52 protein-coding genes (1 of these 52 running past the window's edge) are annotated in these 55,252 nt (G+C 71.5%); 24 read left to right on the top strand and 28 right to left on the bottom strand.

What is annotated here, in order from left to right; all coding sequences use genetic code 11:
* From ACIQWX_RS29945 to ACIQWX_RS29915, 7 genes are all read right to left on the bottom strand, one after another.
* A protein-coding gene (locus ACIQWX_RS29945) for a phage tail protein (protein ID WP_400877923.1) crosses the window boundary here: on the bottom strand, window positions 1-446 show its 5' portion. Its footprint begins 16 nt before the window's first position; only the first 446 of its 462 coding nucleotides appear in the window; it begins with the start codon at window positions 444-446; the stop codon falls past the left edge of the window.
* A 12-nt stretch (window positions 447-458) separates the two neighbouring features.
* A complete protein-coding gene (locus ACIQWX_RS29940) occupies window positions 459-953 on the bottom strand; it encodes a hypothetical protein (RefSeq protein ID WP_400877920.1) in 495 nt (164 codons plus the stop codon).
* A complete protein-coding gene (locus ACIQWX_RS29935; protein WP_400877918.1) occupies window positions 950-1,318 on the bottom strand; it encodes a GntR family transcriptional regulator in 369 nt (122 codons plus the stop codon). Before ACIQWX_RS29935 ends, ACIQWX_RS29940 begins: the two co-directional genes overlap by 4 nt.
* Window positions 1,319-1,397: 79 nt before the next feature.
* The gene (locus tag ACIQWX_RS29930; RefSeq protein ID WP_400877914.1) at window positions 1,398-1,838 is read right to left on the bottom strand and encodes a hypothetical protein; all 441 of its coding nucleotides are present in this window, start codon (window positions 1,836-1,838) and stop codon (window positions 1,398-1,400) included.
* Between the two features lie 424 nt (window positions 1,839-2,262).
* The gene (locus ACIQWX_RS29925; protein WP_400877911.1) at window positions 2,263-2,976 is read right to left on the bottom strand and encodes a phosphatase PAP2 family protein; all 714 of its coding nucleotides are present in this window, start codon (window positions 2,974-2,976) and stop codon (window positions 2,263-2,265) included.
* Window positions 2,973-3,647 (bottom strand): dienelactone hydrolase family protein, encoded by a 675-nt coding sequence (locus ACIQWX_RS29920; protein WP_400877908.1) that lies wholly within the window; start codon window positions 3,645-3,647, stop codon window positions 2,973-2,975. The genes ACIQWX_RS29925 and ACIQWX_RS29920 overlap by 4 nt, the downstream gene beginning before the upstream one ends.
* Window positions 3,644-4,501, bottom strand: a complete 858-nt coding sequence (locus tag ACIQWX_RS29915) for an arginase family protein (RefSeq protein ID WP_400877905.1) — start codon at window positions 4,499-4,501, stop codon at window positions 3,644-3,646. The genes ACIQWX_RS29920 and ACIQWX_RS29915 overlap by 4 nt, the downstream gene beginning before the upstream one ends.
* A 65-nt stretch (window positions 4,502-4,566) precedes the next feature.
* Between ACIQWX_RS29915 and ACIQWX_RS29910 the strand changes: the two genes are divergently transcribed.
* Window positions 4,567-5,919 carry a TrpB-like pyridoxal phosphate-dependent enzyme gene (locus ACIQWX_RS29910; protein ID WP_400877901.1) on the top strand — a complete coding sequence of 451 codons (1,353 nt, stop codon included), beginning with the start codon at window positions 4,567-4,569 and terminating at the stop codon, window positions 5,917-5,919.
* Between the two features lie 19 nt (window positions 5,920-5,938).
* Here ACIQWX_RS29910 and ACIQWX_RS29905 read toward each other — a convergent pair whose 3' ends face one another.
* On the bottom strand, window positions 5,939-7,213 hold the full coding sequence (locus ACIQWX_RS29905; protein ID WP_400877899.1) for a diguanylate cyclase: 1,275 nt from the start codon (window positions 7,211-7,213) through the stop codon (window positions 5,939-5,941).
* A 208-nt stretch (window positions 7,214-7,421) separates the two neighbouring features.
* On the opposite strand from ACIQWX_RS29905, the gene ACIQWX_RS29900 reads away from it, so the two are divergent.
* Window positions 7,422-7,679 (top strand): hypothetical protein, encoded by a 258-nt coding sequence (locus tag ACIQWX_RS29900; RefSeq protein ID WP_400877896.1) that lies wholly within the window; start codon window positions 7,422-7,424, stop codon window positions 7,677-7,679.
* 31 nt (window positions 7,680-7,710) lie between these two features.
* Here ACIQWX_RS29900 and ACIQWX_RS29895 read toward each other — a convergent pair whose 3' ends face one another.
* The 3 genes from ACIQWX_RS29895 to araD form a co-directional block, all read right to left on the bottom strand.
* Window positions 7,711-8,910, bottom strand: a complete 1,200-nt coding sequence (locus tag ACIQWX_RS29895) for an MFS transporter (protein WP_400877893.1) — start codon at window positions 8,908-8,910, stop codon at window positions 7,711-7,713.
* 51 nt (window positions 8,911-8,961) lie between these two features.
* A complete protein-coding gene (locus ACIQWX_RS29890) occupies window positions 8,962-10,743 on the bottom strand; it encodes a VanW family protein (protein WP_400877890.1) in 1,782 nt (593 codons plus the stop codon).
* Window positions 10,744-10,872: 129 nt separating this feature from the next.
* Entirely contained in the window at window positions 10,873-12,585 is a 1,713-nt protein-coding gene (gene araD / locus ACIQWX_RS29885) for an L-arabinonate dehydratase (protein WP_400877887.1), read from the bottom strand.
* Window positions 12,586-12,662: 77 nt separating this feature from the next.
* Here araD and ACIQWX_RS29880 point away from each other — a divergent pair, with 77 nt between their 5' ends.
* The 3 genes from ACIQWX_RS29880 to ACIQWX_RS29870 are packed head-to-tail and all read left to right on the top strand — an operon-like array spanning window position 12,663 to window position 14,812.
* Window positions 12,663-13,316 (top strand): GntR family transcriptional regulator, encoded by a 654-nt coding sequence (locus ACIQWX_RS29880; RefSeq protein ID WP_400877884.1) that lies wholly within the window; start codon window positions 12,663-12,665, stop codon window positions 13,314-13,316.
* Window positions 13,313-13,816 (top strand): metallophosphoesterase family protein, encoded by a 504-nt coding sequence (locus ACIQWX_RS29875; RefSeq protein ID WP_400877881.1) that lies wholly within the window; start codon window positions 13,313-13,315, stop codon window positions 13,814-13,816. Before ACIQWX_RS29880 ends, ACIQWX_RS29875 begins: the two co-directional genes overlap by 4 nt.
* 9 nt (window positions 13,817-13,825) lie before the next feature.
* Entirely contained in the window at window positions 13,826-14,812 is a 987-nt protein-coding gene (locus ACIQWX_RS29870) for a PHP domain-containing protein (RefSeq protein ID WP_400877878.1), read from the top strand.
* On the opposite strand, the gene ACIQWX_RS29865 is transcribed toward ACIQWX_RS29870, so the two are convergent.
* From ACIQWX_RS29865 to ACIQWX_RS29855, 3 genes are all read right to left on the bottom strand, one after another.
* Window positions 14,802-15,443, bottom strand: a complete 642-nt coding sequence (locus ACIQWX_RS29865) for a L,D-transpeptidase (protein ID WP_400877875.1) — start codon at window positions 15,441-15,443, stop codon at window positions 14,802-14,804. The genes ACIQWX_RS29870 and ACIQWX_RS29865 overlap by 11 nt on opposite strands.
* 33 nt (window positions 15,444-15,476) lie before the next feature.
* Window positions 15,477-16,322, bottom strand: coding sequence for a chitosanase (locus ACIQWX_RS29860; protein ID WP_400877872.1), 846 nt, complete (start codon window positions 16,320-16,322; stop codon window positions 15,477-15,479).
* A 175-nt stretch (window positions 16,323-16,497) separates the two neighbouring features.
* On the bottom strand, window positions 16,498-17,088 hold the full coding sequence (locus ACIQWX_RS29855; protein ID WP_400877869.1) for a TetR/AcrR family transcriptional regulator: 591 nt from the start codon (window positions 17,086-17,088) through the stop codon (window positions 16,498-16,500).
* Window positions 17,089-17,154: 66 nt separating this feature from the next.
* On the opposite strand from ACIQWX_RS29855, the gene ACIQWX_RS29850 reads away from it, so the two are divergent.
* The gene (locus ACIQWX_RS29850) at window positions 17,155-18,633 is read left to right on the top strand and encodes a flavin-containing monooxygenase (RefSeq protein ID WP_400877866.1); all 1,479 of its coding nucleotides are present in this window, start codon (window positions 17,155-17,157) and stop codon (window positions 18,631-18,633) included.
* On the opposite strand, the gene ACIQWX_RS29845 is transcribed toward ACIQWX_RS29850, so the two are convergent.
* The 4 genes from ACIQWX_RS29845 to ACIQWX_RS29830 form a co-directional block, all read right to left on the bottom strand.
* Window positions 18,606-19,517, bottom strand: coding sequence for a hypothetical protein (locus ACIQWX_RS29845; RefSeq protein ID WP_400877863.1), 912 nt, complete (start codon window positions 19,515-19,517; stop codon window positions 18,606-18,608). The two genes, ACIQWX_RS29850 and ACIQWX_RS29845, sit on opposite strands and share 28 nt — an antisense overlap.
* A gap of 76 nt (window positions 19,518-19,593) precedes the next feature.
* Window positions 19,594-21,690 (bottom strand): M4 family metallopeptidase, encoded by a 2,097-nt coding sequence (locus tag ACIQWX_RS29840; RefSeq protein ID WP_400877860.1) that lies wholly within the window; start codon window positions 21,688-21,690, stop codon window positions 19,594-19,596.
* A 121-nt stretch (window positions 21,691-21,811) separates the two neighbouring features.
* Window positions 21,812-22,972 carry a saccharopine dehydrogenase family protein gene (locus ACIQWX_RS29835; RefSeq protein WP_400877857.1) on the bottom strand — a complete coding sequence of 387 codons (1,161 nt, stop codon included), beginning with the start codon at window positions 22,970-22,972 and terminating at the stop codon, window positions 21,812-21,814.
* Between the two features lie 141 nt (window positions 22,973-23,113).
* Window positions 23,114-23,746, bottom strand: a complete 633-nt coding sequence (locus tag ACIQWX_RS29830; protein ID WP_400877854.1) for a GPP34 family phosphoprotein — start codon at window positions 23,744-23,746, stop codon at window positions 23,114-23,116.
* A gap of 173 nt (window positions 23,747-23,919) precedes the next feature.
* Here ACIQWX_RS29830 and ACIQWX_RS29825 point away from each other — a divergent pair, with 173 nt between their 5' ends.
* The 6 genes from ACIQWX_RS29825 (at window position 23,920) to ACIQWX_RS29800 (ending at window position 32,168) form a co-directional block, all read left to right on the top strand.
* Window positions 23,920-25,374, top strand: a complete 1,455-nt coding sequence (locus ACIQWX_RS29825; RefSeq protein ID WP_400877851.1) for an APC family permease — start codon at window positions 23,920-23,922, stop codon at window positions 25,372-25,374.
* Window positions 25,371-25,937, top strand: coding sequence for a GNAT family N-acetyltransferase (locus ACIQWX_RS29820; protein WP_400877848.1), 567 nt, complete (start codon window positions 25,371-25,373; stop codon window positions 25,935-25,937). Before ACIQWX_RS29825 ends, ACIQWX_RS29820 begins: the two co-directional genes overlap by 4 nt.
* A gap of 48 nt (window positions 25,938-25,985) precedes the next feature.
* Window positions 25,986-27,149, top strand: a complete 1,164-nt coding sequence (locus ACIQWX_RS29815) for a lactate 2-monooxygenase (RefSeq protein WP_400877845.1) — start codon at window positions 25,986-25,988, stop codon at window positions 27,147-27,149.
* 105 nt (window positions 27,150-27,254) lie between these two features.
* Window positions 27,255-27,542 (top strand): hypothetical protein, encoded by a 288-nt coding sequence (locus ACIQWX_RS29810; RefSeq protein ID WP_400877843.1) that lies wholly within the window; start codon window positions 27,255-27,257, stop codon window positions 27,540-27,542.
* Window positions 27,543-27,683: 141 nt separating this feature from the next.
* Window positions 27,684-31,571: an ATP-dependent RNA helicase HrpA gene (gene hrpA, locus ACIQWX_RS29805; protein ID WP_400877840.1), complete on the top strand. Its 3,888-nt coding sequence runs from the start codon at window positions 27,684-27,686 to the stop codon at window positions 31,569-31,571.
* Window positions 31,572-31,580: 9 nt separating this feature from the next.
* Complete coding sequence (locus ACIQWX_RS29800; protein WP_400877837.1) at window positions 31,581-32,168, top strand: hypothetical protein; 588 nt, start codon at window positions 31,581-31,583, stop codon at window positions 32,166-32,168.
* Here the strand turns inward: ACIQWX_RS29800 and ACIQWX_RS29795 are convergent, their stop codons facing one another.
* On the bottom strand, window positions 32,169-33,857 hold the full coding sequence (locus tag ACIQWX_RS29795) for a bifunctional 3'-5' exonuclease/DNA polymerase (protein ID WP_400877831.1): 1,689 nt from the start codon (window positions 33,855-33,857) through the stop codon (window positions 32,169-32,171). It abuts the gene before it with no gap.
* Window positions 33,858-33,997: 140 nt separating this feature from the next.
* Between ACIQWX_RS29795 and ACIQWX_RS29790 the strand changes: the two genes are divergently transcribed.
* Window positions 33,998-35,632: an acyl-CoA synthetase gene (locus ACIQWX_RS29790; RefSeq protein ID WP_400877828.1), complete on the top strand. Its 1,635-nt coding sequence runs from the start codon at window positions 33,998-34,000 to the stop codon at window positions 35,630-35,632.
* Here ACIQWX_RS29790 and ACIQWX_RS29785 read toward each other — a convergent pair.
* The gene (locus tag ACIQWX_RS29785) at window positions 35,627-35,917 is read right to left on the bottom strand and encodes a nuclear transport factor 2 family protein (RefSeq protein WP_400877826.1); all 291 of its coding nucleotides are present in this window, start codon (window positions 35,915-35,917) and stop codon (window positions 35,627-35,629) included. The genes ACIQWX_RS29790 and ACIQWX_RS29785 overlap by 6 nt on opposite strands.
* A gap of 76 nt (window positions 35,918-35,993) precedes the next feature.
* On the opposite strand from ACIQWX_RS29785, the gene ACIQWX_RS29780 reads away from it, so the two are divergent.
* Window positions 35,994-38,924: a LuxR C-terminal-related transcriptional regulator gene (locus tag ACIQWX_RS29780; protein WP_400877823.1), complete on the top strand. Its 2,931-nt coding sequence runs from the start codon at window positions 35,994-35,996 to the stop codon at window positions 38,922-38,924.
* Here ACIQWX_RS29780 and ACIQWX_RS29775 read toward each other — a convergent pair.
* Complete coding sequence (locus tag ACIQWX_RS29775; RefSeq protein ID WP_400877820.1) at window positions 38,921-39,841, bottom strand: hypothetical protein; 921 nt, start codon at window positions 39,839-39,841, stop codon at window positions 38,921-38,923. The genes ACIQWX_RS29780 and ACIQWX_RS29775 overlap by 4 nt on opposite strands.
* Before the next feature lie 368 nt (window positions 39,842-40,209).
* Between ACIQWX_RS29775 and ACIQWX_RS29770 the strand changes: the two genes are divergently transcribed.
* From ACIQWX_RS29770 to ACIQWX_RS29755, 4 genes are read left to right on the top strand one after another with little or no spacing between them, the layout of a single operon-like run.
* Window positions 40,210-40,962, top strand: a complete 753-nt coding sequence (locus ACIQWX_RS29770) for an SDR family oxidoreductase (RefSeq protein WP_400877817.1) — start codon at window positions 40,210-40,212, stop codon at window positions 40,960-40,962.
* Entirely contained in the window at window positions 40,959-42,014 is a 1,056-nt protein-coding gene (locus ACIQWX_RS29765; RefSeq protein ID WP_400877814.1) for a phosphotransferase family protein, read from the top strand. Before ACIQWX_RS29770 ends, ACIQWX_RS29765 begins: the two co-directional genes overlap by 4 nt.
* Window positions 42,015-42,671, top strand: coding sequence for a histidine phosphatase family protein (locus ACIQWX_RS29760; RefSeq protein WP_400877811.1), 657 nt, complete (start codon window positions 42,015-42,017; stop codon window positions 42,669-42,671).
* A 10-nt stretch (window positions 42,672-42,681) separates the two neighbouring features.
* A complete protein-coding gene (locus ACIQWX_RS29755; protein WP_400877808.1) occupies window positions 42,682-43,596 on the top strand; it encodes an SMP-30/gluconolactonase/LRE family protein in 915 nt (304 codons plus the stop codon).
* Here the strand turns inward: ACIQWX_RS29755 and ACIQWX_RS29750 are convergent.
* From ACIQWX_RS29750 to ACIQWX_RS29730, 5 genes are read right to left on the bottom strand one after another with little or no spacing between them, the layout of a single operon-like run.
* Window positions 43,586-44,077, bottom strand: a complete 492-nt coding sequence (locus tag ACIQWX_RS29750; protein ID WP_400877805.1) for a hypothetical protein — start codon at window positions 44,075-44,077, stop codon at window positions 43,586-43,588. The two genes, ACIQWX_RS29755 and ACIQWX_RS29750, sit on opposite strands and share 11 nt — an antisense overlap.
* Before the next feature lie 32 nt (window positions 44,078-44,109).
* A complete protein-coding gene (locus ACIQWX_RS29745) occupies window positions 44,110-44,937 on the bottom strand; it encodes an enoyl-CoA hydratase family protein (RefSeq protein ID WP_400877802.1) in 828 nt (275 codons plus the stop codon).
* Window positions 44,934-45,626 carry an SDR family NAD(P)-dependent oxidoreductase gene (locus ACIQWX_RS29740; RefSeq protein ID WP_400877799.1) on the bottom strand — a complete coding sequence of 231 codons (693 nt, stop codon included), beginning with the start codon at window positions 45,624-45,626 and terminating at the stop codon, window positions 44,934-44,936. The genes ACIQWX_RS29745 and ACIQWX_RS29740 overlap by 4 nt, the downstream gene beginning before the upstream one ends.
* Window positions 45,623-47,125: a benzoate-CoA ligase family protein gene (locus tag ACIQWX_RS29735; protein ID WP_400877796.1), complete on the bottom strand. Its 1,503-nt coding sequence runs from the start codon at window positions 47,123-47,125 to the stop codon at window positions 45,623-45,625. The genes ACIQWX_RS29740 and ACIQWX_RS29735 overlap by 4 nt, the downstream gene beginning before the upstream one ends.
* A complete protein-coding gene (locus tag ACIQWX_RS29730; RefSeq protein ID WP_400877793.1) occupies window positions 47,118-47,870 on the bottom strand; it encodes a creatininase family protein in 753 nt (250 codons plus the stop codon). Before ACIQWX_RS29730 ends, ACIQWX_RS29735 begins: the two co-directional genes overlap by 8 nt.
* Before the next feature lie 48 nt (window positions 47,871-47,918).
* Here ACIQWX_RS29730 and ACIQWX_RS29725 point away from each other — a divergent pair, with 48 nt between their 5' ends.
* The 5 genes from ACIQWX_RS29725 (at window position 47,919) to ACIQWX_RS29705 (ending at window position 52,755) form a co-directional block, all read left to right on the top strand.
* The gene (locus ACIQWX_RS29725) at window positions 47,919-48,734 is read left to right on the top strand and encodes a PaaX family transcriptional regulator C-terminal domain-containing protein (protein ID WP_400877790.1); all 816 of its coding nucleotides are present in this window, start codon (window positions 47,919-47,921) and stop codon (window positions 48,732-48,734) included.
* Window positions 48,731-49,525 carry a tryptophan 2,3-dioxygenase gene (locus ACIQWX_RS29720; protein WP_400877787.1) on the top strand — a complete coding sequence of 265 codons (795 nt, stop codon included), beginning with the start codon at window positions 48,731-48,733 and terminating at the stop codon, window positions 49,523-49,525. The genes ACIQWX_RS29725 and ACIQWX_RS29720 overlap by 4 nt, the downstream gene beginning before the upstream one ends.
* A complete protein-coding gene (locus ACIQWX_RS29715; RefSeq protein ID WP_400877784.1) occupies window positions 49,522-50,715 on the top strand; it encodes a kynureninase in 1,194 nt (397 codons plus the stop codon). The genes ACIQWX_RS29720 and ACIQWX_RS29715 overlap by 4 nt, the downstream gene beginning before the upstream one ends.
* Window positions 50,716-50,881: 166 nt before the next feature.
* Window positions 50,882-51,955, top strand: coding sequence for a Glu/Leu/Phe/Val dehydrogenase dimerization domain-containing protein (locus tag ACIQWX_RS29710; RefSeq protein ID WP_400877781.1), 1,074 nt, complete (start codon window positions 50,882-50,884; stop codon window positions 51,953-51,955).
* Window positions 51,952-52,755 (top strand): serine hydrolase, encoded by an 804-nt coding sequence (locus ACIQWX_RS29705; protein ID WP_400877778.1) that lies wholly within the window; start codon window positions 51,952-51,954, stop codon window positions 52,753-52,755. Before ACIQWX_RS29710 ends, ACIQWX_RS29705 begins: the two co-directional genes overlap by 4 nt.
* Before the next feature lie 126 nt (window positions 52,756-52,881).
* Here the strand turns inward: ACIQWX_RS29705 and ACIQWX_RS29700 are convergent, their stop codons facing one another.
* Window positions 52,882-53,826, bottom strand: coding sequence for a LysR substrate-binding domain-containing protein (locus tag ACIQWX_RS29700; protein WP_400877775.1), 945 nt, complete (start codon window positions 53,824-53,826; stop codon window positions 52,882-52,884).
* An 84-nt stretch (window positions 53,827-53,910) separates the two neighbouring features.
* Here ACIQWX_RS29700 and ACIQWX_RS29695 point away from each other — a divergent pair, with 84 nt between their 5' ends.
* Complete coding sequence (locus ACIQWX_RS29695; protein WP_400877772.1) at window positions 53,911-54,837, top strand: MBL fold metallo-hydrolase; 927 nt, start codon at window positions 53,911-53,913, stop codon at window positions 54,835-54,837.
* Window positions 54,838-54,976: 139 nt separating this feature from the next.
* Here ACIQWX_RS29695 and ACIQWX_RS29690 read toward each other — a convergent pair whose 3' ends face one another.
* Window positions 54,977-55,162 carry a DUF5302 domain-containing protein gene (locus tag ACIQWX_RS29690; RefSeq protein WP_354819030.1) on the bottom strand — a complete coding sequence of 62 codons (186 nt, stop codon included), beginning with the start codon at window positions 55,160-55,162 and terminating at the stop codon, window positions 54,977-54,979.
* Between the last annotated feature and the right edge of the window lie 90 nt (window positions 55,163-55,252).

Genomic DNA, 55,252 nt, shown 5'->3' with positions numbered 1-55,252 from the left:
ATCACGAAGTAGGAACCGCGGATCGTGCCGGCCAGTTTGGACTTCTGGCGGGCGAACTTGAACGCCGACAGCTCCGCCGGCACCTCCATCCCGTCGGAGAGCTTGAACCCGACCGCTCGCTTGCCGCCGTCGTCCACTGTGTACATGACGTTGATCGACAGGCCGTTCTCGTAGAACACGTACGCCATCCGGATGTTCTCGACCTGGAACGCCGTCGCCTCGAGCGGGCGGGACGCGATGACGAGCCCGCGTTCCTCTTCGAGGATCCGGTGCACCCAGTCGACGGTCGCCCGGGCGGCGTCCGCCGGCTCGACCGTGAAGACGTGGTCGTACTTGTTCTTGAAGTACCGGGCCTCGTTCGCCCGCAGGCCGGCGAGCGCGGCCGCGACGGGCGACGACTCCAGGCCCGTGGTCGACACGGTGGCGAAGTCCACGGCGTGGGGCATGGCTGTTCTCCTCTATGCGGTTTCGGCTTCGTGGATGATCGCGACAGCGGCGTGCGGATCCGGCACGGTGACGGTCACGCTCCGGCCGGAGCGCAGGGTCAGCCGCAGGGCGGTGCCGGTCCGGACCGTGAAGTAGGTGTGGTGAGGGGTCCACCAGTAGCCGAGGTGCACGCGCCACAAGGAGGGCGCCAGATCGGTCACCTCGGCGCGTTCGATGTCCGCGAGGGCGTAGGTCCGCCGCGGCCACCCGAATATTCCACAGTGGACGGAGAGGCCGTTGGGCCCGGCCGCCGTCCGGACGCTGAGTCCGGTGAGGACGGCGACGAGCACCACGCCCGTGGCCACCAGCAAGGGAATTGCGGGGCCGGCGGGGTCGAGCCAGCTGCCGGGCGAGAGCGTGCCGAGGAGCAGCAGCGGCAACAGGAGCGCGACGGCGAGGGTGCCGACCAGTGGCCAGTTCGTCGACCGTCCGGTGTAGATCGAATACCGCCCGGCGGATGCCGTCATCGGGCACCGTCCTCTCGGGGTGTCAGCTTCTCGATGAGCCGAAGCAGGTCATGGCGCCCGACACCGTGCCGCCGGGCCACGGCCACCAGGGCTTGCGCGGCCTCGGTGACGGGAGCGGGCTCGGCGACGGCGGAGGCGACCCGCGCCCCGCGGCCGCGCCGGAACTCCAGCACGCCTTCCTCGCGCAGCTGCCGGTAGGCGGCCAGCACGGTGTTGCGATCGACCGAGAGGGCAACGGCGAGCTCGGCCGCGGGCGGGAGTTGTTCACCGACGGCGAGTTCCCCGGACGCGATCCCGTGCCGCACGCACGCGACGATCTGGAGAGGCAGCGCCTCCCGCGACGAATGATCGACTGTCCACCTCATGGTACTAGTATTATTAGCACCATCGAGTCAGGTGTCAACGGCGGTGCCGGTCCGGGCGCCGCGGCTGCCCGGGACTTCGTCAAACGCGCAACCGGCCCCAAGTGACGACAGCGTCTCCGCGGGTCCAGAAGTTCTTCGCTTCTCCTCTGGCCACGAGCTCGACGCAAGCTGCGTGGGCGCACTGGCTGACCCCCGGGCGCGCCGGATGGAATTCGTAGTAGTCGAGCATCTTGACTTCGATGCGGGTCCTGGCGTCGGATCTCCACCGCCGCCCGGCGAGCCACTGCACGCAGTCGATGGCGCCGTACGCGAACTGAAGATCCGGGTCGCCGTAGTCGCTCTGCTCGAGCCTGGTCGTGCCGGCCATCCCGCCGTGCGCGATCGACCGGCGGATCTTCTCGCGGACCCCGGCGGACCGGCTGATCATGTCCGCCACGTCGATGGCGACGTCGGTTCCGCTGCCGCCCAGGAAATGCCAGAACAGCCGAGCGGCCAGCGAACCGGCGGCGAAAACTCTCATCAGGGAGGCGATCGCGACGGCCCGGGGTGATCCGGCCGCGCACGCGCAGTCGACCGTGGACCGCGTATCGGGCCGGGGGATGCGGAGGTGCAAGAGGTCGTCCACCGCGCTGCCCACAGCCGATCCGCAGCGCGATTGGTACCCGCGTTGCAGGTCGTTCCACGGTGCCGTGGGCCGCAGGTCGTCCTGCGCCGGGTGACACGGGCCGAGCGCGGGCCGAGGCGAGCCGGGGTGCCTGCCCGGCGACGAGCCGTGGCCGTGTTCCTTGCGCTGGAGTGCCGCCGCACCCTCCGGCTCGTCCGGTTTCTCGTCGGCGCAGGAGCAACCAGGATGGACTTCACCGCCACAACGTTGCACGGCCGGGAGGAGGCTCAGAACCGCCCGGTTTCCTGCAGTGCGCTGGAGTGCACCGGCGGTTGCCCCTTCAGACAGTTTCACGGGTGGAACGACCGGCGCGCGCGACGAGACGGCCCCACAGCCACGCCACGCCGATCGAAACGGCCAGCAGCACCACGCTGCCCACGACGTCCAGCACGTAGTGGTTCCCCGTGGTGATCACGACCGCCACCATCAGCAACGGAAACCCCCACGGCACCAGCGCCCACCGGGTCCCACGCAACACGGTCCACGCCGCGTACGCGCACCACAGCGACCAGCCCACGTGCATGCTCGGCATCGCCGTGTAGTGGGTTGGATTCGTCCAGCTCTCCTGGTGGAACAAGTCGTACCGGGCCACGATGTCCACCGCCCCCGGCAAAGCCGACCGCGGCGGGGACAGCGGCACCGCCCAGTACACCGGCAACACGAGCACCGTCATGGCCACCATCGTCCGGCTGACCCGGCCGTACGCCGAGGCGTGCCGGAAGAACACCCACAGCAGCACGCCCGCGATTGCCACGTAGTACAACCGGTATACGTACGCCGCCGATCGGGCGAGGACCGGATGTCCGGCCAGCCAACGGTTCGCGCTCAGCTCGACGTCGATGTGCACCGCGTGCTCCCACGACTGGATCGCCGAAGCGTGCGCGTTCGCGGCCGCGAGGTTCGTGCCCAGTGAAGCGGCGATCCGCGCGAACACCACGAACCACAGCAGCAGGAGGACCAGCGACGCGGCCCGTCCGCCGAAGAGCCGTCTCACGCCGGCAGGGTGCGCCGCAGGAAGTCCGTTGTCAGGTCCCATGCCCGCGCTGCCGCCGCCGGGTGGTGGAACATCGGGGCCACCTTGTTGTGGAACGCGTGCCCCGCCTCCTCCTGCACGTGGATCTCCGCGCCGGCGTGCGAAGCCACTGCTTCCTCGACCACCGCCACGTCCGCGCGCGGGATGTACGGGTCCTGGCCGCCGAAGTGGAACTGGATCGGGCACGTCACCCGGGCCAGGTCCGCGATCTGGCTTGGGACCGTCGAGCCGTAGAACGACACCGCCACGTCGGGGTCGCCCGCGGCCGCCGCCGCGAACGCCAGCGAGCCGCCCAAGCAGAAGCCCAGCACGCCCACTCCGCCCGTCACCTCAGGCGAAGAACGCAAGTGGGCCACCGTTTCCAGCACGTCCGCGAGGCCCAGTGCCGGGTCGAACTTCGACGCCACCTCCATCGACGCCGCCACCCCGGCTTCGTCGTGGGTCGACGACCAGCCGGGTGCCGTGCGCCGGAACAGTTCCGGGATCGCCACCACGTAACCCGCCGCGGCGAGGTCGGCCGCCACCGAGCGCAGGTAGTCGTCCAGGCCGAAGATCTCCTGGACCAGCACCAGACCCGGGCCGTTGCCGGACTTCGGCTGCCACACCGGGAGGTCCGTCAGCACGCTCTTCATCGGAAAGTCCTCTCCAGGACGTCGGCGACCAGTTCGGCCTGGTGGCCGTCCGGGTCGAGGTCGGGATCGAACACCGTCAGCTCGAACCCCGCCGCGCCCGGCAGCGCCAGCAGGCCGCGCAGCAGCGAAACCAGCGTGTCCGGGTCCAGGCCGCCCGGGTCGGGACTGTCCACAGCGGACACGTACGCCGGGTCGAGGACGTCGATGTCCACGTGGACCCAGAACCCGTCCACGCCCGCGAAAGACGGCAGCGAAACCCCGGAGGTCATCAGCTCTTCCGATGTGACAACGGAAATCCCCGCCTCGCGCAGCTGGGACGACTCCGCCGTCCGCACCCCGAGCACCCGCACGTCGCTGTCGCGGACGTACGGCCGCAGCCCGTCGACGTCGGCCAGGTCGCCCGCACCGCGGCCGGTCATGATCGCCAGGTCCTCGCCGGCCGCCGCGCCGACGTGCTCCGCGATGCCCAGGTGGCGGAAGTCGTCGTGGCCGTCCAGGTAGGCGATGCCGTAGCGGCCGGCGCGGCGCAGGGCCAGCATCGCGCCGAGCGAGATCGAGCAGTCGCCGCCCAGGACGATCGGGAACCCGCCCGACGACCGGATCGCGCTGATCCGCCCGGCCAGGGCACGTGTGTAGGCGGCGATGGCCGCGGAGTTGCGGACGCCGTCGCCCGGCGACCACGTGCCGACGTACCGCCCTGGCGTCACGACGCCCCCGTCGGACGCGCCCAAGCGGTCCAGGATCCCGAGGTCGCGCAGCACGCCGGGTGTCTTGTAGCAGCCGGGCACCGCGCCCTCGACGGGCGGGCGGAGACCCAGGTTGGACGGTGCGTCGAGCAGGACGTAGTTCCCCACCCGGTCACCGTACTGGCTCCGCGGCCGGGAGCGTCCTAAGTTGAGGTGCCGACCAAGGAGGCTCGATGGCCGAGAAGACCAAGTACGTCCTGGACGAAGACGATCTCCCGACCCGGTGGTACAACGTCATCCCGGATCTGCCGGAGCCGCCCCCGCCGCCGCTGCACCCCGGCACCCGCGAGCCCGTCGGGCCCGACGACCTCGCCCCGCTCTTCCCGCAGGCGCTCATCGCCCAGGAAGTGACGACTGATCGCTATGTCGACATCCCGGAGGAGGTTCGGGAGGTCTACCGGCTCTGGCGGCCGTCGCCGCTGTTCCGCGCGCGGCGGCTGGAGAAGGCGCTCGGCACGCCGGCGCGGATCTACTACAAGTACGAAGGCGTCAGCCCGGTCGGCTCGCACAAGCCGAACACCGCCGTGCCGCAGGCGTTCTACAACGCGCAGGAGGGCGTCACCCGGCTGACCACCGAGACCGGCGCCGGCCAGTGGGGGAGCGCGCTCGCGTTCGCCTGCGCTCAGTACGGCCTGGAGTGCGAGGTCTGGCAGGTTCGCGCGTCCTACGACCAGAAGCCCTATCGCAAGCTGATGATGGAGACGTTCGGCGCGACGGTCCACCCGAGCCCGTCCGAGCTGACCGAGTCCGGCAAGGCGATCCTCGCCGAGCACCCCGACTCGACCGGCAGCCTCGGCATCGCGATCAGCGAGGCGGTCGAGCAGGCGGCGCAGGACCCGGACGCGCGCTACGCGCTGGGCAGCGTGCTCAACCACGTCCTGCTGCACCAGACGATCATCGGCGAGGAAGCGCTCAAGCAGTTCGAGCTGGCGGGCGACACCCCGGACGTCTTGGTCGGCTGCACCGGCGGCGGCTCGAACTTCGGCGGCCTGGCGTTCCCGTTCCTGCGCGAGAAGCTGGCCGGCCGGATGGACCCGGTGATCCGCGCGGTCGAGCCGGCCGCGTGCCCGTCGCTCACGCGGGGGAAGTACGCCTACGACTTCGGCGACACGGCCGGCCTCACGCCGTTGCTGAAGATGCACACGCTCGGCCACGACTTCATCCCGGACCCGATCCACGCCGGCGGCCTGCGGTACCACGGGATGTCGCCGCTGATCTCGCACATCTACGAGCTCGGCCTGATCGAGGCGATCGCGATCGGGCAGCAGGAGTGCTTCGCGGCGGGCGTCCGGTTCGCGCGGTCGGAGGGCATCATCCCGGCACCCGAGCCGACGCACGCTTTGGCCGCGTGCATCCAGGAAGCGTTGCGGTGCAAGGAAACGGGTGAGGAGAAGGTGATCCTCACGGCGCTGTGCGGCCACGCGCACCTGGACCTGCCGGCGTACGGCGCCTACCTGGCGGGGGACATGGTGGACAACGAGCTGTCCGCGGCCACGCTCGAGAACTCGCTGGCGACGCTGCCGTGATGCCCGGCCCGCTCGGAGATCAGAGAACGTCCGGAATCTCCGGGCGGGCCAGCTCGTTCCGCATCTCCGCCAGCACCACCCGGTCGCGGCCCGCGGCCTTGGCCGCGAACACCGCGTCATCCGCCGCCTGCAGCAGGATCGTGTACTCCTGGGCCGTCTCCGGGTACACCGCCGCGCCGATGGACGCCGTCAGGCCGTCGATCACCTCGGGCTTGCCCGGGCGGATCACCGGGACCGGCACCTCGATGCGGGCGATCGCCGCGCGGATGCGGTCCGCGATGGACACGATCTCCGCGCCCGTCGCGCCCGGTAGCAGGACCACGAACTCGTCGCCGCCGAAGCGCCCGACGTAGTCGCCGCCGCGGACCGAGTGCTGGATCGCCGCCGCGATCGCGCGCAGGACCTCGTCGCCGGCCAGGTGGCCGTTGCCGTCGTCGATGGCCTTGAAGTGGTCGATGTCGATCATCAGCACGCCCGCCGTGGACGCCAGCTCGGCGGCGCGGGCCAGCTCGTTGCGCGCCAGCTGCACCCAGAACTCCGGCGCGAGCAGCGCCGTCTTGGAGTCCGTGCGCGCGGCCGCCTGGAACTGCGGCAGCAGCAGGCCGATGTGCAGCGCCACCGGCGTCACCATGAGCACCGGCAGCAGCCACGGCCGGACCGTCATCACCAGCGCGATCCCGCAGCCGACGCCGACCGCGGCCAGCACGATCAGCACGTCCGACGGGTTCCCGAACGCCTGCCGCGGTGGTTTGCCCGGGTTGCTCATCAGGATCGCCAGGATCACCAGCACGTAGTTGAGCCCGAAGTAGACGATCCCGGACAGCAACAGCGCGGTCATCCCGCCGAACCCGTCCAGGTACGGCACGTACGGCGCCACGTGCCCGGTGCCGGCCGACAGCACGGCGCCCGCGGCGAAACAGGCGAGGATGACCGTGGCCCCGGAAAACACTTTCCGGTGAATAACGCCGCGTCGCTTGTACACGCGCACCCAGGAATGGGCATAGCTGACGACGATGACGAGCGTGGCCAACGGCGGCGGCAGCAGGAGCAGGCCGGCGAAGATCCAGATCGACTGCAGGTGCATGTGCGGCCGGCCGTCGGCGGCCAGCTCGCGGATGCGCTCGATGCGTTGCGCCGCTTCGAGGTGCACGACCTCGCCCGCGAGGATCAGTCCACACCAGAGCAGCGACTGGGTGGTGATCGGCACGAGTGACGCCGTGGCGACGACCGCGATCAACGCCAGCGCGTCGACGACGAGGACGTACCCGAGCACCGGAGTGCCGAGCTTCCACATCGCCCACGTACGGAGACCTGATCGTGGACGTTCTGAGCTGGGCTTTCGCCCTTGGGACCCGGACAATCCCACGAAACGCCCCTCTTCTCAGGACGGATGCCTTCGCGGAAATCGTCACTGTAATCGAATGAACGCGGTGTGTCACTAGGCTGGTCGGGCTACCGTCCGGTCACGCACCGTGCAAGATCCCTCACGAACAGGAGAAATCATGTCGCACTTCCTGCCCAACGCGAACATCGTCCCGTCCCGGCGTCGCGCGCAGCGGCCGACCGACTGGACGCGGCAGCTCCCCACCGACTGGACCCGCGCGATCCCGACGGACTGGACGCCGCGGCAGCTGCCGACCGACTGGACCGCCCGCGAACTGCCCACCGACTGGACCGTCCGCGAGCTCCCGACCGATTGGACCCGCCCCGGCGTCTCGCCAGCGCTGCCGCAGTGCCCGACCGACTGGACCCGGTCCTGACGGCTACCCGGTGACCGGCTTCGACGGCCGGTCACCGGGACTCCAATTGCGCCCGCCGCCACATCAGGGCCGCACCGAACGCCGCCACCACGCCGATCGCGCCGGCTCCGGCGACCACGCCGTGCGGGGCCGCGCGCTCGGCCGCGACCCCGGCCAGCACCACGCCCAGCCCCTGCGACACCCGCAACGCCGTCAGCGCGAACCCGAACGCCTGCGCGCGCTGGGTGTCCGGGGTCAGCTGGACGAACGTCGTGTTCGCGATCAAGTTGTACGAACTGGCCATCCCGGACAGCGTCAGCAGCGCCAACGTGGCCTCGAGGTCCGGCCGCAGCGCGCAGCCCAGCAGCGCCGCGCACGCCAGCACCGCCAACGGCCCCAGCAGCCGGCCACGCCGATCGGGCGGGACGCGCGACAGCGCCGCCATCCCGAGCACGTTCCCCAGCGCGTACGCCCCGAGCAGCAGCCCGACGACCACCGCGCCGCCGCCCAGTTCCGCCGCGTACGGCGCCGCGATCGCCTCGCCCGCGATGTAGATCCCGGACACGCACCCCAGCGCCACCAGCGCGAGCCGGCGCCGGTCGCCGACGACCACCGTCCAGCCCGCCCGCACGTGCCGCCACCAGCGGACGCCGGACGACTCGCGCGGCGGCCGGGACCGGACGCCGGTGGCCAGGAACAGCGCCGACGCCGCGAAGCTCACCGCGTCCGCGAGCAGCGCGCCGCCGGTGCCGATGGCCGCCACCAGGAGCCCGCCGAGCGCGAACCCGGCGACCTGCCCCGCCTGCACCAGCATCATCAGCAGGCCCATCCCGGGCACGAACGTCTCACCGGGCAGCACCTGCGGCAGCAGGGCCGCGCGCGCGGAGTTCCACACGGGGTTGAACAGCTGGACGCCGATCAGCAGCGCCGCGACCGCCGGCAGCGGCAGGCCCGGCCACGCCATCACGGCGACCGCCAGCGCGCGCAGCACGTCGGCGGAGACCATCACCGCCCGCGGCGGGTACCGGTCGGCCAGCCCGGACAGCAGCGGCCCGCCGACGAGGTCCGGCAGGAACGTCAGCGCGTACGTCAGCGCGGCCCAGCCCGGCGAGTTCGTCCGGTCGTAGACCAGGATCGACAGCGCGACCCGCGCGAGCTGGTCACCGGTGACCGAGACCAGCTGCGCGGAGAACAGCGCCCGGAACTCGGCCACCGCGAGGACGTCCCGGAAGCCGACCGCGCGCACCGCCATGGCGACCCACGGTACCGGCGCGGACGCCCAGCGTGAACGGCCGTTAGGAGGTCATTGCCCCGGGCCGCAGGTGATTTTCGGCTGCGGGTTGTAGTGGACGGTCCGGGTCGACCGGCTCACCTCGCGGCCGGTGGCGGCGTCCTTGAGCACGCGCGTGTCGGTCGTGGTGAACCCCGGCGCGCCGTTCGACGCGTGGCAGTTCTCCGCCGGGCCCGGCTTGGGCTGCGGGTCGCTCGGGTTGGAGCGGCCGCCCTGGATCGACTCGACCGTGTAGCGCTTGGTGCCCCACAGCTTCACGGTGATCGACGACGGCGTCCAGATCGCCTGGATCGCGATGCCGGTCGGCGAGTCGTTGGTGAACTTGAGGTCGATGACGCTGGAGCCGTTCGGGTTCTGGAACACCGTCGCCTCGCGCGCGGCGGGGTAGCGGCTGATGTAGTAGCTGTGCTCCTTGTGCCCGGCGTCCTTCATGCCCGCGAAGTAGGACGCGTTGTACAGCGTCGTCGCGAACTGCGAGATGCCGCCGCCGACCTCGCGGCCCGGGGCGCCGTCCTTGATCACGCCCGCCTCGACGTATCCCTGCGGCTTGCCGCGCGGTCCGGTGAACCCGTTGAGGCTGAAGGTTTCCCCCGGCTTGACGATGGCGCCGGTGACCTTCTGCGCGACGACGCGGATGTTGGTGCCGGAGTCGGGCGCGAAGCCGCCGGTGGTGAATTCGCCGACGACCTCCTTGACGCCCAGCTGGTTCGCCTGCTCGGTCGTCACCTTCGCCGGTGCGTCCTTGTAGATCGCCGGCACCTCGCGGCCGTCGGTCTTCTTCAGCACGTCGGGCAGTGGCTTGAGGCTCGGGTCCCAGTCGATGGTCCGGCCGTCGGTGGAGGGGTCGACCGTGGGCTTGCCGCCCTCGAAGACGATGGTCGCCTCCTTGCCCTCCTTCTCGGTGGACTTCAGCTGCGGCCCGGCGGCTTCGGCGATCTTCGCGTTGTCGATCTTCGGGGTCAGCCCGCCGCCGTCGGCGGGCTCGAAACTCAGAGCGGCGGCGATCGCCTCCGGCTTCACGGTGGCGTTCTTGCCTTCGCCCTTCACGACCAGCGGGCCCGAGACGGCGGGCCGCGCGAACTGGTCCAGCGCCGCCTGGACGCCTTCGGGGGTGGTGCGGACCGGCGTGGCGGTCACCGGCAGGGCCAGCGTCTCGCCGCGCGCCCACTTCTCGACCACCGCGGCCTTGGCGGCGGCGACGTCGAGCTTCTGCCCGGGCTTCGGCGGCACGGCGACCGGGTTCACGCCTTCGAACTTCACGGTGCCCTCGGCCGGCTCGCGGTCGACCTGGCCGCGGAGGCCGTCGAGCGCGGCGGCGAGCTTGGTGTCGTCGGCGTGGCTGACGACACCGACTTCGCGGCTGGAGAACAGCGAAGCGAGCCGGGTGAACGGGTTCAGCGGCTGCTCGCCGGCCTGGTCGAGGGTCGCCGGCCAGTCGAGGCCCAGCCCGGCGGCCGTCGGCGACAGCGTGCCCTGGACGTCGCCCGCGGTGACGGCGAGGGGCCGCGTCAGCCGCGGCTCGATCTGCTCGCGCAGCTCCTGCTCGGCGGCGGCGCGGTCCATCCCGCCGACGTCGACGCCGGCCACGGTCACGCCGCGCGGGACGCTGCCCTGGCTGACCAGCAGGTCGACGCCGTAGATCACGACCAGCAGGCCGAAGACCCCGCCCGCGATCCAGCCGGCCTTGCGCAGATCGCGCTTCTTCGGGGGTTCCGGGTCCGGTTCGGGCCGGACGACCGGCAGGACGTCCGTCTGCTCACCGTGTGACTCGGGCCAGCGCGGTTCGTACGGCAACTCTCCACCCCTTCAACGCGGCACCGGAACTCGCCGGTGACAGGCTCAGCGTACGGGGCACCCGGACAAGCCGTACGACTCGCCCTAACGGGGGATGAACCGGTCACGGAACGGTGAATTGGAGCAACCTCATCGTGCGTCGGGCTCCGAATTGCGCCCCGCGCGGGCGAGGAAGCCGAAGTCGCAGCCTTCATCCGCCTGCGTGATGTGTTCGCTGTAGAGCGCGCCGTAACCGCGCTCGAACCGCGGGGCCGGCGGTGTCCACCCGGCACGCCGTCGCGCCAGTTCCTCATCGGACACCTCGAGGCGCAACGTCCGGGACGGCACGTCCAGGGTGATCAGGTCGCCGTCGCGGACCAGCGCCAGCGGCCCGCCCACGTGGGACTCCGGCGCCACGTGCAGCACGCACGCCCCGTAGCTCGTGCCGCTCATCCGCGCGTCCGAGATCCGGACCATGTCGCGCACCCCGGCGGCGAGCAGGTGCGCGGGGATCGGCAGCATCCCGTACTCGGGCATGCCGGGGCCGCCGAGCGGGCCCGAGCCGCGCAGCACCAGCACCGAGTCCGCCGTGATCGCCGGGTCTTCGATCCGCTTCTTGAGGTCCGCGTAGTCCTCGAACACCACGGCCGGGCCGGTGTGCGTCAGCAGGTGCTTTTCGGCCGCGATGTGCTTGATCACCGCGCCCGACGGCGCCAGGTTGCCGTGCAGCACGGCCACTCCGCCCTCGGTCGCCACCGGGTTGTCGCGCGTCCGGATGACGTCGTCGTTGTGCACCTTCGCGGTCTCGAGGTCGGCCCCGAGCGTGCGGCCGGTGACGGTCACCCGGTCGGTGTGCAGCAGGTCGGTCAGCCGCGACAGCAGGCCGGGCAGGCCGCCCGCGTAGTAGAAGTCCTCCATCAGCCAGTCGCCGCCCGGGCGGACGTTCGCGAGCACCGGCACGCGCCGCGCGATCGCGTCGAAGTCGGCCAGGCTCACCGGGATCCCGCTGCGCCCGGCCATCGCGATCAGGTGGATCACGGCGTTGGTCGACCCGCCGAGCGCCAGCACGGTGGTGATCGCGTCTTCGTAGGCGTTCCTGTCCAGGATCCGGCTCACCGTCAGGTCTTCCCAGACCATGCCGACGATCCGCGCGCCGCTCGCCGCGGCCATCCGGTGGTGGGCCGAGTCGACGGCGGGGATCGACGCCGCGCCCGGCAGCGTCATGCCGAGCACCTCCGCGGCGGACGTCATCGTGGACGCCGTCCCCATCGTCATGCAGTGGCCGGGGGACCGGGCGAGACCGCGTTCCAGTTCGGACATTTCGGCGTCGCCGATCAGGCCGGCCCGCTTGTCGTCCCAGTACTTCCACATGTCGGTGCCGCTGCCGAGGACCTCGTCGCGCCAGTGCCCCCGCAGCATCGGCCCGGCCGGCACGAAGATCGCGGGCAGGTCGGCGCTCGCCGCGCCCATCAGCAACGCCGGCGTCGTCTTGTCGCAGCCGCCCATCAGCACGGCGCCGTCGATCGGGTAGGACCGCAGGATCTCCTCGGTCTCCATGGCCAGGAGGTTGCGGTAGAGCATCGGCGTCGGCTTCTGGTAGGTCTCCGACAGCGTCGCGACCGGGAACTCGAGCGGGAACCCGCCGGCCTGCCAGACGCCGCGCTTGACCTGCTCGGCGCGTTCGCGCAGGTGCATGTGGCACGGGTTGATGTCCGACCACGTGTTGAGGATGCCGATGACCGGTTTGCCGAGGTGCTCCTCCGGGTTGTAGCCGAGCTGGCGGCTACGGGCTCGGTGGCTGAAGTTGCGCAGTTCGTCGCCGCCGAACCACCGGTGGCTGCGGAGCTCCTCGGGTGCTTTCATGCGATCCAGTATGGCATCTGATATATGATCTCGCGGGCCTGGTTGAATGGGTTTCGACACGATACGAGGGAGCGACCATGACCGGGACGTTCAGCCTGCCCGCCTCCCGGACCGAAGTGGTCCTGGAGGAGATCCGCCGCGGCATCCTGACCCGCGAACTGGTGCCCGGCCAGCCGCTCGTCGAAGCGGAGCTGGCCGCGCGGCTCGGCGTGTCGAAGACGCCGGTGCGCGAGGCGCTCAAGGTGCTGTCCAATTCGGGCTTGGTGACGTTCAGCCCGTACAAGGGCGCTTCGGTCGTCACGGTCGACGCCGAGCTCGCGAAGTCCGTCTACGACGTGCGGATGGTGCTGGAACCGGAAGCCGTCCGGCGGACCGTCGAACAGCGCGACCCCGAACTGCTGGACGACGCGGCCGAGGCGCTCAAAGAAGCGTCGACGGCCATCGCGGACAAGGACCAGGTCGCGCTGAGCCTGCTCAACCGCCGGTTCCACCGCGCCCTCTACCGCGGCTGCGGCAACCCGCTGCTGGTCAGCATCCTCGACGACCTCAAGGACCGCGCCGCGCTGATCAGTGTCGTCGGCTGGGAAGCGAACCCCAGCTGGAAGAAGGAGTGGACCGAGCACAAAGCGGTCCTCGCGGCGGCGAAGAAGGGTGACGCCGAGGGCGCCGCGGCGCTGCTGAAGGACCACATCGGCGGCTTCCTCGAGCGGGTGCTCAAGGCCATCGGATGAGGCTGCTGCTCATCTCGGACACCCACCTGCCCGCCCGCTCCCGCGTGCTGCCGGAGCAGGTGTGGGCCGAGGTCGAGGCGGCGGACGTCGTCGTGCACGCCGGCGACTGGGTCGAGGTCGCGCTCCTGGACGAGCTGGAGACGCGCAGCAAGCGCCTGATCGGCGTCTACGGCAACAACGACGGCGCCGACCTGCGGGCGCGGCTGCCCGAGATCGCGCGCGCGGAACTCGACGGCGTCCGGTTGGCCGTCATCCACGAGACGGGCTCGAAGCAGGGCCGCGAACAGCGGTGCGACGCGCAGTTCCCGGACACCGACGTGCTCGTCTTCGGGCACAGCCACATCCCGTGGGACACGACCACCCCGGCCGGGCTGCGGCTGCTCAACCCCGGTTCGCCGACCGACCGCCGCCGCCAGCCGTTCTGCACCTACCAGACGGCCCGGATCGAGAACGGCACGCTGGCGGACGTCGAGCTGCACGAACTGCCCCGGAGGGGGTAGGAAGAGTCCATGGATCCGGCATGGGCGTTGCGGGAGATCGCGTTCCAGCTCGAACGCGCGGGGGAACCGACCTACCGCGTGCGGGCGTTCCGCAACGCGGCCGCGACTGTCGACAAGACCGACGCTTCGCAGCTGGCCTCGATGGCCGAGAACGGCACGCTGACCTCGTTGCCCGGCATCGGGAAAGCCACCGCCGGCGTCATCGAGGACGCGCTGGCCGGCCGTGACCCGGCGTACCGGTCGAAGATCGTCGAGAAGAAGCTGCCGGACGGCGAACCGCTGCGGTCGGCCCTTCGCGGGGACTGCCACACGCACTCGGACTGGTCGGACGGCGGCAGCTCGATCGGCGAGATGGCCGTCGCGGGCCGGGACGTCGGGCACGAGTGGATGGTGCTGACCGACCACTCGCCGCGGCTGACCGTCGCGAACGGGCTGTCGCCGGACCGGCTGCGGACGCAGATGCAGATCGTCGCCAAGGCCAACGAGCTGATGGCGCCCTTCCGGCTGCTGCACGGCATCGAGGTCGACATCCTCGACGACGGCGCCCTCGACCAGGAGGACGAGCTGCTGGGGCAGCTGGACTTCGTCGTCGCGAGCGTGCACTCGAAGCTGCGGATGCCGGCCCGCGACATGACCCGGCGGATGCTCGCCGCGGTGCGCAACCCGCACACGCGGGTGCTGGGGCACTGCACCGGGCGGCTGGTCGTCGGCCGGGGCCGTCCGGAGTCGGAGTTCGACGCCGAGGCGGTGTTCACCGCGTGCCGGGAGAACGGCGTCGCGGTCGAGATCAACTCGCGCCCCGAACGGCTCGACCCGCCGATGCGGCTGCTGAAGCTGGCCGCGGAGATCGGCTGCGAGTTCGCCATCGACAGCGACGCGCACGCACCGGGCCAGCTCGACTGGCAGCCCTACGGCTGCGAACGCGCGGTCAAAGCGGGCATCGGGCCGGAGCGGATCATCAACACCCGCACGGCGGAGGCGCTGCTCAGCCGCTGATCTCGATGACGGGGTGCTGGGCCGGGTCGAGCCAGCGCAGGATCGCCTCGAGGTCCGCGCCGGCGATCGCGACGCAGCCCGCGGTCGGCTTCCCGTCGGTGACGTGCAGGAAGAACGCCGAGCCCGCGCCCGGCACCACCGGCGTCCGGTTGTAGTCGATGACGACGGCGTGCGCGTAGACCGCGCCCGCCGCGCCGAGGTTCTCGCCGGCGGCTTCGTCGAACGGGCACGTGCCGGGAGCGCACGAGAAGTGCGTGTTGTAGTACGGGGAATCCACATCGGACACCCACCAGTCCGAGGTGGTGACCTCGCGGTAGGGCAGCCGGGTCCGCGCCGGCCGCGTGCCGAACGCTTCGGTGAGCGGCCAGACACCGGCCGGGGTGTGGGACGTCGACTCACTCGCCTGGCCGACGCCGTTCGTGCCGACGTGCGCCGGGACCGGGCCGTACGCCTTGGCCCACTCGCCGCCGGTGCGCTGCCACGCCGTGAGGACGGCGGTGGTCGAGCCCGCCGCGTCGGCCCGCACGGTGATCCGCTGCTGCGGCTCCGGCTGCTCCGGCTCCGGCGAGGCGGCCCCGCCGGTCAGCAGCGCGGCCGCGGCCAGCGTGGCACCGAGGGTTCTCCTGCGCATGCCGGAGAGCCTAACGGTGCCACGCGACGACCGTCAGTTGATCGTGTAGGAGTCCCCGTAGACCTTCCACTTCAGCGGGGTGTGCAGGTCGAAGTTGCCCGCGTTGAGGAACACCAGCTGCTCGGTGTCGACGCGCGAGGTGTCGGCGTGCGCCTCTTCCTGCTTCATGATCACCTTGCGGGCCGCGAAGAACGCCTTGAGGTACGTCGCCTCGTCGCCGCCCTGGGCCGGGGTCTTCGCCTTCTTCATCGCGGCCTTGCGGATGCCGCCGAAGCTGTCGGAGCTGTCGCCGGGGCCGTGCATGACGATGGCGTCGTAGTAGGCGAACTGGCCGAGGTTGCTGAGGCCGTCGGACTTGCCCTGGCTGACCGCCGGGTTGAAGTACACGCGGTCGCGCTCGTTGTTCTGCGCGGTCTGGAACGCGGTGGTGGCCGCCGCCTGCTTCCAGGCGCTTTCGAAGGCCGAGCCGAGCCCGCTGTGGGAGTCGGTGCCGTTCACCTTGCGCAGCGCGGGAAGGTACTTGGCCAGGGGGTTGTTCGGCACGGAGTCCGTGTAGGCCTCGACGAGTTCGAGCATGTCGCCGGTGCCGGAGCAGAACCCGATGATACCGGCGGTGTACCCGCGGCCGTCGCCGATGTCCTCGATGTACTTGTACTGGGCTTTCCAGTCCAGCGACGAGTTTTCCGCGCTGGAGACCAGCTTCATCGCGATCTCCTTCTTCGCCGGGGCCGACAGGTCGCCGACGGCGAGGGCGGTCGCGCTCTGCGCCGCGAGTGGCGCCGGGGCCGCCGAGGAGAGCGCGGGGGTGGTGATCACGAGGGCGGCGACGGAGGCCGCGCCGAGCGCGCCGATGACGACCGGCCGCAACTTCTTGCTCATGGGGGGAGACCCTTTCCGCGGGGTGCGCCGTGGGGGATCACGGCGGGTACGGGTGAGGCGGGTGGAGCTGCGGCGTAGCGACACGGTAGCGAAGAGTCAGCACGCTCCACAAGAGGCGGAATTCGTTCATGTTCGTGAACGGTCCAGACCATCGGGAAGGGTCCGCAAAGGACGGTCAGCGGGCCCCGGTGAAGATGCGGATGACGTCCGGCAGCACGTTGACCGGGATCGTCGGGTCGATCGCCCGCTGCACGCCGAGGCCGATGCCGAGGCTGAGCAAGGCGGTCGCGGCGTCGTCGGCCGACATCGGGAGCGTGATCCCGAACCGCTCGGCGTACCCGCTGAGCAGGCCGGCGATGCTGTCGCGGATCGCCTTGTCACGGGTGGCCAGTTCGGCGCGGACCTGCGGGTTGCGCCGCGCGTTCGTGGCGAACTCGACCTCCAGGGCCGTCCACGCCTCGTCGCCGATGCTGCGCTCGGCCCACGCCTGGAACGCGGCCAGCAGGTCGTCCACGTCCTCGGCGCCCACCAGCCCTTCCGCGATCAGGGCGACCTGCTCGTCGTGGATCCGGTCGAGGACGGCGAGGCAGAGCTCGTCCTTGTTGCGGAAGTTCGAGTACACCGCGCCCTTCGAGTAGCCGGCCTCGTCCGCGACCTTCTCCAGCGACGTCACCGAATAGCCGTCGCGCAGGAAGAGCAGCTTGGCGGTCTCGATCAGCTGCTCGCGGGTGCGTGCCTGGCTTTCCGCGCGGGTGAGTCGGGCCATGGCGCCACTCTAGCCAGGTCCGGAATCGGGGTACCGTCGGTATTGAGATACTGCTAGTCTCCGAAAATGGAACAACGCCACTTCGCGGTCCTCGTCGTCGGCGCCGGGGCGTCCGGGCTGGGTGCCGCCATCCGGCTGGGCCAGGCCGGCGTCGACGACCTCGCCGTGCTGGAGAAGGCGGCCTCGCTCGGCGGAACCTGGCGCGACAACACGTATCCCGGCTGCGCCTGCGACGTCCCGTCCGCGCTGTATTCGTACTCGTTCGCGCCGAATCCACAGTGGACGCGGGCGTTCGCCGGGCAGGCCGAGATCCGCGCGTACCTGGCGGACACGGCGTCGCGATTCGGCGTCACGTCGAAGATCCGCTACGGCGTCGAGGTGACGCGGGCGCAGTGGAACCCCCGTGAGTCCCTTTGGGAGCTGGAGACGACTCGCGGCCCGTATTCGGCGCGGGTCCTGGTCGCCGGCACCGGTCCGTGGCACGAGCCACTGATCCCGGACCTGCCGGGGCTCGCGGATTTCCCGGGCGAGGTGTTCCACTCCGCGCGGTGGAACCACGACTACGACTTGAGTGGCAAGCGCGTCGCGGTGATCGGCACGGGCGCGTCGGCGGTCCAGTTCGTCCCGCGGATCGTGCCTTCCGTGGGCAGGTTGCACCTGTTCCAGCGCACCGCGCAGTGGGTGCTGCCGAAGCCGGACCACGCCGTCCCTGGTGTGGAACGGTTCCTGCTGCGACGGTTCCCGGCGCTGCAGCGGGCGTTGCGGAGTGCGGAGTACGGGGCGATGGAGACGCTCGGCTTCGGGTTCCGGCACCCGTGGCTGCTGCGGCAGGTGCAGAAGGTCGGGCTCGCGCACTTGCGCTTGTCGGTGCGCGATCCGGCTTTGCGTCGCGTGTTGACGCCGGACTACACGCTGGGGTGCAAGCGGTTGCTGATGTCCAACACGTACTACCGGTCGCTGACTCGATCCCATGTGGACGTTCACCCGACGGCGGTGCGTTCGGTCTCGGGTAGCCGGGTTCTCGGCGCGGACGGTTCTTCCGCCGACGTGGACGCGATCATCTTCGGGACGGGCTTCCACATCCTCGACATGCCGGTGTCTTCGCGCGTGTTCGACGGCGACGGCCGGAGTCTGGACGACCACTGGAAGGGGAGCCCGCAGGCGTACCTCGGGACTGCGGTCGCCGGGTTCCCCAACCTGTACCTGTTGCTGGGCCCGAGCCTCGGTACCGGGCATTCGTCGGCGTTCATGATCCTCGAGGCCCAGTTGCGGCACACGGTTTCGGCGGTGACGCGGACGCTCCGCTCACCGGGTACGGCGCTGTCGGCCCGCCCGGAGGTCCAGGCGGCGTTCAACGCGGAGGTCCAGGCCGCGCTGCCGGGGACGGTCTACCAGTCGGGCGGGTGCTCGAGTTACTACACGGACGTCAACGGGCGCAACAGTTTCAGCTGGCCGTTCTCGACCGGCCGGTTGCGTTCTCAGGTGGGTGCGTTCGACGAGGCGGACTACGAGATCGGTCAGTCCCACTCCCAGCACAGGCCGTAGACCCCCGGCTGGGCGTCCAGCACCGCGATGTGGCTCGTGAAACTCGGACCCACCGGCAGCTCCGGCCGTTCCGTCGACGCTTCGCCGTCGTACCGGTAACACCGCACCGGCACCGCCGCCGGGTCGAAGCACGCCTGCAGCACGATCTGCCGGGCCGGTGCCCGCACGCCGAACTGCAGGTAGCTCGTCTCCGGCGGCACCCCGTCGTACGCGAACTCGAAGTCGAACACGTACGTCTCGCCCGCCCGCAGCGGGTAGTCGAACCGCAGCTCCAGCGCCACCAGTTCGGACGCCGCGTCGCGGCGGACGCGGCCCGGGCGGCAGCAGCGGGCCGACCGCAGCACCGGCCGATGACCGCCGCCCGTCTGGGGGCGGAAGAACGACACCCAGCGGTCGACGCCGTCCTCGCGGCTGGTCACGACCAGCTCCGTGCGCACCGACCGTTCGGTGCGGTCCGCGCCCAGCGTCGCCCGCTGGTGCACCGATGCCAGCGCCAGCCGCGCGTTGCCGTCCAGGTCGATGCCGTCGCACGACGCCAGCTCCGTCGGCTCGGAACCGAGCGCGCTGGCCAGGCTGACTCCGCCCGGCCACGGCTCCACCCGGCGCACCCGGGGCCGCGCCACCAGGCTGGTCAACGCGGCCGCGGGCAGGCCGAGACACCCTTCGGCGACGCCCACCGCGTGCAGCGAGCGTGGCCCTTCCGGGTGCCGCCGGCCGCGGCGCCAGTAGCTCAGCGTGGCCAGGCTGACCTGGGCGCCCCGGCTCGCCATCCGCCGCTGCAGGGCCTCCAGGCTCAGCCCGCGGTGCCGGATCGCCAGGTCGAACGCCACCTCGAACGGTCCTTCCCGGACCGCGTCGGCGACGTCGGTGGAGAACGCTTCCATTCGGGCAATCATGAATACCGGACGCACCGGACGCAACGAGGCCTGCCACCAAAGTAGGTGGCAGGCCTCGTGGGGGTCAGCTCACGGTGACCCCGGTGTCGTCCACGGCGAACGACGTCTGCAGCGACTGGTCCTCGGTCCCGGCGAACTTGAGCGTGACCGTCTGACCCGCGTACGAAGACAGGTCGAGCGTCTTCTGGACGTAAGCCGAGTTCCGGTCGAGGTTCGAGTACGTCGCCAGCGTCGCCGAACCGGCGGACACGACCAGCTTGTCGTAGCTGACGTTCTCGGTCTCGGCCGTCCACACGCGCAGCCAGAACGTCAGGCTCGCCCGGCAGTTCGCCGGGATCGTGACGGACTGCGTGAGCGTGTCGGTGTGCGCCGAGCCCCAGCCGCCGAGCCAGGAGTCGTAGCTGCCCGAGCGCGCCGGCGCCTGGCCGCCCCACTGGCCGATCGTGGTGTTCGGGTCGGTCCAGGACGCCTTGCCGGACTCGAAGCCCGGGTTCTGCACCAGCTGCCCGCTGCACCCGCCCGGGGGAGGCGTGGTGGTCGTCGGCGGGGTGGTCGTGGTGGGCGGGGTCGTCGTGGTCGGCGGCGTCCCGGTGCACGTCGGGTCGCCGGACTGCGCCGGGACGCTCACCGCGTTCCACGCCGCCTTCACCGCGTCGAACTCCGCGCAGCTGTTCGGGTACAGGTTCTTCGCGGCCTGCAGCGTCCACGTCCGGTAACGCAGGTAGTTGCTGCCGGACGTCTTCAGCTGCACGGCGCCGTGCATGATGTTGATCGCCTTGCGGATGCCGATCCCGGCCACCGTGCTGCCGTTGCACGTCGAGCTCGTCGGCTGCCCGTTCGTCGGGTTGCTGCCCTCGGCGAGCAGGTAGAACCAGTGGTCGCCCGGGCCGGCGGCCTTGTGGACCTCCGCGTTCGGCGTCGAGCTGGAGTAGCAGCTCGGGTCGCCGACCTTCGACGGGTCGTACATGTACCGGATCGCGCCGGTGCCGACCAGGTTGACCTCCTCTCCGATCGCGTAGTCCGGCGGGTCGTACTGGGACGGCTCGTTCGCGTAGAACTCCGTCGCCGTGCCGAACGTGTCCGCGATGAACTCCTGCGTGCCGCCGCCGGAGAAGCCGCCGGAGCCGGAGTAGTCGTCGATGCCGTGGCCCATTTCGTGGCCGAGGATGTCGAGCGAGCCGACCCATTCGCCGCTCGGGTTGTGGCCGAGGTTCACGTACGCGGGCCGCGAGTTGTAGTAGTACGCGTTCTCGTCGTCGAGGCCGACGCGGATCTTCCACGCGCCGCCGTTGCCGGTGAACCCGTTGCGGCCCACCCATTCCGTGAGCATCTTCTTCTCGGTCTGCGCGACGAACAGCGCGTCGGCGCAGCCGGTTTCGATGTTCGTGCCGGTGCCGTTGCCCCAGTTGTCGTCCGGTCCGGTGAGGACGGAGTCGGAGTTGTAGTTGCGGCAGTCCAGGTTCGGCGTGTTCGGGTCGGCCATCGAGTACGTGCTGCCGGACTTCGTCGTGTTCAGCGGCAGCGACGGCCCGTTCCACTTCCCGGTGCCGGTGCCCGCGGCGACGTGCTGGACGGTCCGCAGCACGCGCCCGTCGACGGCGTCGACGTAGACGCTTAGGCTGCTCGGCTCGCCGTGTTCGTCGGTGCCCTCGACGTTGCTCTCGTACGCGAGCCGCCCGCTGCCGTCGGCGACCACGACGAGCTTCCCGCCCGGCAGGCTCTTCGGCCCGCGGACCTGTTGGCGCGCCACGGTTTCGGCCTGCGCGGCGGTGAGTTTCGCGCCGCGGACGTCGAGGTCGCCGAGCGCCTGCTGCTGCGCGACGGACGTGGTCTTGACGGTGCCGGCGGCGTCGGTGGCGATGACGAGGTCACCGCCGATCACGGGCAGGCCGTCGTAGGTGCGGTCGTAGACGACGTACGACAGGCCGGCCGCCGTACGTACGTCACGCTGGACGAACTTGTCGTGCGCGCCGGCGTGCAGGGCGGCGGGCCGGGCGTTGACCAGGTTTGCGGCGGCGCTCGTGGCGTTGGCCTGGGCCTGCGCGGCGGACGGAGGCGGTTCGGGGACGGGCTGCGCGGGCGCGGCGACGGCGATGCCGACCACCACCATGCCCGCCGCCGTCGCCCCGCCGAGCGCGGCGAACCGTTGGGGCAATCTCATGACGCTCCTTGCGAAAACGCGATGGGGGAAGGGAGAACCCGATCGACGTTAAGCGCGGGGCGGGAGCGGCAGAAGGTTCATCACAGCTCGGAACTTTCACGCTGCGGCGGTGTGAAAGCGGTCAGAGGGTGTGGAAGCGCAGGCCTGCCTTGGTGAGGCGGTCGATGAGCGCGTCGCCCATCGCGGTCGCCGTGGTGACCTGGCCCGCGGTTTCCGGGAGCGTGTCGGTCGCGAGGCACAGCGCCGATTCCGCGAGCATCTTCGCTGTTTCGTCGTAGCCGGGATCGCCGCCGGAGACCTCGGTGACGACGCGCTCGCCACCGCCTTCGCCGACGAACCGCACCGAGAACCACGACCGGGCCCGGCGTTCGGGGCTCGGGCCGTTGCCGGGGGCGAGCAGGCGGGACAGGCCGCGCCGCGCGGGCGGGACCTGCGCGGCGGCGAGCAGCGCGCCGGCGCCGAGTACGCCGCCCGCCAGCACCGGCAGGTGCTTGACGGCGGCGAAGTGCCGGTAGGTGAAGTCCGGGCCGTAGCGTTCGTCCGCGGCCGCCGACCGGCGGACGACCTCGGGGTCGATCGTGGGCAGCGGCACCGCCCACCAGCCGGCGTCGGCGACCCGGTGCGGACGGCCGAGAGGCGCGCGGGTGAAGCGTCCGGCGGGTCGCGGCTCGGCGGCCGCGCGTTCCTTCGCGACCCGGGCGCCGGCCGGGAGCCGCGACATGATGGTCAGCGCGCTGAGGAACGTGCCGCCCGAGGGCATACCGCTGGCCCGGACGTAGCCGTCGACCTTGAGGGGGACGCCTTCGGGGAGCTGCTTGACGGTGAAGTAGGCGCCGAGGTCGTGCGGAATGGAGTCGAACCCGCAGGCGTGGACGAGCCGCGCGCCGGTGTCGCGGGCGCGGCGGTCGTGGGCGAGGTACATCCGGTCGACGAACTCGGGTTCGCCGGTGAGGTCGACGTAGTCGGTCCCGGCCGCGGCGCAGGCGGCCACGAGCGGTTCGCCCTGGGTGAGGTAGGGGCCGACGGTGGTGATGACCACTTTCGTGGCCTCCGCGACGGCTTTGAGCGACGCGGGCTCGCCGGAGTCGGCGACGAGCAGGTCGAGGGTGGCGAAGCGGTCGTCGACGGTCGCGAGCTGCCCGCGGACGGCTTCGAGCTTGCCCCGGTTGCGGCCGGCGAGGGCCCAGCGCAGGTCCGCGGGGGCGTGCCGGGCGAGGTGTTCGGCGGTGAGACCCCCGGTGAACCCGGTGGCGCCGAAGAGGACCACGTCGTACGCGCGCATGTCTCCTCCAGGGGACGTCGACGGCGGACCGGCTCAGGTTACCCGTGAGTAGAGGAGGCCGCCGGGCGATCCGGGTGACGTGAATGACTCGTTCATGGCGTCAGGTGACAGGAATGAGTCATTCACGTCATGGGGGCGCCGCTACTTCCGGTCCCCCGTGTACACCACCGCCGCCGCGACCGCGGCCACTCCCGCGATCACGTCCGCGATCCGGCGCGGCAGCGCGTGGTGCGTGTCCTCCATCCACGCCCGCACCCGCGCCCGGTCCAGTTCCGGCTCGCACAGGTCGTCCACTCCCGCCGTCCACGCCAGCAACGCCAAGCACGCCGCGTGCGGGTCCGGCCGGTCGATGCCGAACACCGCTGCCCTGGCCTTGCTGCGCGCCGCCGTCGAAACCAGCAGGTCCGCCGGTGGGTACCGGAATCGGCGGAACAACGCCGGTGTCCGGCGGACCAGCCCGAGCGCGACCAGATTGTCCGCGGCCACCGACGGCAGTTCCGCACGCAGGTGGTCCACCCACTCCCGGACGCTGTACACCGCCGTTTCCGAAACAATTTCGGAAAACACGTGATCGGCCGTCGGAATACCCGGTGGCCGCGCGGCGATCGCGCGCACCTTGCGGTCCTCGACCGTGATCCGGTCGGTGAACAGCAAGTCGCACAACGCCGCACCGGCCAGGCCGATGCCCAGCGACGTCCGGCTGAGCACCGGGCGGCCGGTGAACTCGTCGTGGCCGAGGAAGAAGAACGAATCCACCAACGTGAGCCGGCGCATGACGGAAAACGGCCCCCTGGGCGGTCTCGGTGAGGATGCCGAAGATAGCGGTCCGGCTTCCCGTCGCTTTCGGTGCGGTCACGTTTACCCCGAACGGACGTACCGTCGCACCACTGGAACCCCCTACTCTGGGGCGCCGCCGACCAAGATCACCTAGGCGCGGGGAAAGGTCCATGGGAACCCACACGCCGGGGCGCGGCCTCGGCACCAGGCGGCTCGGCGCCGTCCAGATCGTCTTCTTCGTCGTCGCGGCGGCCGGTCCGCTGTACGCGATCGCCGGCGGCGTCTCGGCGACGTACGCGGTCACCGGCAGCGTCGGCGTGCCCCTGTCGTTCGTGCTGCTGGCGCCCGTACTCGCGCTGTTCGGCGTCGGGTACGCCGCGATGAGCCGGTACACGACGAACGCCGGAGCGTTCTACCCCTATGTGGCGCACGGGATCGGTCGCTCCGCGGGCACCGCCGTCGCCTACGTGACGGTGCTCGCCTACAGCTCCATCCAGACCGGCGTCTTCGGCCTGTTCGGGCTGTCCGTGTCCACCTGGCTGAACACGACGTTCGGGACGGACCTGCCGTGGTGGCCGGTCGCGCTGCTGATGGTGCTCGTCGTCGGGGCCGGCGGCGTGCTCCGGATCGACCTCAACGCGAAGGTCCTCGGCGTCGCGCTCGGCCTGGAAGTCGCGGTGCTCGCCGTCCTGGACGTCGCCCTGTTCGGCCACCCCGCGGGAAGCGCGCTGACGCCGCTGGCGCCGTCGAGCCTGTTCACGGCGGGCGTCGGCGCCGTTTTCGCTTTCTCCATCGCGGTTTTCCTCGGCTTCGAAGGCGCCGCCACCTACGGCGAGGAGTGCCGCGACCCGCGCAAGACCGTCGGCCGCGCGACCTACATCGCGATCGGGCTGACGGCCGTGCTGTACATCGCGTCCTCGCTCGCGCTGGCGGTCGCGACCGGTCCGGACCACATCGTCGAGCGCGCCGCGGCCGAAGGGCCGGGCCTGCTCTTCGGGCTCGGCGGGCAGTACCTGGGCACGGCCTTCGCCGACATCGCGTACGTGCTGTTCCTGACCAGCCAGTGCGCCGCGCTGCTGAGCCTCCACAACGCCGTCGCGCGGTACTTCTTCGCGCTGGGCCGGGAAGGGCTGCTGCCGGACGGGCTCAGCCGCACCAGCAAGCGCACCGGCGCCCCGATCGGCGGCTCGCTGGTCCAGACCACGATCGGCCTGGTCGTCGTCTCGGCGTTCGCGCTCGCCGGCCGCGACCCGTTCACCGACCTCTTCACGTGGACCGGGGTCACCGCGTCGACCGGCGTCACGATCATCATGGTCGCGGTTTCCCTGTCGGTCATCGGCTTCTTCCGCCGCCACCCCGGCCGGGAGACGTGGTGGCGGCGCGCGGGCGCGCCGGCGCTCGCGGCGGTGACGCTGACCGCGGTGCTGGTGCTGATCGTCGTCAACTTCGACGTCCTGCTCGGCCCGGCGGGCTCGATCCCCTGGCTGCGCTGGGGCCTGCCGGGGCTGCTGGTGCTCGCCGGCCTGGCCGGCTTCCTGCGGGCCGAGACCCTGCGCACCCGTCGTCCGGACGTCTACGCGGCGATCGGCGGTCCGCTGCGCGACGAGCTCGTGGAGACGCGGTGACCGCTGTCCGCGCGGCTTCACCGCCCGAGCTGGACGCGGTGCTTTCGATCTTGGTCGCCGCGTTCCAGGACGACCCGATGAGCCGCTGGGTGTTCCCCGGCGACGAGCGCCGCCGGACCGTCGCGCACCCGGCGTTTTTCCGCGACCTCGCCGGAGCCGGGTTCGCCGCAGGGAGCGTCGACGTCACCGAAGACCATTCGGCGGCGATGATATGGCTGCCCGGGAACGCGGGCGACGACGAGCCGGTCGACGGGCTCGACCCGGCCGAGCAGAAGCGGCTGGACGTCCTGCTCGGCATGATGGCCGGCCTCGAGCCGTCCGAGCCGCACTGGCACGCGCAGTTCATCGGCGTCCGGCCCGGCCGGCAGCGCCAGGGCATCGGCGCGCGGTTGCTGGGTCATGGCCTCGCCCGCTACGACGCCGAGGGGGTGCCCACGTACTTGGAGGCCAGCTCGCCGGACAGCACGCGCCTCTACCGGCGGCTCGGGTTCCGCGACCACGGGCCCGCGTTCCGGCCGCCGGGCGGGCCGCCGATGCAGCCGATGTGGCGCGCCCCTGCCTGAGGCCGTTACCGGCGGGTACAGTGCCCCCTCGAACGCGAGGAGGAAGCCGTGACTGAACGCTTCGGCAGCTACCAGAACGAGCTCTACCTGCAGGGACTCGGTGGGCAGCTGCCGCCGTGCTCGACGGACGCCACCAAGCTCGAAGCGTCGGCGCGCGAGATCATGGCGCCCGGCCCCTTCTCCTACGTCGCGGGCTCGGCGGGCTCCGGCGCGACCGCACGCGCGAACCGCGAGGCCTTCGACCGCTGGCGCGTCGTGCCGCGGATGCTGACCGGCGCGACCGACCGCGACCTCTCGACGACCGTGCTCGGCACCCGGCTGGCCGCACCGGTGGCCGTCGCGCCCGTCGGCGTCCAGTCGATCGTCCACCCGGACGCGGAGTCCGCGACGGCCCGCGCGGCCGCCTCGGTCGGGCTGCCGTTCATCCTGTCCACGGCGTCGTCGACCGGCATCGAGGACGCCGCCGCGGCCAACGGCGACGGCCCGCGCTGGTTCCAGCTGTACTGGCCCGGCGACCCGGACGTCTGCGCGAGCCTGCTGGCCAGGGCGAAGGCGGCCGGCTACACGGCGCTGGTCGTCACGCTCGACACGTGGACGCTGGCCTGGCGACCGTCCGATCTGGACCAGTCGTACCTGCCGTTCCTGCAGGGCGAGGGGCTGGCGGTCCCGTTCACCGACCCGGTGTTCCTCTCGCGGCTGCAGAAGACGCCGGAGGAGGACCGCGGCACCGCGATCCTGACGTGGATCGGCATGATCACCGGCACCGACCGGACGTGGGACCAGCTCCCGTTCCTGCGCGAGCACTGGGACGGTCCGATCGTCCTCAAGGGCATCCAGCACGTCGCGGACGCGCGCCGCGCGGCGGAGGCCGGCATGGACGGCGTCGTCGTCTCGAACCACGGAGGCCGCCAGGTCGACGGCGCGATCGGGGCGCTGGAGGCGCTGCCGGGCATCGTCGCGGCGGTGGGCGACCGCATGGAGGTGCTGTTCGACTCGGGCGTCCGCACGGGAGCGGACGTGCTGAAGGCGATCGCACTGGGCGCCCGGGCGGTGCTGGTGGGCCGCCCGTGGGTGTACGGCCTGGCGCACGCGGGCGAGGACGGCGTCCGCCACGTGCTGCGGAGCCTGCTGGCGGACTTCGACCTCACCATGGGACTTTCCGGCCACCGCACCCTGGCCGACCTGGGCCCGGACTCGCTGCAGCGGGTCTGAGGTAACGAAACGGGAAAGCAGGGGACAGCCACCGGACCGGTGGTTACCGTTCGAGCCCATCGCGGGCCGTCCGGGTCCGTTTCCGTTCCCGTTGGGGGTTTTTCCATGTCCATCTTGGTGCGCGTCGGTGCGCTCTTCGCGTTCCTCGGCTTCGGCTCGCTCGTCCTCAAGCAGCTCGGCCGCACGTTCATCCTGATCGAGTGGGCCGACGACATGCAGCCGGGGTTCGGCATCGCGCTCGGCGTGGGCGGCCTGGTGCTGATCGCGGTCGGCCTGCTCCTCGGCCGGGCCAAGGCCGCGAAGCCGCAGCCGCAGGTCACCCAGCAGCCGCCGGCGCCGGGCGCCCCGCAGGCTTACCCCGGCCAGCAGCAGTACCCGAACCAGCAGGGCTGACCGGTCCCGAGCGCCCCAATGTGGCCTTCGGTGCGTCAGACGCACCGAAGGCCACATTGGGACGCTCCGGGGTGGGCCCGGTCACGCGGCGGGGATATTCGGAAGCCCCCTTCGTCACGCACGGCTATCCTTGGTCCGAGAATGTCCACGCCATCCCCCCTCGAAGCGCTGCGTGCGCGCCTGCCCGAGCTGATGCCGCGCGACGAGCAGCGGCTGCGCCGGCGGCTCGACGGTGCCCGCAAGGCTCGTGATCGCGATGCCGCCCTCGCGCGGATCGCCGCCGACGTCGACAAGGCCGAGCTGCGGATCCAGTCGCGCCGCGAGAGCGTGCCCAAGATCGAATACCCCGAAGAGCTGCCGGTCAGCAGGCTCAAGGACGAGATCGCCGCCGCCATCGGCAAGCACCAGGTCGTGATCGTCGCGGGGGAGACCGGCTCGGGCAAGACCACCCAGCTGCCGAAGATCTGCCTCGAGCTCGGCCGCGGCATCCGCGGCCAGATCGGGCACACCCAGCCGCGCCGGCTCGCCGCCCGCACGGTCGCCGACCGGATCGCCAGTGAACTGAAGACCGAGCTCGGCGACGCCGTCGGGTACAAGGTGCGGTTCACCGACCAGTCCGGGCAGGACACGCTGGTCAAGCTGATGACCGACGGCATCCTGCTGGCCGAGATCCAAACCGACCGCTCGCTGCGCCAGTACGACACGCTCATCATCGACGAGGCCCACGAGCGCAGCCTCAACATCGACTTCATCCTCGGCTACCTCAAGCAGCTGCTGCCGCGCCGCCCCGACCTCAAGGTCATCATCACCTCGGCGACCATCGACCCCGAGCGCTTCTCGAAGCACTTCGACGACGCGCCGATCGTCGAGGTCTCCGGCCGGACGTACCCGGTCGAGACGCGCTACCGGCCGCTGGTCGACCCCGACGACCCTGCCGAAGACGCCGACGAGCGGGACCAGACCCAGGGCATCCTCGACGCCGTCGAGGAGCTGTGCGCCGAAGGCCCCGGCGACATCCTCGTGTTCCTCTCCGGCGAACGCGAAATCCGCGACACCGCCGACGTGCTCAACCGCGCGAACCTGCGCAACACCGAGGTCCTGCCGCTGTACGCGCGGCTGTCGGCGGCCGAGCAGCACCGCATCTTCCAGTCCCACACCGGACGCCGGGTCGTGCTCGCGACGAACGTCGCCGAGACGTCGCTGACCGTGCCGGGCATCAAGTACGTCGTCGACCCGGGTACCGCCCGGATCTCGCGCTACAGCCACCGCACCAAGGTGCAGCGGCTGCCGATCGAGCCCGTGTCGCAGGCGTCGGCGAACCAGCGCAAGGGCCGCTGCGGCCGGACGTCGGACGGCATTTGCATCCGCCTTTATTCCGAAGAGGACTTCGAGAGCCGGCCGGAGTTCACCGACCCGGAGATCCTGCGGACGAACCTCGCGTCGGTCATCCTGCAGATGACCTCGCTGGGCCTCGGCGACATCGCCGCGTTCCCGTTCGTCGAGCCGCCGGACCGCCGCCAGGTCACCGACGGCATCGGGCTGCTGCAGGAGCTCGGCGCGTTTTCGAGCACCGGGTCCGACCGCAGCCTGACCGACATCGGACGCAAGCTCGCGCAGCTGCCCGTCGACCCGCGGATGGGCCGGATGGTCCTGGAGGCGGCGAAGAACGGCTGCGTCCGCGAGGTGATGATCATCGCCGCGGCACTGTCCATCCAGGACCCGCGCGAGCGGCCGGCGGAGAAGCAGCAGGCGGCCGACCAGCAGCACGCGCGGTTCGCCGACCCGACGTCGGACTTCCTCGCCTACCTGAACCTGTGGGAGTACGTCGCCGAGCAGCAGAAGGCGTTGTCCGGCAACCAGTTCCGGCGCATGTGCCGCACCGAGTACCTGAACTACCTGCGCCTGCGCGAGTGGCAGGACATCTTCAGCCAGCTGCGTCAGCTGGCCAAGCCGCTCGGCATCTCCTTGAACACGAACACGACGCCGGTCGACCCGCAGCGCGTGCACACGTCGCTGATCGCCGGACTGCTGTCGCACATCGGGCTCAAGGACCCGGCCAAGGGCGACTACCTGGGTGCGCGCGGCGCCCGGTTCGGCGTCTTCCCGGGTTCGGCGCTGTTCAAGAAGCAGCCGCGCTGGGTGATGTCGGCCGAACTGGTCGAGACCTCTCGGCTCTGGGCGCGGGTCAACGCGCGCATCGAGCCCGAATGGGTCGAGCCGCTCGCGCAGCACGTCGTCAAGCGCAACTACTCCGAGCCGCACTGGGAACGCAAGCAGGGCGCGGTGATGGCGACCGAGCGCGTCACGCTCTACGGGGTCCCGCTGATCGCCGACCGCCGCGTCAACTACGGCCGGATCGACCCGGAGATGTCGCGCGCGCTGTTCATCCGGCACGCGCTCGTCGAGGGCGATTGGCAGACGCGCCACCACTTCTTCGCCGAAAACCGGGCGCTGCTCGAAGAAGTCGAAGACCTCGAGAACCGGGCGCGGCGGCGGGACATCCTCGTCGACGACCAGACGCTGTACGAGTTCTACGACGCCCGCGTCCCGGCCGACGTCGTTTCGGTGCGCCACTTCGACACGTGGTGGAAGAAGACGCGCCACGAGCAGCCGGACCTGCTCTCGTTCGAGAAGTCCATGCTCATCAACGAAACCGCGGGCGGCGTCCGCGAGGGCGACTACCCGGACTCGTGGACGCAGGGCACGCAGGTCTTCACGCTGACCTACCAGTTCGAGCCGGGCGCGGACGCCGACGGCGTCACCGTGCACGTCCCGCTGCCGGTGCTGAACCAGGTGACGCCGGACGGTTTCGACTGGCAGGTGCCGGGCCTGCGCGCGGAACTGGTGACGCAGCTGATCAAGTCGCTGCCGAAGGCGTTGCGGCGCAACTTCGTCCCGGCGCCGGACACGGCCCGGGACGTCCTTTCGCGAGTGTCCCCTTCGGACGGTCCGCTCCTGGAGGTCCTGGGCCGCGAGCTGCGGGCGCTGCGCGGGATCACGGTTCCCTACGCGGACTGGGACCTTTCCTCGGTGCCGGAACACCTGAAGATGACGTTCCGGGTGGTCGACGAGCGCGGCAAGAAGGTCGCCGAAGGCAAGGACGTCGAGGAGCTGCAGCGCCGGCTGGCCCCGAAGGTCCGGGCGACGATCTCCAAGGCGGCCAACAGCCTCGAGAAGGCCGGGCTGACCAAGCCGTCGTTCGGTTCGCTGCCGAAGGTGTTCGAATCGACGCAGCGCGGCCACGACGTCAAGGCGTACCCGGCGCTGGTGGACGAGGGCGCGTCGGTCGCGGTGCGGCTGATGGACACGCCTGGCCAGCAGGAGCACGCGATGTGGGCGGGCACGCGGCGGATGCTGCGGCTGAACCTGAACTCCCCGATGAAGTTCATCACGCGCTCGCTGTCCAACTCGTCGAAGCTGGTGCTGAACCGCAACCCGCACGGCAGCGTCGCGGCGTTGCTGGAGGACTGCGTCGACTGCGCGGTGGACGCGCTGATGGCCGCGGGCGGCGGGCCGGTGTTCGACGAGACCGGGTTCAAGGTGCTGCTGGAACGCGTGCGCGCGGGCTTGCACCCGGAGGTGCTGGCGGTGCTGACGGACGTGGAGAAGATCCTCCGCGCGGCGAACGACGTCGAGGTGGCGCTGCCGTCGTCCCGCGGTCCCGCGGAGTCCCTCGCCGATGTCCGGGGCCAGCTGTCTTCGTTGGTCTACCCCGGTTTCGTGACGGCAACGGGTGCTTCGCGGCTGCGGCACGTGGTGCGCTACCTGCAGGGCATCCTGCGGCGGCTGGAGAAGCTGGCTTCGGAGCCGACGCGCGACCTGCAGCGGACGGCGGACATCGCGTGGATCCAGGGCGAGTACGCCGACGCGGTGGCCGCGCTGCCGCCGGGGACGTCGTCACCGGCGTTGAACGAGGTGCGCTGGATGATCGAGGAGCTGCGGGTGTCGTTCTTCGCGCAGACGTTGGGCACGGCGCACCCGGTGTCGCTGAAGCGGATCACCAAGGCGATCGACGACGCGTTGGCCTAGAATCGGGACATGGCCGTCGAGGGGGACAAGCCGCCGAAATCCGACGACGATCCGGACTACAAGAAGTTCGGCGTCATCATCGGGTCGATCAGCGCGGTGTGCGCGATCCTGCTGGCGGTCAACACGCTCACCGGGTTCAACCCGCTGAAGGACCTCACCACCAAGAGCAGCACGGCCGCCGCGCCGTCGACGACCGTCCCGTTGCTGGCCCGGACCAGCGTCGAGCGGCCGACGCACCGGCCGGCGCCGACCACCGAGGAAACCGAGGAGACGACCGAAACCCCGCGGACCACCGCGCCCGCGAACCCGGCGTTCCACGTCCGGTCCTCCCAGTGGAACGGGCCGTGCCAGACGACGTCGTGCTCGATGAGCGCGGTGTTCCGCAACGACGGCGGGGTCGGCTCCGGATCCGCGACGTTCTACGTCCTGCGACCCGACGAGAACACCTACCTCGCCAAGTGCTCGGTCGTCCTCTACCGCACGGCCGCGGACGACTTCGTCAACGCCGGGTGCACGGCGAGCAGCGGCCAGCTGCAGCTCTGGTTCCGGAACCACCCCGGTGGCACCGTGCGCATGGACATCCGGGTCGACAGCTGACTACTTCGCGTCGGCGTAGGTGTCCACCACCGCCACCTGCATCGGGAACCGGACCGGGCACGCCGGGCCGAACAGCATCCTCGCCGCCTCCGTCACCGAGTCCGTGATCGCCGATGACACCTCGGCCGCCAGGTCGGCCGGGGTGTGCACGATGACCTCGTCGTGCTGGAAGAACACCAGGTGCGCCGGCGCGGGCAACCGCCTGCGCAGCGTCGCCAGCATCACCGCCGTCATGTCGGCCGCGCTCGCCTGGACCACGAAGTTGCGCGTGAAGCGGCCCCAGCCCCGCGACGCCCGACGGGCCTTCAGTTCGCCCGCCTCGTCCGAAGCCAGCCCGCCGGTCAACGCCCGCCAAGCTGCCGACGGCGCCGGGGACGTCCGGCCCAGCCGGGACCGGACCCGTTCGCCGCGCTCGCCCGCCTGCGCCGCACGCTCCACATAGGACACCGCGTCCGGGAAGCGCTGGCGCAGCAACCCCAGCAACGGTCCCGCTTCGCCGGACGTGCCGCCGTACATCGCCGACAACATCGCGATCTTCGCGCGCGCCCGGTCGTCTCGGTCGTCGTCCGCGGCCGGGACCCAGCGGGCCCCCGAGAACAACGCCTCGCCCAGCCGCGCGTACAGGTCCGTCGCCGCCGCGACGTCGGCCAGCCGCCGGTCGCCCGACAGCGCCGTCAGGACCCGGGGCTCCAGCTGGGCCGCGTCCGCCACCACCAGCTTCCAGCCCGGGTCCGCGCGGACGCACGTGCGCAGCACCTTCGGGATCTGCAGCGCCCCGCCGCCGCGGCTGGCCCAGCGGCCGGACACCACCCCGCCGACGACGTAGTGCGGCCGGAACCGGCCGTCGTGCACCCACTCCTCGAGCCACGCCCAGCCGTTCGCCGCGTACAGCCGGGACAGCTCCTTGTACTCCAGCAACGGCCCGACCGCGGGGTGGTCGATCCCCTTCAACAGGTACTTCCGCGCCGCCGGCACCTCGATGCCGGCCCGCGCGAGTGCCCGGACCACGCTCGGCGGCGAGTCCGGGTTGACCGGCCGCCCGCCGAACGCTTCGCTGATCTTCGCCGCCAGCTCCACCAGCACCTTGGGCCGCTCGCCGGGGCGGACGCGCGGGCCGAGCCGGGACACCAGCAGCTCGTCGTGCAGGTCGGCGCGCCACGGCAGGCCGTCGGCCGACATCTCCGCCGCGGCCAGCGCGCTCGCCGACTCCGCGGCGAGCAGCACGCGCAGCCGGTCCGGGTGCTCGGCCGCCGCCACGCGCCGCTCCTGCTCCGCGAGCACGCGCCGGACCGCCGTGACGACCGTCACGCCGTCGGGCAGCGTCGGCACCCGGGTGTCGAACAACGTCGGCTGCGCCGACTCCACGGCCGCCGCGTCGGGTGGCGGTTCCTCGCCGTTCGCCCTGGCCCAGGCCGCGCGCAGGCTCCGCGACTGCCCGTCGGCGCCCTCGTACGCCAGCAGCAGCCCCTCGGCCAGCGCGAGGTCGTAGCAGCGCTCGACCCGCAGCCCGGCCGCCACGAGCACCGGGTACACGTCCTCCACCGACGGGAACACCCAGCGCGGCCGCACCGACGCCTCGAGCTCCCGCGCCACCGCTGCGAAATCCGCTTCGTCCAGGCCCTTCGCCAGCGACGACGACGAGTGCACGGTGAAGCTCCCGTCCTCCTCCCGCCCGGCGATCACCTGCACGAAGACATCATGACGGGCACCACCGACAAAAACCGGGCCGTGCGCTCGCGGCGCCGTTGGTTTACTCTCCAGTAGCCCCCATACCGCCGGTACGCCCGCCGTCGGCATGGGCTCGTTCCCGCAGCAACGGAGGTGCCTGGATGAGCCTGGTCGAGCTCGCCACGCAGGTGGCGGACAAGGTGGCCGAGACGGCCCGCAGCGTCGACGTGATGCGGCGCGCGGGACTCGTTCCCTTCCCCCGGCTCGACGAGGGGGTCCGCTCGCTGGTCGCGCTGCGCAAGTTCGGCCCGTTCGCCGGCGCGAACCACATCTCCGCGCGCCGCGACCCGACCGCCGTCGGCATCGTCGACGAGCTCGGCCCGCTGACCTACAAGCAGCTCGACGACCAGTCGAACGCGCTGGCCAGGGCCTGGTCCGAGCGCGGGATCCAGCCGGGCCAGGTCGTCGCCGCGCTCTGCCGCGACCACCGCGGCCTGGTGATCACGATGGCCGCGTCGGGCAAGCTCGGCGTCCGGCTGCTGCTGATGAACACCGGCTTCGCCAAGCCGCAGCTGGCCGACGTCGCCAAGCGCGAAGGCGTCACCGCGCTGGTGTACGACCAGGAGTTCACGAACCTCCTCGACGCGATCCCCGACGGCGTCGACCGCTACCTGGCCTGGGTCGACCCGGACAGCGACCTGACCGACCGGGACACCCCGGTGCTGTCGGAGATCATCGCCAGCACCGACGACCGGCCGTGGCCCGCACCGGCCAAGCCGGGCGGGTTCGTGCTGCTGACCAGCGGCACCACCGGCACGCCGAAGGGCGCGCCGCGGCCGCACACCTCGGCGCTGGCGTCGGCGCAGTTCCTCGACCGGATCCCGCTGCGCTCCAACGAAGCCACCTACATGGGCGCGCCGCTGTTCCACGGCACCGGCCTCTCGCAGTTCATCCTCTCCTTCGCGCTCGGCTCGAAGGTCGTGATGCGCCGCAAGTTCACGCCGGAGGAGGCCCTGCGCGGCGTCGCCGAGCACAAGTGCACCGCGCTCGTGCTGGTGCCGACCATGCTGCAGCGCATCGTCGACTTGCCGAAGGACGTCCGCGAGAAGTACGACACGTCGTCGCTGCGGATCATCTTCGTCGCCGGCTCCGCGCTGTCGCCGGACCTCGGCAACCGCGCGAACGAGGCGTTCGGCCCGGTCGTGCACAACCTCTACGGCTCGACCGAGGTCGCGGTGGCGACGGTCGCGACGCCGGAGGACTGGGCGAAGGCGCCGGGCACGGTCGGCCGCGCGCCGGTCGGCTGCAAGGTGGCGCTCTACGACGAAAAGGGCGGGAAGATCACCGAGCCGAACGTCACCGGCCGGGTGTTCGTGGGCAGCGGCCTCAGCTTCGGCGGCTACACCGACGGCCGCCACAAGGAGATCATCGACGGCCTGCTCTCCAGCGGCGACGTCGGCCACTTCGACGAAGACGGCCTCCTCTTCATCGACGGCCGCGACGACGAGATGATCGTCTCCGGCGGCGAGAACGTGTTCCCGATCGAGGTGGAGAACCTCCTGGTCGAGCGCGAGGACGTGCTGGAAGCCGCGGTGATCGGCATCGACGACCCGGAGTTCGGCCAGCGGCTCAAGGCGTTCATCGTGCGCACCGAAGACTCGAAGCTCGACGTCGACGGCGTCCGCGACTACGTCAAGGCGAACCTGGCGCGCTACAAGGTGCCCCGCGACGTCGAGTTCCTGGACGAGCTGCCCCGCAACGCGACCGGGAAGGTGCTGCGGAACAAGCTGTCATGACCCGCGCTGGACGTTGACGATCAGCCAACGTCCCTCCCGGCACGCGGCGACGACGGTGCAGGCGGCACCGTCGCGCCGCCCGGTCGCGACACCGACGCTGGCGGTCACCTCCAGCCGGGTCCACCGGAATGCCGCGACCGGCGCTCGGCCGGGCCAGCGGTCGCGGTCGAGCACCAGCCCGTCGGGGCCGTCACCGCGGAAGTCGGCGGCCAGGAAGGACGCAGCGCCGTCGCCGCGGGTTTCGGCGTCACGCCAACGGGCCAGCAGCTCTTCGAACGTTTCCACGGGGTCGAAGGTCGCAGGCGGCGAGGCTGAGGACATCTGCCACCCGGCCGAGATCCGCTGGCAGACTGGCCGGGCGATGAGCGAAACGAACCTGGTGCCCGCGGGCACGGTCACGATCCTGTGCGCCGGCGACGAACCGCCGGCTGTCTTCGCGACGCCCGAAGAAGCGCTCGCGGCGTTGACCGGCGGACCCGCCGCCCTCCACACCGGCGACGTGCTGCTCCGCGAAGACGGCACCCCCACCGGTCCCGCCGTCCGGCGCTGCCGGCACCTGCGCGAGCTGGCCGACGGCCGCACGCTCGTCTCCGCGCGCACCGCCGCCGAACTGCCGGGCCGGCCACTACACGACCTCGGCGTCCACCGGCTGCCCGACCTCACCGCGCCCGAGCGGATCTTCCAGTTCGGCGGCCGCCCCGGCCCGCTGCGCTCGCTCGACACGACCCCGAACAACCTCCCCGTGCAGCTGACCGGCTTCGTCGGCCGCGGCACCGAAGCCGCCGAACTCGAGCGCCGGCTCGCCGGGGGCCGGCTCGTCACGCTGGCCGGGACCGGTGGCAGCGGCAAGACCCGGCTGGCGGCGCAGGTCGCCGCCGCCGGGGCCGGGCGCTGGCCCGACGGGGTGTGGTGGGCCGAACTCGACGCCGTCACCGAGCCCGCCGAAGCCGCCGAGCTGGTCGCCGCGACGCTCGGGGTGCCCGTCGAGCCGCACGTCGGCGCCGTCCGGTCGGTGGTGACCCACCTGCGCGACCGGCGCGTCCTGCTCTGCCTCGACAACTGCGAACAGGTCCTCGACGGCGTCGCGGACCTCGCCGTCGAACTGCTCCGGTCGTGCCCCGAGGTCGCGCTGCTGGCGACCAGCCGCGAACCGCTCGGCGTGCCGGGGGAGACGGTGTGGCGGGTGCCGCCGCTGGCCGTCGACGAGGCCGTCGCGCTGTTCGTCGAACGGGCGGGCGCGGTCCGGCCACTGTTCACTTTGGACACCTCCAGCGCGGCCGCCGTCCGGTCGGTGTGCACCCGGCTCGACGGCATCCCGCTGGCCGTCGAGCTCGCCGCCGCGTGGCTCGGAACCCTTACACCGCACCAGATCGACGCCGGTCTCGACAACCGGTTCGCGCTCCTCACCCGCGGCCCGCGCGGGGTACCGGCGCGGCAGCAGACCCTCGCGGCGTCGATCGCGTGGAGCCACGACCAGCTCGACGACGAGGACCGTACGGTGTTCCGCCGGCTCGCCGTCTTCGCCGGCGGGTTCACCCTCGACGCGGCGGGCGGCCCGGCCGCGCTCGGCAGGCTCGTCGACAAATCCTTGGTGCTGGCCGAAAACGGCCGCTACCGCATGCTGGAGACGATCCGCGAGTACGCGGCGGCCCGGCTGGCCGAGGCCGGGGAGACCGACGCCGTCCGCGACCGCCACCTCGACCACTTCCTCGCCATCGCCGAAGCCGCCGAACCCGACCTCGACCGCGACAAGGACGCCTGGCGCGCGCGGATGGAACCCGAGCGCGACAACCTGCGTGCGGCGCTGGAATGGGGGCTGGCGCGGGAAGATCCCACGCGCGGCCGCCGGCTCGCCGCCGCTGTCGCGTGGCTGTGGAACCTGCGCGGCCGCGGCCACGAAGGTCTCGCGTACCTGAAACGCGCGGTTGCCCGCTGCCCGGACGAGCGGTCGACGCTGCAGGCGCGGCTGCTCACCGGGATGGGCCTGGTCGCGGACACGACGGCACCCTTCGACCTCGAAGCCGCGCGGCTGGGCCTGGAGCTCGCCACCGAACTCGGTGCGCCGAGCCTGCGTGCGCGGTGCCTGTCGCTGACCGCGCTCGGGCACCTGTACACGGACTTCGACGCCGCTTGGGACGTCGCCATCGAAGCCGAGAAAGCCGCGGGATCCGACGGCTTCGCCCGCGACAGCGCGTTGATGCTGCGCGGGATCATCCTCCAGGCGCGGGACCGCCACGACGAAGCCGGGCCGTTGCTCGCCGAAGCGGCCGAAGGGCTGCTTCGCCGGGGCGACCGCGGCCTCGCGTCGACGGTCCTCAGTGCCCAGTCCGCGAGCGCGCTCGCGGCGGCGGACCTGGCGCGGGCGCGGGCGCTCGCCGAGCACGCCGTCGCGGTCGCCGCCCCGCTCGGGGACTTCCACCGCGTCAACACGACACTGTGCCGGCTGGCGATGGTGCACTGCCTGGCCGGCGAGGTCGACGCGGGGTTCCGCGTGATGGCGCCGTTCCTGCGGCTGCTCGAGACCGCCGGGGACGTCTTCGTGCCCGGCATGGCCGGTGTGATGGGCGAGCTGCACCGGCGTCGCGGCTCGTTCGAGGAGGCCGAGCGCTGGTTCGCCCGCGAGGCCGTGCCCGGGACGTACATGGCGTCGCAGGGACTCGCCGAACGCGGCGCCGTGTTGCGGGCGCTGGGCCGGACCGGGGAAGCCGCGGCCGTGCTGGCCACCGCCGTCGCCCTGACCCGGCAGTGGGGTCTGCGATCGGCGCTGGCCGACGCGCTGGACCAGCAGGGGTACCTGGCCGAGCCGGAGCAGGCGGCTTCGCTGCACCACGAGGCACTGACGTTGCGCCTCGACCACGGCATCCGCCTGGGTGTGCTCGACAGCCTGGACGCGCTGACGGCGCTCTACGCCCGCACCGGACGCGAGGCCGACGCGGCGCGGGTGTCCGTCTCGGGTTCCCGCGCTCGCGCGGAACTGGGCTTCCCGCGGCGGCCGGGCGAGGTCGAGCTCACGACCGAGGACGAGCCGATGAGCCTCGACGACGTGGTGGCGTTCGTCCGCCGGACGCGGGGCGCGCGCGGCCGCCCGTCGAGCGGCTGGGGCAGTTTGACGCCGACCGAGCTGGAGGTCGTGAAGCTCGCGACCGAGGGGAGCACGAACCCGGAGATCGGCGCGAAGCTGTTCATGAGCCGGGGCACGGTGAAGACGCACCTCGCGCACGTGTACGCCAAGCTGGGCATCGCGAACCGCACGGAGCTGGCCACCGTGGCGGCCACGCACCTGACGGCTTAGTCCCAGTCGATGCCGAAGACGCCCGGCCCGAAGTCCAGCGCCACCGCGTGCACGCCGTCGCCGCCGTCGAGCTTCAAGGGGCGGCGGGTGGCCGATGTCCCGTTGCGGGCGTACTGCCAGCAGCGCTCCGGGGCCGTGCCCGGGGCGAACCGGACCTCCAGCAGGTACTCGCGCACCGGGCGGCGGAACTCGCGGTAGTACGTGTTGCGGCACTCCGGGTACGGCGGCCCGCCGTTGGTCAGCGTGTACTCGATCAGGTGCGTCTCGCCGCGGTCGATCGGCCGGTCGAACACCAGCTCGGCGACGATCAGCCCGTGCGCGACGTCGACCTCGGCGCGCCCGATCCGGCAGTTGCGCACCGCGTGCAGGTCCGGCGGCCCCGCCGCCGGGTCGTCCTGGGTGTACACCAGCAGCCAGCGGTCCTGGCCGTCCGCGCCCGCCTGGAACACCGCCCGCGCGGTGACCGCGCGCTGGCCGCCGTCCGCGGCGATTTCGCACAGGTCGTGCAGCCCCACCAGCTTCAGCGGGTGCTGGCGCTCCAGCGCGTCCGGCGCGCCGACCTTGTCCAGCAGCGGCTGCAGGACTTCGCGGGGGAACGTCAGGGGCTCGCCGCCCGCGTGGCGCTTCCCCGCGCCGCCGCGGGGGCGGGGCGGGGGCAGCAGCCCGAGCAGGGAGCCGGCGGGGATGTCGAGGATTTCTTCCAGCGTGCGCACCGCCGACAGCGAGCTCTGCCGCTCCGGCTGCCGCTTGCCGGACTGCCAATAGCTGAGGGCGGTGACGCTGACGACGACCCCGCGGGCGCGCAGCCGCGCCTGGATCCGGTCGAGTGAGAGCCCGCTGGTCGCGATGGCCGCGCGCAGGTGGGAGGCGAACGCGGTGCGCTCACCCTGCTGACCGCCCGCCGTGCTGCCCGCCATGGCCGACCCGCCCCGTAACGTCCCCCGACGATCCCCGACACGGTGCACGTTAGCAGGATCCGGAACCCCCATCGCCGAGGCGGCCGGTGGCCGGGAGCCGCGCCGCCACTCGGGCGAACGGGCTAGTACTGGCAACTGTGAACCATTGCCCCGGCCTGGGCGGACGCGCTTGTATGACTTGCCCGCGCCGGTGGCACCGCCTCCCCCTCACGGCCCATCCGGGTGCGGGCCGCAGCCGTGGACGAACGGCTCCGGCTCACCCGGCCGCGTTGTGCGACCGGCCGGGGTGGCCGCGCGATGACCGGTGGCCCGGCGACGCCCCCAGCGCCGGGCCACCGGTCTTGTTACCAACGGGTAGGCTCCCGGACATGACGGTCCGGCAGAACATCCTGATCACCGGCGCGAGCAGCGGCTTGGGCGAGGGCATGGCCCGCCAGTTCGCCACGAGAGGGCGCAACCTCGCACTCTGCGCCCGACGCACCGATCGCCTGGAGAAGCTGTCTCAAGAGCTGACCGCGGCGCACCCCGGGATCAAGGTCGTCACGCGCAAGCTCGACGTCACCGACCACGACAGCGTCTTCACCGTCTTCGAGGACTTCCGCGCCGAACTGGGGTCCCTCGATCGGGTGATCGTGAACGCCGGGCTCGGGAAGGGCCAGCCGGTCGGCAAGGGCCGGTTCGACGCCAACCGGCAGACCCTCGAGGTCAACTTCGTCGCGGCCGCCGCCCAGATCGAGGCCGCCGCCGGGATCTTCCGCGCGCAGGGCGCCGGGCACCTCGCCGTCGTCTCGTCGTTCAGCGCGATCCGCGGCCTGCCGGGCAACCTCACCGCGTACGCCGCGTCGAAGGCCGGGATCTCGGCGTTCGTCGACGGCACCCGCCTGGAGCTCAAGCGCAAGGGCATCACCGTCACCGACGTCCGGCCCGGCTACATCGAGTCGGAGATGAACGACCGGCTCGGCCGCAACCCGTTGCTGGCCAAGGCCGAGAGCGGCGCCCGCGCGCTGGTCAAGGCGATCGAGGCCGAACCGCGCCGCGCCTACGTCCCGGCGTGGCCGTGGGTGCCCCTGAGCGTCGCCATGCGCGTCGTGCCGGCGTCGATCCTGCGGAAGTTCGCATGACCACCGTCGAGGTCCGCGAGGAAGACGCCTTCGACGCCGCCGCGGTGCACGCCTGGCTGGCCACGCGCCTCGAGGGGCTCGGCGCCGAGCCGCCGAGCGTCCGCCAGTTCCCCGGTGGCGCGTCGAACCTGACGTACCTGCTGACCTACCCGGACCGGGAGCTGATCCTGCGCCGCCCGCCGGCCGGCCACAAGGCGGCGTCGGCGCACGACATGCGGCGCGAGTACCGCGTGCAGCACGCGCTGAAGCCGGTGTTCCCGTACGTGCCGCGGATGCTGGCGTTCGGCGACGACGAGAGCGTGCTCGGCGGCGACTTCTACGTCATGGAGAAGCTGGACGGCCTGATCCTGCGCGGCGACCTCCCCGAGGGCGTGACGCTGGCGCCGGAGCAGGCCCGGTCGTTGTCCGGCAAGGTCGTCGACCGGCTGGTCGACCTGCACGCGGTCGACGTCGAGGCGGCGGGACTGGCCGACCTCGGCAAGGGCGCCGGGTACGTCGAGCGGCAGATCCGCGGCTGGTCGGACCGGTACGTCGCGGCGCGCACGGACAACGTCGGCGACTTCGCCGAGGTACGCACGTGGCTGGCCTCGAACCAGCCGGCCGAAGTGAAGATCTGCTTGATCCACAACGACTACCGCCTCGACAACCTGGTCCTGGACGCCCCGGACACGCTGAACATCACCGGCGTCCTCGACTGGGAGATGGCCACCCTCGGCGACCCGCTGATGGAGCTGGGCAGCATGCTCGCCTACTGGGTGGAGGCCGGCGACGACGACGTCATGAAGGCCAGCCGACGCCAGCCGACGCACCTGCCGGGGATGTTCACGCGCGCGGAGTTCGTCGCGCGGTACGCGGAAAAGACCGGTCTCGAGGTGGGGGACTGGCGGTTCTACGAGGTCTACGGCCTGTTCCGGCTCGCGGCGGTGCTGCAGCAGCTGTACCGCCGCTACCACGACGGCGCCACCCGCAACCCGGCGTTCAAGGACTTCTGGCAGTTCGTCGGGTACCTCGACTGGCGCTGCCGGGAAATCATCGCGAAGGGGAGTGTCTGAGTGGGCGCGATCTACCTGGTCCGGCACGGGCAGGCGTCCTTCGGCGCGTCCGACTACGACGCGCTGTCGCCGCGCGGCTTCGAACAGTCCACTGTGGTCGGTGCGGAACTGCTCCGGCGCAACATCTCCTTCACCCAGATCCGTTCGGGGACGCTCGCGCGGCAGCGGGACACCGCGGCGACGACGCTGAAGGTGCTCGGCACCGACGTCCCGGTCGTCGAGGACCCGCGCTGGAACGAGTACGACCACGTCGACATCGCTCTGCACCACGCCGGCGGTGCGCCGCAGGAGGATTCCCGGGCGTACCAAGGGCTTCTGGACGCGGCGCTGACGGCGTGGACGTCGGCGGGCGCGGGCGGGCCGTGCGCCGAGACGTGGCCGGCGTTCCGCGCGCGCTGCCGCGGCGCCCTGGAAGACCTCGTGGCGTCGCTCGGCAAGGGCGAGCACGCGGTGGTGTTCACCTCCGGCGGCGTGATCGCCACGGTCTGCGGCCTGCTGATGGGAACGCCGGAAGCCGGGCTGCTGAAGCTCAACCGCGTCACGGTCAACGGCGGCATCACGAAGCTGGTGTCCGGTCGCGGCGGCGTGACCATGTTGTCCTTCAACGAACACCCGCACTTCGAGGCCGACGCGGCCTCGCTGCTCACCTACCGGTAGGAGGCACCCGATGCTGTCCGGTCGCCACGTCACGCTCATCCCCGTCGACGGCCACGGCCCCGAGGACGTCGTCCTCGACGCCCAGGGCCGGATCTACACCGGTGTCGACGACGGGCGCGTCCTGCGGTTCACCCCGGACGGCAGCGGGTGGGAGGTCATCGCCGACACCGGCGGCCGCCCGCTGGGCCTGGAGCTGTACGGCGACGACGAGCTGCTGATCTGCGACGCGCGGGCCGGCCTGCTGGTGGTCCCGCTCGCCGGCGGCACGCCCTCGGTCCTGGCGACTTCCGCGCTGGGCTTGGACTTCGTGTTCTGCAACAACGCGGCGGTGGCGTCGGACGGGACGATCTACTTCACGGACTCGTCACGCCGTTTCGGCATCGACAACTGGCGCGACGACCTGATCGAGCAGACCGGCGGCGGCCGGTTGCTGCGCAGGTCCCCGGACGGCACGATCGACCTGCTCCTCGACGGCTTGCAGTTCGCGAACGGAGTCGCGTTGGCACCGGACGAGTCGTTCGTGGCGGTCGCGGAGACGGGCGCGTTCAGCGTGTCCCGCGTCCGGCTGTCGGACGGTCACGTGGACCCGCTGGTCGAGGACCTGTGGGGCTTCCCGGACAACATCTCGACGGGTACGGACGGGCTGATCTGGGTGACGCAGGCGTCCCCGCGCGTCGCGGCCCTGGACGTGGTTCGCCGCCTGCCGTCGTTCTTGCGGGCCGGCGTCCGGGCGCTCCCGACGTGGTTGCAGCCCAAGCCGGGTCGCGAGGTGGGTGTCCTGGGCGTGTCCCCGGACGGCGAGGTGGAGCGGGAGCTGCGCGGCGAGGTCGACGGGTTCCACATGCTGGTGGGCGTGCGGGAGTGGCGTGGTCAGCTGTACTTCGGCTCGCTGGAGGAGAACGCGATCGCGGTGACTAAGGTCTGAGCCGCCGCCACGTCCGCACGACCTGGGCGGGCACCCGGTGGCGCAGCGTTCCCTGCCGCGTCAGCCGCGCGTCCTTGCGCGACCACCGGCGGCCCGCCGCGTCGGTGAACTCGAAGCCGCGCACGGCGCAGTCTTCGGCGGTTTCGATCAGGACCAGCGTCTCGCCCGGACCGACCGCGTGCTCGTACTTGGGCTTGCGGTGGCGGTCGGTGTCCGCGCCGAACACCTTGGAAAACCTCAGCTTGGCCGGGTTGCGGTAGCCGATCGTCCACCAGATCCGCAGATCGGTGCAGGGCAGGTCGCTGGCGTTCTTCACGACCACGCGGTGGGGTTCGCCGTCCACGCGGCCGCGCTGGACCCACGCGGCGATCCGGTCCGCCTGGGCGCGCGCCTTCTCCCGCCGGTCGCGCAGGAGCACCGTCAAGGTGAGGACCAGCGCGAGCCCTCCGAAGTACGCCGGAACGTTGCCCCAGTCGACCATCGGGCGAGCATAGGGCTTCCGGGCGCGCTGATCTAGCGGCCGGTCCACCGGGGTTCGCGGCCCGCGGTCCAGGCCGCGTAGAACTCCTTGTGGTCCTTGGCCGTCATCAGCAGCGCCTGGGTCATCGCCTCCAGCTCGATCGCGCTGCCCAGGTCCATGTCCAGCTCGCGGGTCAGCAGCACCTTCGTCGTCGAGTACGCCAGGGCCGGGCCGTCCGCCAGGCGGCGGGCCAAGGCCGACGCCGCGGCCGGGAGTTCGGCGTCGGGGACCACTTGGGACGCCAAGCCGATCGCTTCCGCGCGGGCGGCGGGCAGCTTGTCGCCCAGGATCAGCAACTCTGTCGCGCGGCCCAGGCCCACGAGCCGCGGCAAGAGGTACGCCGAGCCCATGTCCGCGCCCGCCAAGCCCACCTTCGTGAACAGGAACGCGAACTTCGCCGACTCCGCCAGCAACCGGAAGTCGCTCGCCAAGGCGATCACCGAACCCGCGCCCGCCGCGACGCCGTTGACCGCCGCGATCACCGGGAGCGGGCACTCGCGCAGCGCCTTCACCACCGCGCCCGTCATGCGCGTGAACTCCAGCAGTTGCGCCGTTTCGAACTTTTGCAGCTCGCCGATGATCTCCTCGACGTCGCCGCCGGAGCAGAACCCGCGGCCCTGCCCGGTGATCACCAGCACCCGCACGTCGTCGTGCTGCGGCAGCTCCAGCACCAGGTCACGCAGGTCGGCGTAGACGTCGAACGTCAGCGCGTTCAGCTTGTCCGGCCGGGTGAACGTCACCGTGGCGACGCCGTCGTCCACCGTGAACTCGAAGTGCTCCCACTCCTTCGTCAGCGGTGCGGTCGCGCGGAACGGGCTCATGACTGGATTCCTCCGCCGTCGAGTACGAGGGTCTGGCCGTTGATCGCGGCGGCTTCGGGTGCCGCCAGGAAGGAGACGGCGAACGCCACCTCTTCCGGTTCGAGCAATCTGCCGAGCGGGGACGCCGCCGCCAGCGCCGACTCGGCGTCGTCGACCGAACGGCCGGTGCGTTCCCGGATCCGCGCCACCGAAGTCGCCGTCATGTCGGTGCGGACGAACGCCGGGCACACCGCGTTCGCCGTGACGCCGGTGCCGGCCAGCTCCGCCGCGACCGCCCGCATCAGCCCGGCCGCCGCGTGCTTGGACGCCGTGTACCCGGCCGTGTAGCGGTAGCCGACGTGCGACGCCGTCGACGCCACCGTGACGATCCGGCCGCGGTCGCGCTCGCGCATCCCCGGCAGCACCGCCCGCGTGCACAGGAACGCACCCGTCGCGTTGACCTCGATCTGCGACCGCCAGTCGTCGAGCGAAGTCTTGGAAAGCGGTGCGCTGGACGAGATCCCGGCGTTGTTCACCAGCACGTCCACCGGTCCCGCCGCCGCGAAGTACGCCGCGACGGCGTCCTCGTCGGTGACGTCGCATTCGGCCCGTCCCGGCGCGAGCACTGTGTCGCCCGCGATGCGGAAGCGCTCGGCGATCGCGGCCCCGATGCCGCGGGTGCCGCCGGTGACCACGACGAGGCGGCTCACGGCCGGCCCGCCAGCGCGCGCCGGTCGAGCTTTCCGTTGGCGGTACGGGGAAGTTCGGTCATGAACACCACTTCACGGGGGTACTTGTGCTTGGCCAGGTGGGCTTTCGCGTGGTCCTTCAGTTCGTCCGCGGTCACCGGGGCACGCACCACGACGTACGCGCGCGGAACGACCAGGCCGTCGACCTCCTGGCCGACGACCGCGCAGTCCACCACCGCGGGGTGCCCGAGCAGGCAGTCCTCGATCTCGCCGGGCGCCACGAACACCCCGCCGACCTTGAGCAGCGCGTCGGCCCGCCCGTGGTGGCGGAAGAACCCGTCCGAGCGGCTGAACAGGTCACTCGACGTCAGCGTGTCGCCGTCGAACGTCCCGGCCGACTTCTCGGCGTCGCCGTAGTACTCCAGCGCGATCGTCGGTCCGGTGACCCGAAGCGGCCCGATTTCTCCGTCCGGCAAGGGGTTTCCGACCTCGTCGACGACCTCGGCGGTGTAGCCGGGAACGGGCGTGCCGAGCGTCCCGATCCGCGCCGCGCCCGGCCGGTTCGACAGGTAGATGTGGTACGCCTCCGACGAGCCGATCCCGTCCACCACCGGCACCCCGAATGTCGCGTCCCACTTCCGGTGCAGCTCCGACGGCAGCGCCTCGCCGGCCGACGTCGTCATCCGCAAGCAGCTGAGGTCCTGCGAAGCCGCGTCCGGGTGCGCGACCATCGCGCTCATCATCGTCGGCACGTTCACCAGCACGGTCGGGCGATAACGCGCGATCAGCTCGAACATCAGGTCCGCCGTGCTGCGTTCGGGGAACGCGATCCCGGCCGCGCCGACGCCGAACGGGAACAGTGCCACGAGGTCGCGCGCGTACCCGAAGAACAGCTTGGGCACGGCAAGAACTCGGTCGTCCTCCCGCAGCCCCAGCACCTGGACGGCGTACCGCTCGAAGCTCTCCTTCGGACTGCGCAACGGATGCACGCACGCCTTGGGCGCGCCGGTGCTGCCGGTGGTGAACTTCCAGATCCCGACGTCGTCCACAGTGGTCGGTGCGGCTTCCAGCGCGGGAGAAGCGGCGTCCAGCAGGGTCCGGAACGGACGCTCGCCCGGGAGCAGCTCGCTTTCCGGGACGCCGAGAACCAGCAGGTTCCGCGCGCCCGCTTCCCGCAACGCCGGCAGCGTGACGGCGTCCGCGATCACCGCGACGGCCTCGGTGTAGCCGAGGTAGTACGCGTAGTCTTTGGGCTGGAGGAACGGGTAGACCTCGGCGGTGACCGCGCCGATCTTCTGCGCGCCGTACCAGGTCGCGACGAACTCCTCGCCGTCGCTCAGCGCGAGCAGCACGCGCTGTCCTCTTCGGACACCGGCGTCGAGCAGCACGTTCCCGGCGCGGTTGGCCAGCTCGGCCAGGTCGCCATACGAAACCGCTCGATCGCCCACGAGCAGGGCGACGCGACCCGAAGCAGCGTGCCGGTCGAGGAAGTGCGTGGCGAGGTTGAACGGCTCACTCACGGGCCAGCTCCCGGATCGCTTCCACCAGCAGGTCGGTCAACGTCGAGAACGTCTCTTCCCCTTCGGCCGCCGTCGCCTCGGCGGGCGCGCCGCAGTACGCGTCGGCCATGCCCATCGCGAGGAAGCCGCCGTCTTCGGGCGCCGAAGCCAAGCTCACGGGCACGTGCGGCAGCTCACGCATGACGACCTGATCGACCAGTTCGGGCCGGTCGGCGAGCACGAGCGACGTCTCGTACCGCCCCGCGTGGCACTCGCCGGACTTGAATTCGTCGGTGAGCCGCGAAGCGTGCCGCCGCCGGACCAGGTCGAGCAGTGCGACGCGGCCGTCGTAGGCGAAGTTGAGCGTCTCGGCCGCCCGCCGCAGCGTGACCAGGTGCGCGGGCTCGAAGTGGTTGTTGACCAGCAGGATCCGCTTCAGCCGCTGGCCGATCAGCGCGGACCCGATGTCGACGAGCAGCGAGTGCAGCGTCTCCTCGCCGATGTGGACGCCGCCGGCGAACCCGGCCGCGAACCGCGTCACGCCGTAGGGCACCTCGGGCAGGACCAGGACGTGCACTTCGGAGTCGGCGGCCAAGCGGGACGCCGCCCGCTCGCACATCCCGCGCGAGATCAGCGGGTCGGTGCCCAGCGGCGCGTGCGGCCCGTGCGGCTCGACCGCGCCCAGCGGGAGCAGCAGCACCGGGGTGCGGTCGCCGTCGACCAGCGCCGCGACCTGCGGCGAGCTGAGGTCCGCGAAGTACGTCACGCAAATCAAGCTACACCGCAGCGGCCTGGGGTGTATAGAGTTGCGCCCATGCCCGGAGACGCGTTCGACACCAGCCCGCAGGAGCTGGTCGTGACGTTGCTGGGCAGCTACGTGCACCCGCGCGAGACGCGCCGGGTGTGGTCGGGCGGCCTGGTCGCGGCGCTCGCCGAGCTGGGCTTCTCCGACGGCGCGGCCCGCATCGCGCTGACCCGCGTGGTGCGCCGCGGCCTGCTCCAGCGTCACCGCGAGGGCCGCACGGTCCACTACTCGCTGACCCGCCGCACGATCGCGCTGCTCGCCGACGGCGACCACCGGATCTTCTCCCTCGGCCGTCGCGAGCGCGCCGCGGGCGAGTGGACGGTGCTCTGGCAGAGCATCCCGGAGAGCCGTCGTCAGGCCAGGGAACGCCTGGTCCGGCGGCTGCGGTTCCTCGGGTTCGGGCCGTACCAGGACGGCACGTGGATCGCCCCGCACGACCGCGAGGCCGAGGTCGTCGCCCTGCTCGGCGAGCTGGACGTCACCGAGCACGCCGGCCTGCTGCTCGGCCGCCCGTCGGCCGCGCTCGACGTCCGCCGGTTCGCCGGCCGGGCCTGGGACCTCGACGACCTGGCGGCGCGGTACGCGGCTTTCGTCGGGCAGTTCGGCGGGTACGCCGGCAAGGAGATTTCGGACGCCGAGGCGTTCGAGGTGCGGACGCGGGTGGTGCACACCTTCCGGGCGTTCCCGTCGCTCGACCCGGAACTGCCCGCCGACCTGGTGCCCGCACCGGATCGCCGGGCGGCGGCGGTCGAGCTGTTCCACGATCTGTACACCGCGCTGGCTCCGGCCGCTCAGCGCCACTTCGACGAGGTGACTCAGGGATGACCGACATCGACGCCAAAACGCAAGAAGCGCTGAGCTACACGTCGTACCTGGCGCTGGACGAGGTGCTGAACGCGCAGCGGACGCGTTCGGACGAGCACGACGAGCTGCTGTTCATCGTGATCCACCAGGTGTACGAGCTGTGGTTCAAGCAGATGCTGCACGAAGCCGAGTTCCTCCAGCGGAACCTCGTCGCGGGCAACACCGCGCACTCGATCCGCGTCCTGCGGCGGATCCTGACGATCCTCAAGGTCGCCGTCGCGCAGATCGACGTGCTGGAAACCATGACCCCCAGCCAGTTCACGAGTTTCCGCGCCCGTTTGGACGCTTCCTCCGGCTTCCAGTCGGCCCAGTTCCGCGAGCTGGAAGCCGTGCTGGGCCGCCGCGACGAGCGCGTGTTCGCGCACTACCCCGAGGGCGGCGAGCAGCGGAAACGCATTGCCGACGCGATGGCGCGACCGTCCTTGTTCGACTCTTTTCTCGCGTACCTCAAGGCTTCTGGCTATTCCGTGGAGTGTGACCGAGACGTCACTCGACCGGTGGAGCCGTCCCCGGCCCTGCAGGCGATATTGCTGGACGTGTACAGCGACGACGGCGGACCGTCGGTCGTCGCGGAATGTCTGGTGGATCTCGACGAAGGGATGCAGGAGTGGCGCTACCGGCACGTGAAGATGGTCGAACGCACCATCGGCGACAAGACCGGGACAGGAGGATCATCCGGCGCGACCTACCTGCGTACCACGCTCTTCCAGCCGATGTTCCCGGATCTCTGGGCCGTACGGAGCCGACTGTGACCACTTTGGACGACCTGCGCGCTGACGACAACGCGCTCGCCCCGCACTACTCCCGCTTCGGCGTCGCCGAGCGCCTGCTGCTGTCCGGGCACTCGCACCAGGCGTGGCCGGACGTCGCGGAGGACGGCCTGCGGGAGTCCTTCGCGGACGCCGCCCGCGACGTCGACGAGAAGTGGGGGCGCGCGTTCGCGAAGGCCGACCAGCTGCGCGCGGGTTTCCGCCTGCTGCTCGGCGACCCGCACGGCGAGTACGCGCTGGGCGCGAGCACGCACGACCTCGTGCTGCGGTTCCTCTCGGCGATGGAGCTGCCGCGGAGACCGCGCCTGGTCACCACCGACGGCGAGTTCCACACGCTGCGCCGCCAGCTCGCCCGCCTCGAGGAGGAGGGCGTCGAGGTCGTGCGGGTGCCGCTCGACCCGGTGACGACGCTCGCCGAGCGCGTCGCGGCCGAGGTGAACGACGACACCGCCGCCGTGCTCGTGTCGGCGGTGCTCTTCGAGACGTCGAGGCTGGTCCCGGGGCTGGCGCACCTCGCCGACTCGTGCCGCGGCCGGTCGATCGAGCTCGTCGTCGACGCCTACCACGCGCTCGGCGTCGTGCCGTTCCCGCTGCACGACCTCGGGCTCACCAACGCGTGGGTGCTCGGCGGCGGCTACAAGTACCTGCAGCTCGGCGAGGGCAACTGCTTCCTGCGGCTGCCCGCGCACGCCCAGGAGCTGCGCCCGGTGATCACCGGCTGGTACGCCGAGTTCGGCGCGCTCGCCGACGAGCGGGAGCCGGGCAAGGTCGCCTACGCGACCGGCGGCGACCGCTTCGCCGGCGCGACCTACGACCCGGCCAGCCACTACCGCGGCGTCCGGGTCCAGCGGTTCTTCGCCGAGCAGGGCCTCACGCCGGAGTTCCTGCGCGAGGTTTCGCAGCACCAGGTGGGGCTGCTCGCGTCGGTGTTCGACTCGCTGCGGCTCCCCGAGGACGTCGTCACGCGGGACCGTTCGGTGGAGCTGGAGCGGCTCGGCGGGTTCCTCTCGCTGCGCTGCGCCGACGCGGCCGGGCTGCAGGCGGCGCTGGCCGCGGAGGGCGTCCGGACCGACAGCCGGGGGCAGTACCTGCGCTTCGGCCCGGCGCCGTACCTGTCGGACGTCCAGCTGGAGACGGCGATGCGCACCCTCGCCAAGGTGATCACCGCCTGATTACCCGTCCGTATCCCGGGACCTCCACTGGTCTCGCGATCATCGGGGATCTAGGTTGGTGCCGGGCACCCGGCGGGCGGACGACCTCCGCGCGCGGGGCTCCCGCCAACCACGTGAAGCGCGTCCCGGCCACGAACCGGGCGCGGATGACAAAGGAGTCACCACCGTGACCGAAGGAGTGTTCGCCCGGGGCACCGGGCACGAACAGGTCGTGTACTGCCACGACCAGGCCAGCGGCCTCAAGGCCATCATCGGCATCTACTCCACGGCGCTCGGACCCGCTTTGGGCGGGACGCGCTTCCACCCCTACGCCACCGAAGCGGACGCGCTCGACGACGTGCTCGCGCTGTCCAAGGGCATGGCGTACAAGAACGCGCTGGCCGGGCTCGACCTCGGCGGCGGCAAGGCCGTCATCATCGGCGACCCGAAGACGCTCAAGTCCGAAGCGCTGCTGCGTGCGTACGGGCGCTTCGTGCAGTCCCTGGGCGGCCGGTACATCACGGCGTGCGACGTCGGTACGTACGTGCAGGACATGGACGTCGTGGCCCGCGAGTCCCGGTACGTCACCGGCCGCTCGCCCGAGGACGGCGGGGCGGGCGACTCGTCCGTGCTGACCGCGTTCGGCGTCTTCCAGGGCATGCGCGCCTCGGCCGAGCACCTCTGGGGCAGCCCGGACCTGGCCGGCAAGCGCGTCGGCGTGGCCGGCGTCGGCAAGGTCGGCCACATCCTCGTCGGGCACCTCGTGGACGCCGGCGCGCAGGTGACGATCACCGACGTCTACGCGCCGGCCATCTCGCGCACGCAGTCGATCTACCCGAACGTGCAGGTGGTGTCCGATGTGGACACCCTGCTGCGCACCGAGCTGGACGTCTTCGCGCCGTGCGCGCTGGGCGGCGTCCTGAACGACGCGACGGTGCCGGTGCTGGGCGTCCGCATCGTGTGCGGCGCGGCGAACAACCAGCTCGCGCACGCGGGCATCGACAAGCAGCTCGCCGACCGAGGCGTCCTGTACGCGCCGGACTACCTGGTCAACGCGGGCGGCGTGATCCAGGTCGACGACGAGCGCCACGGGTTCGACTTCGCGCGCGCGAAGCGCAAGACGACGGCGATCTACGACACGACGAAGGCGGTGTTCGCCCTGGCGGACACCGACGGAGTCCCCCCGGCGACGGCGGCCGACCGGCTCGCGGAGCGCCGCATGGCGGAGGTCGGGCGGCTGCGGTCCATCATGACTGTGTGAGTTTTGGTTCGATCTTCGAAGCGGCGGGCGTGCGGGGGTATCTGCACGCCCGCCGGCTCGGTTCTTCTTCTTGGGTGGGTGTCGGCCCCGACGAGCCGGTGGTGCTGGCGTCGGTGGTGAAGGTGCCGCTGGCGTACGAGTTCGCCCGCCAGGTGGCGGCGGGGTTGCTGGACCCGACGGACCGGGTGCAGGCATCCGCGGCCGACCGCCTGGGCGGCAGCGGTTCGGCGGGTTTCGCGGACGACGTTTCCTACAGCCTGCGGGACGCGGCGCTGCTGGCGTTGTCGGTTTCGGACAACACGGCCGCGGATTTGCTGTTCGACCGGGTGGGTGTGGCGAATGTGCGGTCCCTATTGGCGGAACTGGGTTTGTCGCGGACGTCCGTGATCGGCCCGCCGCGCGAGCTGCTGCGGACGATCATGGAGGACACTTCGGCCGGGGTTCCGTTGCGGGCGTTGGATCCACTTCGGACGTCTTCGACGACTCCTCGCGAGATGACTGCGCTGCTGGCGGCTTTGTGGGGTGACCCGGGGCCGGGCGCGCAGGTGCTGGGGTGGATGTCGGCGCAGGTGAGCTGGCACCGGTTGACGGCGGGGTTCCCACCGTCGGTGGCGGTTTCGGCGAAGACGGGGACTATGCCGGGGATCCGGAACGAGATCGGCGTGGTGACGTACCCGGACGAGGCGGCGTACGCGGTGGCGGTGTTCACGGTGGGCGGCGCGGAGACGTTGCGGCGGCCGGACATCGACCGCGCGATCGGCGACGCGGCCCGGGCGGCGGTGGATCAGCTGCGCTCGTGAGGGTTGTCCACAGCCCGGCCGTGATGTGGACAGCTGAGCTGTCCCTCGCCCGCTCGCCCGGTTTTGTCGGCGTGGGGCGATAAACTGGGACTGGGGACGCCCCCAAGGGAAGGGCGGGGGCCGCCGTCAGGTGCGGTCGTAGAACACGTCCCACGGCCGGACGCTCTGCGGCTCCGGCACGATCCGCGACACACCGTCGTCCTCGAGCACGCCGGCCGCGATCTCCGCCAGCTTTGCGGCTTGAGGGTGCGGACTCGACGGCGGCCACGCGAACGCCATCCGCGATCGCAGCACCTCGCCCGTCAGCGGCCGCCACACCACGCGCGGCTCCTTGCGCGGGCCCGGTTCGAACGCCACGCCGTGACCGGCCAGCACCAGGCCCAGCGCGAACTCCGGGTTGCGTGCGTGCCGGATCGCGGCCGGCCGGAAGCCGTGGTCCCAGCACGTGCGCAGCAGCGCGTCGTAGCTGCCCGGCGCCGCCGCGCGCGGTGCGTGCACCAGCCCCTCGCCGGCCAGATCCGCGAGCGCCAGTTCCGAGCGGCGGGCGAGCGGCGAGTCGCGGGGGAGCACCACGCCCAGCGGCGTGTCGATCGCCGGTCCGAGCTCCAGCCCGACGACGTCCACCGGCAGCTGCAGGAGCCCCGCGTCCAGGGAACGGTCGGCCAGCAGGCGCGTCTGCTCGGCGGTGGTCAGCTCCTGCAGGTCGAGCCGGACCGTGGGGCACTCGGCGGCGAACTTCGTCAGGATCGCGGCGAGGACCGGGCCGGGCAGCTCCGGCGGCACGCCCGCGCGCAGGGCGTCCAGCTCGCCGCGCTCGGCCTTCGCGACCAGCGTCGTCATGCGGTCCAAGCGGCTCAGCAGGTCCCGGGCTTCGGCGCGCAGTACTTCGCCGGCTTCGGTGAGCGTGACGCGGCGGCCGCGGTCGAACAGCTTCGCGCCCAGCTCGGCTTCGAGCCGCTTCACGCGCTGGCTCAACGGCGGCTGCGCGATGCCGAGCCGCTCGGCGGCGCGCCCGAAGTGCAGTTCCTCGGCGACGACGAGGAAGTACCGCAGCGAACGGAGGTGGTCCACGCTGGAACGATACCCGTCCGCATATCGACATGCCGACGTCTCGATCTTGGACAGCCCCGCCGTGTTCGTGGTCTGGTGCCCGGCATGGACTTCAGCAGACGAGGGCTGTTCGGCGCGGGCGCCGCGGCGGCGGCGATCCTGGCGGGCGCCCCGGCGGCGGCCGCCGCTTCCGGTACTTCGGGGATGACGTTGCGGTGGTGGGGAAACAACGGCTGGGAGATCCGCGTCGGTGGCAAGACGATCCTGATCGACCCGTGGCTGACCCGCTTCAAGACGGGGACGTACACGCCGGCGGGCGCGGACCCTCGCACGCCGTTGTCGGTGAACCGCGCGTTGATCGACGGCTACCTGGACCGCGGCTTCCTCCGGGCGGACCACATCCTGGTGACGCACGGCCACTACGACCACCTGACCGACGTCCCCTACCTGGCGAAACGCACCGGAGCGACGGTGCTGGGGACCGAGACGCATTTGAGTCTCATGGCGGCGCTGGGCGCTCCGGAGGACCAGTTGTCGCTCGCGACGGGCGGCGAGGACCTGACGTTCGACGGCTACTCGATCCGGGTGCTGCGCTCGTTGCATTCGGCGGTGGGCACGCGGGCGCAGGTGCCGTTCCCGGGCTCGCGGCCGCTGTCCCGCCGTGACCGGCCGCGGGTGATTGCGGATCTGGTGGAGGGCGGAACGCTGGCTTACGTGGTGTCCGGCGGCGGCGCGACGGTGCTGAACTTCGGCGGCTCGAACTACGTGGAGTCGGAGCTGACGGGGCTGCGGCCGGACGTGGTGCTGCTCCCGGTGGGCGGGTCGAAGGTGACGGGGTACGTCCCGCGGTTGCTGTCGGCCCTCGGCCACCCTCGCTACGTGGCGGCGACGCATTGGGACGACTTCGACTTGCCGCTGGGCCAGGCGGAGGACCCGAACGGCGGGTTGGAGGTGCTGCGCAAGGCGGTGGCGGCGGCTTCGCCGGGGAGCGAGTTCGTGGTGCTGGACCACCTGGGGGAGTTCGTGCCGTAGGACTTCTCCACAGGCTCGCCGTGATGTGGACAAGCCGGCCGCTGCGCGGCTTCTCGGCCGGTTTTGTCGGGGAGGGCCGATAGACTGGGACCGGGGACGCCCCCCAGGGAAGGCGGGGGCGCCTCCGGTCCCCGGAGGCTCAGCCGCTCTTGCGGCGGAAGGTCCGCTTGTTGGCCGCGGGTCCGTGCGCGTGCTGGTTCTTGCCGCCGCCGTTCTCGTGGGACGCTCCCGAACGGGCGTGGGCCTGCTTGCGCTCCAGTGCCTCGCGGAACTTGCGCTTGACGTCGTCCTCCTCGCCGCTGGGCGACGGGCTCGGTTCACTCATGACTACCTCCGAAACGACGAAAACGACGAAAAACGACGACGTGTGACCGCTCCAGCCTGGCATCACGCCGACCGCTTGGCGAGTCGATTA

It is taken from the genome of Amycolatopsis sp. NPDC098790 (assembly GCF_044759945.1).
Lineage (GTDB): Bacteria > Actinomycetota > Actinomycetes > Mycobacteriales > Pseudonocardiaceae > Amycolatopsis.
This window is presented reverse-complemented; position numbering and strand designations above follow the sequence as displayed.

Excerpts from the sequence above, each read along its gene's own strand:
- ACIQWX_RS29905 (WP_400877899.1), bottom strand. The coding sequence starts at position 7,213 with ATGTGGAAGCTCGGCACTCCGGTGCTCGGGTACGTCCTCGTCGTCGAC.
- ACIQWX_RS29690 (WP_354819030.1), bottom strand. The coding sequence starts at position 55,162 with ATGAGTGAACCGAGCCCGTCGCCCAGCGGCGAGGAGGACGACGTCAAG.
- ACIQWX_RS29840 (WP_400877860.1), bottom strand. The coding sequence starts at position 21,690 with ATGAGATTGCCCCAACGGTTCGCCGCGCTCGGCGGGGCGACGGCGGCG.
- ACIQWX_RS29910 (WP_400877901.1), top strand. The coding sequence starts at position 4,567 with ATGGCCGAGAAGACCAAGTACGTCCTGGACGAAGACGATCTCCCGACC.
- ACIQWX_RS29930 (WP_400877914.1), bottom strand. The coding sequence starts at position 1,838 with ATGAGAGTTTTCGCCGCCGGTTCGCTGGCCGCTCGGCTGTTCTGGCAT.
- ACIQWX_RS29865 (WP_400877875.1), bottom strand. The coding sequence starts at position 15,443 with ATGCGCAGGAGAACCCTCGGTGCCACGCTGGCCGCGGCCGCGCTGCTG.
- ACIQWX_RS29855 (WP_400877869.1), bottom strand. The coding sequence starts at position 17,088 with ATGGCCCGACTCACCCGCGCGGAAAGCCAGGCACGCACCCGCGAGCAG.
- ACIQWX_RS29850 (WP_400877866.1), top strand. The coding sequence starts at position 17,155 with ATGGAACAACGCCACTTCGCGGTCCTCGTCGTCGGCGCCGGGGCGTCC.
- ACIQWX_RS29900 (WP_400877896.1), top strand. The coding sequence starts at position 7,422 with ATGTCGCACTTCCTGCCCAACGCGAACATCGTCCCGTCCCGGCGTCGC.
- ACIQWX_RS29860 (WP_400877872.1), bottom strand. The coding sequence starts at position 16,322 with ATGAGCAAGAAGTTGCGGCCGGTCGTCATCGGCGCGCTCGGCGCGGCC.
- ACIQWX_RS29780 (WP_400877823.1), top strand. The coding sequence starts at position 35,994 with ATGAGCGAAACGAACCTGGTGCCCGCGGGCACGGTCACGATCCTGTGC.
- ACIQWX_RS29870 (WP_400877878.1), top strand. The coding sequence starts at position 13,826 with ATGGATCCGGCATGGGCGTTGCGGGAGATCGCGTTCCAGCTCGAACGC.
- ACIQWX_RS29800 (WP_400877837.1), top strand. The coding sequence starts at position 31,581 with ATGGCCGTCGAGGGGGACAAGCCGCCGAAATCCGACGACGATCCGGAC.
- ACIQWX_RS29720 (WP_400877787.1), top strand. The coding sequence starts at position 48,731 with ATGACCGACATCGACGCCAAAACGCAAGAAGCGCTGAGCTACACGTCG.
- ACIQWX_RS29920 (WP_400877908.1), bottom strand. The coding sequence starts at position 3,647 with ATGAAGAGCGTGCTGACGGACCTCCCGGTGTGGCAGCCGAAGTCCGGC.
- ACIQWX_RS29880 (WP_400877884.1), top strand. The coding sequence starts at position 12,663 with ATGACCGGGACGTTCAGCCTGCCCGCCTCCCGGACCGAAGTGGTCCTG.
- ACIQWX_RS29775 (WP_400877820.1), bottom strand. The coding sequence starts at position 39,841 with ATGGCGGGCAGCACGGCGGGCGGTCAGCAGGGTGAGCGCACCGCGTTC.
- ACIQWX_RS29825 (WP_400877851.1), top strand. The coding sequence starts at position 23,920 with ATGGGAACCCACACGCCGGGGCGCGGCCTCGGCACCAGGCGGCTCGGC.
- ACIQWX_RS29695 (WP_400877772.1), top strand. The coding sequence starts at position 53,911 with ATGGACTTCAGCAGACGAGGGCTGTTCGGCGCGGGCGCCGCGGCGGCG.
- hrpA (WP_400877840.1), top strand. The coding sequence starts at position 27,684 with ATGTCCACGCCATCCCCCCTCGAAGCGCTGCGTGCGCGCCTGCCCGAG.
- ACIQWX_RS29845 (WP_400877863.1), bottom strand. The coding sequence starts at position 19,517 with ATGGAAGCGTTCTCCACCGACGTCGCCGACGCGGTCCGGGAAGGACCG.
- araD (WP_400877887.1), bottom strand. The coding sequence starts at position 12,585 with ATGAAAGCACCCGAGGAGCTCCGCAGCCACCGGTGGTTCGGCGGCGAC.
- ACIQWX_RS29940 (WP_400877920.1), bottom strand. The coding sequence starts at position 953 with ATGACGGCATCCGCCGGGCGGTATTCGATCTACACCGGACGGTCGACG.
- ACIQWX_RS29755 (WP_400877808.1), top strand. The coding sequence starts at position 42,682 with ATGCTGTCCGGTCGCCACGTCACGCTCATCCCCGTCGACGGCCACGGC.
- ACIQWX_RS29745 (WP_400877802.1), bottom strand. The coding sequence starts at position 44,937 with ATGAGCCCGTTCCGCGCGACCGCACCGCTGACGAAGGAGTGGGAGCAC.
- ACIQWX_RS29935 (WP_400877918.1), bottom strand. The coding sequence starts at position 1,318 with ATGAGGTGGACAGTCGATCATTCGTCGCGGGAGGCGCTGCCTCTCCAG.
- ACIQWX_RS29895 (WP_400877893.1), bottom strand. The coding sequence starts at position 8,910 with ATGGCGGTGCGCGCGGTCGGCTTCCGGGACGTCCTCGCGGTGGCCGAG.
- ACIQWX_RS29770 (WP_400877817.1), top strand. The coding sequence starts at position 40,210 with ATGACGGTCCGGCAGAACATCCTGATCACCGGCGCGAGCAGCGGCTTG.
- ACIQWX_RS29765 (WP_400877814.1), top strand. The coding sequence starts at position 40,959 with ATGACCACCGTCGAGGTCCGCGAGGAAGACGCCTTCGACGCCGCCGCG.
- ACIQWX_RS29725 (WP_400877790.1), top strand. The coding sequence starts at position 47,919 with ATGCCCGGAGACGCGTTCGACACCAGCCCGCAGGAGCTGGTCGTGACG.
- ACIQWX_RS29875 (WP_400877881.1), top strand. The coding sequence starts at position 13,313 with ATGAGGCTGCTGCTCATCTCGGACACCCACCTGCCCGCCCGCTCCCGC.
- ACIQWX_RS29830 (WP_400877854.1), bottom strand. The coding sequence starts at position 23,746 with ATGCGCCGGCTCACGTTGGTGGATTCGTTCTTCTTCCTCGGCCACGAC.
- ACIQWX_RS29835 (WP_400877857.1), bottom strand. The coding sequence starts at position 22,972 with ATGCGCGCGTACGACGTGGTCCTCTTCGGCGCCACCGGGTTCACCGGG.
- ACIQWX_RS29810 (WP_400877843.1), top strand. The coding sequence starts at position 27,255 with ATGTCCATCTTGGTGCGCGTCGGTGCGCTCTTCGCGTTCCTCGGCTTC.
- ACIQWX_RS29750 (WP_400877805.1), bottom strand. The coding sequence starts at position 44,077 with ATGGTCGACTGGGGCAACGTTCCGGCGTACTTCGGAGGGCTCGCGCTG.
- ACIQWX_RS29790 (WP_400877828.1), top strand. The coding sequence starts at position 33,998 with ATGAGCCTGGTCGAGCTCGCCACGCAGGTGGCGGACAAGGTGGCCGAG.